The organism is Arthrobacter sp. M2012083 (assembly GCF_000281065.1).
Lineage (GTDB): Bacteria > Actinomycetota > Actinomycetes > Actinomycetales > Micrococcaceae > Arthrobacter.
In genome coordinates this window covers 57,672-105,995 of the sequence record NZ_AKKK01000029.1, presented here as the reverse complement: position 1 = coordinate 105,995, position 48,324 = coordinate 57,672, and the positions used below count along the sequence as shown (strand labels likewise).

Here is a 48,324-nt window from a genome sequence, read left to right as displayed (position 1 = left end):
TTCGGCTTCTCCGACACCCGCCAAGCCGCACGCCGCTACTTCAAAAACGACACCCACTCCATCGTCGCCAAAACCCTCCAACTCCTTGCCGCCAAGGGAGAGGTTGAAGCAGGCGCGCTGGAAAAGGCGATCGAAAAGTACCGGCTTCTGGACGTCAACGCCGGCACCACCGGCGGAGCAGGCGGCGACGCCTAACTGTTCGGCGGGTAACCTGCGGCAAAAGCACTAACAGCAACATCCGCGACGGCGGCTTTCACCGGAAGGTGGGGGCCGCCGTCGGGCGTTAAGCGGGTTGGGACATATGTGGCGGGGACGTGACCAGCAACAACATGAGTTGTAGCCTTCTCACAAATGGAGCTTGCCCGTGATGGGCCGTATGCTCGTTCCATGGCAGAGCCAAGCAAAACCACCACCAAGCGCAAGGCAGCGCCCCAGGCATTGTCACCCGAAAAGGCTGAAACCCTGCGGCAACTCCGCGCCAACGTGGGCCAGCTGTCCACCAGCACCATGAGGCAGCTCGAGAAATCACTGCCTTGGTATGGCCGCCTGAGCTCCGATGAACGCTCGGCGTTGGGCCTGGTGGCCCAGAACGGCATCGCCGCCTTCGTGACGTGGTACGAACGGCCCAGTTCGCCGTCGTGGATCCTCACGGACGTCTTTGGCAACGCGCCCACGGAACTGACTCGTTCCATTAGCCTGCAAAAGGCCCTGCAACTGATCCGCATCGTGGTGGAAGTCGTGGAGGACCAGGTTCCTGTGATCGCCCCGGAATCGGACCAGCCGTCGCTCCGGGAGGCCGTACTGCGCTATTCGAGGGAGGTGGCTTTCGCAGCCGCAGATGTTTATGCGCGGGCTGCGGAATCCCGCGGCTCCTGGGATACACGCCTGGAAGCGTTGATCGTTGACGCGATTCTACGAGGCGAGAACACCGATGCGTTAAGGTCCAGGATCGCAGCCCTTGGCTGGAAAGCGCAGGAGCGATTCACCGTAATGGTCGGAAATTCGCCGTCGGAGCCTAGCGCCAGCTATGTCAGCGAACTTCGCCGTACCGCCGGGCGCTTCGCCGAGGATGCACTCGTGGGAATCCAGGGCGATCGGCTCATTTTGATCCTTGGCGGGGTGCAGGACCGCGACACAGCCTATGTCAAGCTCAGTGAGCTCTTTGCACCGGGGGCTGTGGTTTACGGCCCGGAAGCAGGCTCCTTGCTTGAGGCGAGCAGTTCCGCCCAGGCGGCGTTCGCAGGGCTGACCGCAGCCCGTGCATGGCCTTCCGCGCCACGGCCTGTTGCTGCAGACGACCTCCTCCCCGAGCGTGTCGTTTCAGGTGATGACGCCGCACGAAGGTCACTGATCAAGAACATTTACAGGCCCCTGCTCGCGGCCTCAAACGGGCTTGTGGAGACCCTGGGCACGTACTTGGAGCTCGGCCACTCACTGGAAGCCACGGCGCGCGAACTCTTCGTCCATGCCAACACCGTGCGCTACCGTTTGAAGCGTGTCTGCGATGTGACAGGCTGGGATCCGCTCCTCCCCAGGGAGGCGTTTGTGCTGCAAACGGCGTTGGTGGTGGGCCGCCTTTCAGCCCAACCAAAAGCCGCTGCCGAACGTCACGCGTCACGTTCCCAGAACTGAACCGTTGTAGACTTCCTACAAACTGACCCAGTGAGCTTGGTGTACCAAAACACCAGTGGATCACGTGGCAATTTGGAAAGCTGGATACGTGCTTGCAATCGTCTGCCCTGGACAGGGCTCCCAGACCCCCGGATTTTTGGCCCCTTGGCTGGAACTCCCCTCCGTCGAAGGCCAATTGGCCGCACTGAGCGAAATCGCAGGCATTGACCTCAAGGCCCACGGAACCACCTCGGATGAAGAGACCATCAAGGACACTGCCGTAGCGCAGCCATTGATCGTCGCCGCCGGCCTGGTTGCTGCCAAGTCCTTGTTCGATGTCGAACTCAGCACCCTTCCCGTCATCCTGGCCGGTCACTCGGTCGGCGAAATCACGGCCTCAGCCCTCGCGGGCGTCCTTACCGAGTCCGAGGCCATGACCTTCGTTCGGGAGCGCGCCAACAGCATGGCCGCGGCAGCTGCCGTGACGCCCACGGGGATGAGCGCAGTTGTGGGCGGAGACCCCGCTGAGGTCCTCTCGGCCATTGAGGCCGCGGGCGCCACTCCAGCCAATGTCAACGGAGCCGGACAAACCGTAGCCGCGGGCACGTTCGAACAGCTCAAGGCTTTGGCGGAAAACCCGCCCGCGAAGGCACGCGTCATACCCCTCAAGGTGGCCGGCGCTTTCCACACTTCCCATATGGCACCGGCGGTCAGCGCCCTTGAGGCCCTCAAGCCGTCCCTGTCACCCCAAAACCCGGCTGTTCCGCTGTTGTCGAACTACGACGGCAAGGAAGTAACGGCAGGGCCTGCCGCCGTCGAAAGCCTGATCGCCCAGGTCTCACGCCCTGTCCGCTGGGATCGGTGCATGGAAACGCTCGTTGAGCGCGGCGTCACCGGTGTGATCGAACTTGCCCCTGCAGGCACGCTCGCCGGACTCGCCAAGCGCGGCATGCCGGGCGTGAAGACGGTCGCCGTCAAAACCCCGGAGGATCTCTCCGCGGCTCTCGCACTCTTTGCTGAATTGGAGGGGCAGGCATGAGCACTCCAGTACTCAACAAGGCTGCTGTCAACGAGAACGCACGCATCCTGGGCATCGGCGCCTACCGACCGGACGTCATCGTCACCAACGACGACGTCTGCCAGTGGATCGACTCCTCGGACGAGTGGATCCGCCAGCGCACCGGCATCATCACCCGTCATCGTGCAGCCGCGGATGTCAGCGTGATCGATATGGCCGAAGGCGCTGCTCGTGAGGCAATCAAGCAGGCGGGAATTGAAGCGTCCCAACTGGGAGCCGTCATCGTGTCCACCGTGACACACCCCTACGCGACGCCGTCGGCTGCCGCTGCGCTCACCGACCGTTTGGGCGCGACGCCGGCACCCGCCTTCGACATCTCGGCCGCCTGCGCCGGATACTGCTACGGCGTGGCCCAGGCCGATGCCCTTGTCCGGTCCGGCGCTGCCGAGTACGTACTCGTCGTTGGTGCCGAGAAACTCTCGGACGTCATCGACAACCACGAACGGACCATCTCCTTCCTGCTCGGTGACGGCGCAGGTGCTGTGGTGGTCGGCCCGTCGGACACCCCCGGCATCGGTCCTTCGGTCTGGGGCTCGGACGGCAGCAAGTGGGACGCCATCGGTATGACCCACTCGCTTGAGGACGTCAAGAAACTGGGCGAATCCGCCCGCCACTCCGACGAAATCGACGACCCCGCCATTCTGTCAGCCACCCAGGACGTCTGGCCGACCCTGCGTCAGGACGGCCAGACGGTGTTCCGGTGGGCAGTCTGGGAAATGGCCAAGGTTGCCCAGCAGGCCCTGGATGCCGCAGGCATCGAAGCCAGCGATCTCGCTGCCTTCGTTCCCCACCAGGCGAACATGCGCATCATCGACGAGATGGTGAAGAAGCTCAAGCTTCCCGAATCCGTTGTCATCGGCCGCGACATCGCCCAGGCGGGAAACACGTCGGCGGCATCCATCCCCTTGGCAACGCACCGCTTGCTTCAGGAGAACCCTGAGCTTAGCGGCGGCCTGGCACTGCAGATCGGTTTCGGTGCCGGACTCGTCTTTGGCGCCCAAGTAGTGGTTCTGCCGTAGACCGGGACTCGTCCCGGCTACCACCAGCCAACTGAATACGACTTACAAACCCAAGCCGCAACCCGCGGTTTGCCCCCTTTCCGGCGGTAGCCGGTACAACAAGAAAAGGAGCCAAAAATGGCTAGCAACGAAGAGATCCTGGCCGGCCTGGCTGAAATCGTCAACGAAGAAACAGGCCTTGCAACCGAAGCAGTCGAGCTGGACAAGTCCTTCACCGAGGACCTGGACATCGACTCCATCTCGATGATGACCATCGTCGTCAACGCTGAAGAGAAGTTCGGCGTTCGCATCCCGGACGAAGAGGTCAAGAACCTCAAGACCGTCGGCGACGCCGTCAGCTTCATCGCCAACGCACAGGCCTAGTCCTGACACCAGCTGTGCCGGGCCAGGAATCCTATCCTTGCGCCCGGCACAGCCGCAGTAACACCCATAGATTTTCTTGCCTCCCCCTGTGAACCGCGCTTGCGGGACGGCTATCCGACAGAGAGTGATCGCATGGCACGCAAAGTAGTCATAACCGGTCTGGGGGCCACCACTCCCATCGGCGGCGACGTACCCACAATGTGGCAGAACGCGCTGAAAGGGGTCTCCGGCGCCCGTACGCTCGGTGACGAGTGGGTGGCCAAGTACGACCTCCCCGTCCACTTTGCTGCCCGGTGCTCGACGCCGGCACTTGAGGTCCTGAGCCGCGTTGAGGCAAAGCGCATGGACCCCTCCACGCAGTTTGGTGTCATCGCAGCCCGTGAGGCTTGGTCCGACGCCGGGATTGAAGAAATCGACCACGACCGGCTCGCCGTGGCATTCGCCACAGGCATCGGCGGAGTCTGGACGCTCCTTGACGCCTGGGACACGCTCAGGGACAAGGGCCCCCGCAGGGTCCTGCCAATGACCGTCCCCATGCTCATGCCCAATGGCGTTGCAGCGGCCGTGAGCCTCGACCTCGGCGCCCGCGCCGGAGCGCACACTCCCGTTTCGGCTTGTGCGTCCGGAACCGAAGCCCTCCACCTCGGCTTGGAGCTGATCCGCTCCGGCAAGGCGGACGTTGTAGTGTGCGGTGGCGCTGAAGCTGCAATCCACCCGATGCCGTTGGCCGCCTTCTCCTCCATGCAGGCCCTGTCCCGCCGCAATGACGAGCCGGAGCGTGCCTCGCGCCCGTACGACATCGATCGCGACGGGTTCGTTATGGGTGAAGGTGCCGGTGCACTGGTACTGGAAGCCGAAGAGCACGCCATCGCCCGTGGTGCGCGGATTTACGCCGAGCTCGCCGGAACGTCTGTGACGGCGGACGCTTACCACATCACAGCGCCGGACCCGGAGGGCCTGGGCGCCACCCGTGCACTGAAGGCTGCCATGTTCGATGGGCGGATCCAGGCGGAGGACGTGGTCCACGTCAACGCGCACGCCACCTCGACTCCTGTAGGCGATAAGCCCGAGTACACGGCTCTGCGCGCCGCCCTGGGGACCCACGTAGACAATGTGGCGGTCTCCGCCACGAAGTCGCAAATGGGCCACCTCCTGGGTGCCTCAGGGGCCGTGGAGGCTGTACTGACCGTCCTGGCCGTCTACGAGCGCAAAGCACCAGTCACCATCAACCTCGAAAACCAGGATCCCGAGATCCCCCTCGATGTTGTGACGTCCGCCCGTGACTTGCCCAGTGGCGACATCGTGGCGCTGAGCAACTCCTTCGGCTTCGGCGGTCACAATGCCGTCATCGCCGTCCGGAACGTCTAAGTCCGCTTTATACCGCCCCGTTCAAGGGACATGAGAAGGGCCCCACCAGCAGGTGGGGCCCTTCTCATTGCTATGGGAGACGCTTTTGAATCTGAGCCGTTAAGTGGACTACAGCTAGCCGACCTGGTGCAACCAGCGCACGGGAGCACCTTCAGCTGCATGGCGGAAGGGCTCGAGTTCCTCATCCCACGCTTCACCGAGAGCTAGTGAGAGCTCATGGTAGACCGCCGAGGGATCCCCTGCGCCGGACTCATAGGCGTAGCGGATGCGGTCTTCGGTCACCATGATGTTGCCGTGCACATCGGTGACGGCATGGAAAATACCCAGCTCAGGGGTGTGCGACCAACGCGCTCCATCCACCCCTTGGCTGGGTTCCTCGGTCACCTCGTAGCGCAAGTGGGCCCAACCCCTCAGGGCCGATGCCAATTGCGCTCCGGTACCGGGCGTCCCGGTCCACGACAACTCAGCCCGGAACATTCCCGGCGCGGCTGGTTGAGGGGTCCACTCAAGATCGGTTCGCTTATCCACGACCGATCCGATGGCCCATTCAACGTGCGGGCAAAGCGCCGTCGGGGCCGAGTGCACGAACAAGACACCGCGGGTTGTTGCAACAGACATTCCATCCTCCATAGCTGTAGGTACGTCTTCCCCAACGACCTCTGCCTGGATGTTTTGCTGTTGCTGCCGGATGCCATGAAGCTCATGCGGGCCCTGACAGGCTATTCAGTTTTAGTACTACAGACGATATTGACACAGATCTAACCCTCAACCGTGAATTGAAGGTTTCCCCGTGGTGCTTTCATTTTGCCGTACGCTGCCCGTTTCCGCCAGTGCGGTACTCGAGAGGTCATGCTCACGCCCTCGGGTGCGCTTGTTGGTAGCTCTTCCGGAGCCTGTCCACGGATACGTGGGTATAGATTTGAGTGGTTGCCAGGCTGCTGTGACCAAGAATTTCCTGCACAGCCCGCAGGTCTGCTCCGCCATCCAGCAGATGGGTGGCCGCGCTGTGCCTGAGCGCGTGCGGCCCTGTGGCGGAGGTGTCTCCCAGCGCCTGCAGCAGTTCGCTGACCACTGCTCGGATTTGGCGGGGATCAACGCGGTTGCCACGCACGCCCAGGAACAAGGCGGGTCCGCTCGTGGCTGTTACCACAGCCGGACGGCCCCGTCTAAGCCAATCGTCCACGGCCACGGCCGCGGGTACGCCGAAGGGAACAGTGCGTTCCTTGTTGCCCTTACCCAGCACGCGGAGGGTACGACGATCAGGATCAAGGTCATCCATATCGAGCCCCGCTAGTTCCCCGACGCGGACCCCCGTCGCATACAAGAGTTCCACCATGGCCCTGTTGCGCAAAGCCATGGCGCCCCCGTCGGCGGCTGCAGTGTTCAGGTCATCCACCATCCGGGAGACCTGCTGTTGCTGAAGGACTCCGGGCAAGGACTTGTCCCGCTTGGGTGCCTGCAGACGGACCGCGGGGTCCGTCCTGATAAGTTCCTCCCGGAGCGCCCAGCCTGTGAACGACCTGGCGGTTGCGGCTCGGCGTGCCAAGGTGGCCCGGGCCATGCCGGCCTCACTCTGCGCGCCGAGCCAGCGACGCAGGGAGCCCAACTCCAATTGTCCTAGTTCCTGGATTCCTTCCTGCACGGCAAAGCCAAGGAGACTCTCCACATCGGCAAGGTAGGCACGGACTGTGTGCGCAGACCTGGCACGTTCGCCCTCCAAATACCGCCGAAAGCCATCGACTGCATCTTGAAGGGCTGCTGGTAGTGATTGTCCGTCCACCCTTCCCACTGTGCCAGCCACCAGTGCAAACAAGGTGTACCAACATGCTTCTGTTATTGGGCTAAGAAGTTTTGGTTCGCTTCCAGGCACCGCGTTCGGAACTAGCCAATCCCAGCACCCCCAGCCGACCCAGGCCGGCCCGCACGGAATCAGCGCTCAGTCCTGCCACCATAGTCAGCTTCTCCACCGAGCTGGTGGACCGGAGAGGCAGTGCGTCCAGAAGAATGAGATCCTCCAAAGACAGGCCATCGTGCACCGCCCCCGAGTCCTTTTCCTCGCTCGTTACTTCTCCTATGGCGCCGGCAAGTTCGGCAATTTCGCCAACGTCGGTGACACAGACTGCTCCTCCATCCCGGAGTAGGCGGTGACAGCCTGCCGAGTTGGCACTATGGATGGAACCCGGGACAGCAGCAACAACCCTTCCAATGGATTCAGCATGGTGAGCTGTGTTCAGGGCGCCCGATCTCCAGCGCGCCTCCACCACCACCGTCACTGATGCCAAGGCGGCAATGATCCGGTTCCGTTGAAGGAACCTGTAACGGGTGGGGGCGGATCCAGGTGGCACCTCGGAGATGACAGCGCCTTGCATGGACACTGCGCGAAGAAGGTCCTCGTTACCCGACGGGTAGAAACGGTCCACGCCTCCTGCCATGACGGCGATGGTGGGCACGCCGGCGACTCCGCCGCTCAAGGCTCCGCGATGTGCGTGGGCGTCGATGCCATAGGCTCCACCGGAGACCACGGTATATCCCCGCTGCGCCAAACCGTAAGCGAGATCTCCCGTTGCAGATGCTCCGTAGTTTGTGCTGTCCCTGGAACCCACGAGTGCGATGGTTTGGCGAGCAGAGGGCAACTGCTGCTCCTTTCCCCGCCACCATAAACAAAGCGGCTCCTGGAGACCCAGGTCTTCCAACTGCTCGGGCCATAAGTCATCACCGGGGATGATCAATCTCCCACCCATTCGGCGCATGGTCTCCAAGTCGCGGTCCGGCGCAAGGTCGGCGACGCGCGGCGCCCATCGACGAAGGCTTGCCGGCAGCCCCGCCCACGACGACGCTCCTCCTCCTTCAACAAGCAAGGACGAGATCTCCTGTTCCAGGTTTGGGCCTGTTTTCAACTCGCCGCTTGCAACACCCAAGGCGTCCAGGGCGCCTACTGCCCTCACCAGTGCGAGTCCTACGGAATCCTGAGGTTCCATGAGCCGGGCCAATGCTGCCCTGGCTATGCGTTCCTTCTGTTGCTTTCCCAAGTCGGCCACTGCGGTGACTCCCTTCGTATCGGTGCTTGTCATGTCGCGGCTGCAGCTTGGCGCAGGCCCAGTGCCTGGCCTATGTGATCCACGTCCGGCGCATCGCTGTGTGCGAGATCTGCCAGCGTCCATGCCAGCCGGAGGACGCGGTCGTAGCCGCGGGCAGTGAGGGTGCCCCGTTCCAGCGCAGTGTCCAGAATCCGGGTGGTCCCGGGAGGCAGCCGCAATTCCCCCCGCAAGGTTCGCCCCGGCACTTGGGAATTCGTTTCAAGCCCCATGGCCAGTAGACGCTCGAGTTGGCGTTTCCTGGCCGCCAGCACACGTCCCGCAACAATGTGGGTATCTTCTTCTTCTCCCGCATGGCCGAAGTCGGCCAAGGACACCCGCTCAACCTGCAATTGAATATCCACGCGGTCCAACAGCGGTCCTGAGATTCGTCCGAGATACCTACGCCGCATCATGGCCGTGCAAGTGCAGTCCATGCCTTTGCCGGATGCTTTTCCGCATGGGCAGGGGTTTGCGGCGAGGATGAGCTGAAACCTTGCCGGATATGCTGCGGTTCCCGCTGAGCGGTGTATGACCAGCTCTCCGCTCTCCAACGGTTGACGAAGGGCATCCAGTACCCGGCGCTCATACTCCGGAGCTTCGTCCAGGAACAACACGCCGCGATGTGCACGCGACGCCGCCCCGGGCCGCGGAAGCCCTGAGCCTCCACCGATGATGGCGGCGGCAGTGGCACTGTGGTGGGGATTTTCGAAGGGCGGCCTGCGCACGAGCCGCACCGTAGACGACTGGACAGCGGCCAACGATCGGATGGCCGTAACTTCCATTGCTGCTGTATCGGCTAAATCCGGGAGCAAGCCCGGCAAACGCTCAGCCAGCATGGTCTTGCCGGCCCCCGGGGGCCCGGTCAGCAGCATGTGGTGACCCCCGGCGGCAGCTACCTCCAAGGCACGTCGCGCCTCGCCCTGCCCCGATACATCACATAGGTCCGGCACCGTGGTCGGCACGTCCTCGTCCTCGTCAGGAACCTCGGCGTCCAAGGGGTTGTAATCGAGGGCCAGGTCCTTAGGATCGGCGCCAAAGTCGAAGGCAAGCCGAGCGAGCGTTTTGTATCCGCGAACCTTCGCGCCGGGCACCAGGGCGGCCTCCACGGCGTTGGCGTCGGCCACCACAATATCCGGATAGCCAGCCTGGACAGCGGCCATCACGGCCGGAAGTATGCCCCGTACCGGCCTCAATCTGCCATCCAGGCCGAGCTCCGCGATGAAGACGGTCCCACCAATTTCACGGATGTCGTTGGCGGCGCGGAGTACAGCCATGGTGATGGCGAGATCGAATCCAGAGCCCCTCTTGGGGAGGGATGCCGGAATCAGGTTGGCCGTGATCTTTCGCCTGCTCAGGGGAATCCCCGAATTCTGCGCCGCAGATCGAATGCGTTCCTTCGCCTCATTCAAGGAAGCGTCAGGGAGCCCCAGGATCACGAAGTTCGGGAGAGTTTGGCCGATGTCCGCCTCAACCTCCACGATGTAGCCGTTAAGCCCTACCAGGGCAACGCAGTAGCTTCGCCCGACGCCCATCAGCCAACACCCCGCAGATGCTCCAGCTGCGGCTCGCCGACGCCGCTATCAATCACGGAGACGACATCAACGCGCCTCCTGGGGGCAGGGAGCTCGTGCTCCCGGCACCATGCCGTGGAGAGCCGATGGAGACGGGCCAGCTTGGCCGCGTCCACCGCCTCAAAAGGATGCCCGTAAGCCAGGCTCCTGCGGGTTTTCACTTCGGCAATAACCAGGGTGTCACCCTCGATTGCCACGATGTCTATCTCGCCGTCCGGACACCGCCAATTGCGATCGACGATCCGCATTCCCTGGTTTTCCAGAAAATCGGCCGCCAGCGCTTCACCGTTTCGGCCAAGCAGGTCTTTGGGTCTCATGACCACCACCTCCGCTCACCAGCTTTCAGGCTGGCGGAGGGCGGCGGCAGGGGCCTATGAAGCTATGTGGGTAAACGTGGCCAAATGGGTTCTGTGGAGGACTACTCCCGCCAGAGGCAGGCGCTAGTTGCCGAGATCTCCCAAATCCCCGAGTCCGCCATCCTTCGGCAGGGCCAGCTCCTCGTTTCGCGGCAACTCTTCTACGTTGACGTCCTTGAAGGTGATCACCCGGACGTTCTTCACGAAGCGGGCCGAGCGGTAAACGTCCCAAACCCAGGCATCCTGCAGTGTCAAGTCAAAATAGACTTCACCGTCCGCGCTGCGCGCCTGCAGGTCCACGTGGTTAGCCAAGTAGAACCGCCGCTCGGTTTCCACTACATAACTGAACAGACCGACAACATCCCGGTACTCGCGGTAGAGCTGAAGCTCCATGTCGGTTTCATAGTTCTCAAGGTCCTCGGCGCTCATAGTTCCATCTTGCACTATCAGCCGGGCGGCCCGCGCCATGGGAGCCGGCAGCACCGCTCAGGACAACGTCAGGGGAGCTCCGGCCCAGTGAGGTTCCAGCTTGTCCGGTGGTGCGCGCTTGGGCCGTGCAGCCGGATCACGTCCCGGTGGGCAGAGGTGGCGTAGCCCTTGTTCTCGTTCCAGCCGTAGGCAGGAATTTCCGAGTGCAGATCCACCATGATGCGGTCCCGGGCGACTTTGGCCAGAACACTGGCCGCTGCAACGCTGAGGCAACTCATGTCGGCCTTCACCCTGGTATGGACAGGCGCTTCGCACCAAGGTCCTGAGTCGGGTGTTTCGAAGAGAGAGGCCTGAACCTCGGGCGACAACCAGTTATGGCTGCCATCAAGCAGCACAGCATCCGGCGTAACGCCACCAGCCAGGATCTCGAACCAGGCACGGGTTCCTGCCAAACGGAGCGCCGCGATGATGCCGACCTGGTCAATCTCCCGGGACGATGCGTGACCAACGGCGGAGGCCACGGCCCACTCCCGAACCAGTGGTTCCAGCCTGTCGCGATCCTCAGGTTTGAGCAGTTTGCTGTCCCGGACGTCTGCCAACAAGCCGTGGCTTTCGAGGTTGACCACGGCAATGCCCACACTCACGGGACCAGCCAAGGCTCCCCGCCCAACCTCATCCACGCCGGCCAATAAGCGCACTCCGGAGGACAAGAAGGATCGTTCGACGTCAAGGGTAGGGAAACCCACTGCGTTCTTGGCTTTGGTGGTGGATTTCGCCGTCGTCTTGGAGGCGGCCTTGACCTTCGCCTTGCCCTTCGAGCCGGTAGCCGTGGTTGCCATTACTTTGCCGGGATGCCTTACTTTGACGAGGTGCCTTCAGGGACGTCACGGAAAACGTCCTGATAGTTATCGAGGATGGTCCAGCGGTTGATCGGCCAAGCGATGACGGTGGCCTTGCCTTCAACGTCCTCAATGTTAATGAAACCACCATTGACTTCCTGGTGCGCCCGGGAGTCCTCTGAGTGGTTTCGGTTATCGCCCATCACCCAGACCTTTCCTTCCGGAACAACGATGTCGAACGTCGTGGGCGAAGGCACTTCTGCCGGGTTGATGTACGTCTCGTTGACTGGAACCCCGTTGATCGAAAGACGGCCCTCTGCATCACAACAGGAGACCCTGTCCCCCGGAAGTCCGATGATGCGCTTAACCAGGTGTTGCTCATTGTCATCAGGAGCCAAACCTACGAACTCCAGACCGTCTCCCACCCAGTCCATGGGTCCGGCCGGCTTCTTGGCCACTGGCGGCAACCAAGCCTGAGCATCCTTGAAGACCACGACGTCACCGCGCTCAAGATCGAATGGCCCAGGAACCAAAAGATTGATGAAGATGCGATCGTTGACGTCCAAAGTGCTTTCCATGGACTCGGAAGGAATGTAAAACGCCCTGAACAGGAAAGTCTTGAGAAGGAAGGACAGCACCAGCGCAATCGCCACCACAGTGACAATCTCCTTGGCCCACACGAGCACCGGGTTTTTGCGCGGCTTCTCTGCAGCGTGGGAGCCGCCTTCAGAATCGCGGGAACGGGGCTCGTCCACGGCATCGCGCGAGCCCGATGTGACGCCGCCACCCTGGCGCGGCTCAGCCACACCGGCGGCACTTGCCGTTCCATCCGAGAGCCGGGCGTCGTCGTCGTACCGCTCGGGATTCTCAGGAGCTTTGTCCGGCATTTACTGTCCGTTCTTCGATGATGTTTCGGCCTGCGCTGAGCGAGGCATCTCTGCAAATCTATCAAGTGGCCAAACAATCCGGACCGGTCGCCCGATAACACGATCGACCGGGACCATGCCGCCACCCGGCGCTCCCAATAACCCACGGGAGTCGGCAGAACGCGAACGGTGGTCACCCATGAGCCATAGACGGCCCTCAGGAACTACGACGTCGAATTTCTGCTTGCTGGGTTCATCCCCGGGATAAAGATATGGTTCCTCAAGAATCTGACCATTCACCGTGAGAAGGCCTGCGGTGTCACAGCACTTGACGTGGTCGCCCCCGACCCCCACAACCCGCTTGACGTATGTCGTGTCACTGCCGGTCAGCCCGAACCATTGGCTTGCGGCCGACACCGCGTCAACGAACGGGCCCTGACCGCTGCTCAAGGGTGCGAACGAACCGCGGCCATCGAAGACCACAACGTCCCCGCGCTGAATCGGCTCGGAGTTGAACGCCGTCCGCGAGACCAGGATCCTGTCCCCTTCAACCAGGAGGGGCTCCATGGATTCGGACGGAATGTAGTAGACATCCAGCCACAAGGATCGGACCAAGCCGCTGATCGCGACGGCCAGCACCAGTGCCAGTAAAACAAAACGCCAGCCCTGTTTACGGGGCTGGCGTTCTGATGTGTCCATGACTCGTATCCCTGTTGCGTTGCGGATTGCTCCGGAACTACCGGGCACGAATCCTGGACCCGTTGCGTAAGTCGCAGGACTTACTTGGCGAAGTCGCGCTTTTCCTTGATCTTCGCAGCCTTACCGCGCAGTGCACGCATGTAGTAAAGCTTCGCGCGGCGGACGTCACCCTTGGTGACGACCTCGATCTTGTCGATGATCGGGGAGTGCACCGGGAAGGTACGCTCTACGCCGACACCGAAGGAAACCTTGCGCACGGTGAAGGTTTCGCGAACGCCGTCGCCCTGGCGGCCCAGGACGAAGCCCTGGAATACCTGGACACGGGAGTTCTTGCCTTCGATGATGTTGACGTGAACCTTGAGGGTGTCACCCGCGCGGAACTCGGGAACATCGTTACGCAGCGAGGCTGCATCTACGCTATCGAGGATATGCATTAATCCACTCCTGGTGAACGCCACAGGTCATTCACTTTGGGTTACGGCAGACAAGCCCGGGCATGAAAGCAACCGGAAATCTCCGCCGAAGTTTCTTAGTGTCCAGCTCCGCCACTGATTGGCGTCGCCGGGTTGTCCGACTGTTGGCTGAACTCCCCCTGTGGCAGGTGTCAGCCCAGCAGACACAAGGGTTAATTCTGCCATAGTCGTCACCATCCGGCCAACTGCCACGGCTTCCGCAACGTTCGACGGCGGGAAGTGGACCTAGTTTTCGGCGTTGCCGCCCGGCCTGGCACGGAGGCGGCCGTCAACGACGTCGTACCCGAGGTCCGCGAGGGCCTTGCGGTCCGCGCGACTCAACACACCGGCGTCGAACCCCTCCATAAGATCAGGCCGGCGCTCAGCCGTCCGGCGGAACTGCTCGTGGCGCCGCCACTGTGCAATCTTGCCGTGGTTACCGCTGAGGAGGATCGGAGGGACATCGTGTTCCCGCCACGCCGACGGCTTGGTGTACACGGGATACTCCAGGAGGCCATCGGAGTGGGATTCCTCTACCAAGGACTCGGGGTTGCCAACTACACCGGGAAGGAGGCGGCCAATGGCCTCGACCATGGCCAACACGGCCACTTCTCCGCCGTTGAGGACGTAGTCACCGAGGCTTACGGGCCGGACCGTGAAATGCTCCTGCGCCCAATCGATGACGCGTTCGTCGATGCCTTCGTAGCGCCCGCAGGCGAAGACCAGCTGGTCTTCTTCGGCTAGCTCATAAGCCAAGGCCTGGTTGAACTTCTCCCCCGCCGGCGAAGGGACAATCAGCACCGGCTTGGAGCCTTCGCGGGCGGCGGCAACCGATTCGAGCGCCTGCGCCCATGGCTCCGGCTTCATGACCATTCCAGCGCCGCCACCATATGGCGTGTCGTCCACGGTCCGGTGCTTGTCCGTGGTGAAGGTGCGCAGATCGAGGACGTTGAGCTCCAACAACCCGTCCTGGCGGGCCTTGCCTATGAGTGAGAGCTCCAGCGGTGCGAGGTACTCAGGAAAAATGCTGACGACGTCGATCCTCATTCAGCATCATCCCCGGCCTCGTCCGCGGGCTCCTTGGGGGTCTCGTCGTTGATCTCGAAGAGCCCCGTTGGCGGAGTGATAAGGATGTATCCACCCTCGACGTTGACCTCCGGAACAATTTCCTCGACGAAGGGAACCAGGATTTCCTTGCCGTCGTCGTCCTTGACCGTCAACAGATCCTGGACCGGCAGTGTGGTGAGGGCGGCAACCTTGCCTACCACTCGCTGGCCGACCCGGGCCTCCAAACCAACGAGCTCGTGCTCGTACCAGCCCTCGTCATCATCTTCATCGTCGAGTTCCTCGGTTTCGATGAAGAGCTTCGCTCCACGGATGACCTCGGCGGCATTACGGTCGGCGATTTCTTCGAAGCCAAGCAGGAGGATGTCCTTGTTCCACCTGGCGCTGCGGATGGTCAAAGGTCCGGCGGAGGCGGGCTCTACGACGAACTCCGTTCCCGCGACGAAGCGCTCGGCGGGGGCATCGGTGAGTACCTGCACCGTAACCTCGCCGCGGATGCCATGGGGTTTGCCGATCCGGGCCACCTGGAGCTGCATGGGTTCCTCTGAATTCTTGTAGTGCCCGCACCACCGGGCGGCGACGGACAGGAAAATGTGGATAAAGCAATCCGGCCCCTCCACCATATTCGGTGAAGGGGCCGGATCTAAGACAAATAGTGCTGAGCGCGTTACCGGCGACGGTCGGTGTCGACAACGTCGACCCTGACCTGCTCGCCACCAGCCAAGGCTGCAACCACAGTGCGCAATGCGCGTGCGGTGCGTCCCTGACGGCCGATCACCCGTCCGAGGTCTTCCTGGTGAACGCGCACCTCGAGGGATTCCCCGCGGCGGTTGTTCTTGGCACTGACCTTGACATCCTCAGGACTGTCAACGATCCCACGGACCAAGTGCTCGAGCGCTTCTGCCAGCAACTTACTCAGCCTCGGTGGTCTCTGCTTCAGCCTCGGCCGGAGCTTCGGCTTCGTCCTTCTTGGCCTTCTTGGTGATGGCTTCCGGAATGATGACGGAACCCTTCTCCGGTGCTACGAAGGCTTCCTTCGGAGCTTTGGTCTTCAGGGTGCCTTCCTGGCCCGGCAGGCCCTTGAACTTCTGCCAGTCACCGGTGATCTTGAGGATCGCGGCAACCTGCTCGGTGGGCTGGGCACCAACGGAAAGCCAGTACTGGGCGCGCTCGGAAGCGACCTCGATGTATGACGGCTCTTCGGTGGGGTGGTACTTGCCGATTTCTTCAATGGCACGGCCATCGCGCTTGGCGCGGGCATCCATGACGACAATGCGGTAGTACGGTGCGCGCATCTTACCGAAGCGCTTAAGGCGAATCTTTACGGCCACTTTTGTGGTCACTCCTGTTTCTGAAACGAGGTGAACCCGACGTTTTGCACCCGTGGGGCGGGCCATACTTGACGGTTCGAAGGACAAGATACGAGCACGGAGAGAGGGGCCGCACCGATCGAGTACCTGTCTATTGTGCCAGATGCCCGGAGCAAATACGACTTAGCCCACCGCGAGCGGTGTGTTCTTGGCCACTACCGGGCCAAAAACGCGCCGCGCCGGTCCCGGTCAGTGCCTCATTCAGACCAGACGAAGAGTCCGGAACGCTCGGCCTTCTCAACGTCCGTGGCGAGCGCTGCCAACTGCTGGACATACTGGCGCGACCGGGCTGCATCGAACGGCATATCGTCCTGCGCGGCCCAGGCAGCAGCAACGTCATCGAGGACGTTCGCGTCACCTTCGCTTTCATAGGTGAGCAATTCGGCAAGTGCCCGCACCATGGCTTCAGGGACACCCAGGAGGGCATCACTGGTGACATCAACCAAAGCAAGCTCGTAGTCAGCTCCGGCGGCGTGGACAGCTTGTCCCGCGAGGTCGCCCAACTGTTCCACCTCGAAGTCGGTAATGCCCTCAATCCTCACGGCGGGGCCGGTCACCTCCGCCCCCTTTTCAAGGGCAGCTGCCCGCTTGAGTGCTTCATCGTGGGTGGCTACAAAAATTTCGGCAAAGCCCATGGAAAGTACTCTCATTCCTTCGTGCTGACGGGGCGGCGGCACGGATCCGAATGACTCCGTGCCGTCAATGCCCAGCCTAGTGCAGGAGAAGCGGCAACCTGCTAGCGGACGGCAACCCGCAGCCTGTTCCGCCAAGGGTCTTCAAACTGAAGCTCAGCTCCGGTGTGATGATTCTGCACTCCTGCAACCTTCAAGCGATCGGCCAGCGCTGCGACGTCGTCAGTGCCGGGGACGTGGATCAGAACCTCCCCCAGGCCGAGCGTGTCCTTTCGGGGGCCGGCTCCGCGGCTGTTCCAGACGTTCATGGCCATGTGATGGTGGTAGCCCCCGGCGGAAACGAACAGTGCCTGGCCATGCCAGCCTGCGGTGCGCTCAAAGCCGAGGGTCTCCACATAGAACTTTTGCGCAGTTTCTACGTCACCCACCTGGAGGTGCACGTGCCCGATCCCGGCAGAAGCTTCACGTTGACCTGTCACGGCAGCTTCACTCAGGTGCTGCTGGAGGAATCGCTGCGGAGGTAGTGCCACATTGTCCATCACAACGTTCTTGCCGTCCCACTGCCAGAGCTCACGCGGCTTGTCGTAGTACAACTCAATTCCATTACCCTCGGGATCGGTGAAGTAGAACGCTTCGCTAACCAAGTGGTCGGCGCTGCCCGCGAAAGCACGGGGCTCGTACTCCGCAGCGGTAGCAATAGTGGCGGCCAGCGATGGCTGGTCCTGGAACAGGATTGCGGTGTGGAACAGACCAGCTTCTCCCCGCCCGGGAACCTGCAGCCCAGCGGCGGGGGCAAGGTGGACAACGGGCTTTCCGACGCGCCCCAGGTAGAGCCCGCCGTCCTGCTCGGCCACGACTTCAAGGCCAAGTGCCCGCTGATAGTAGTCGCTCATGACCTTCATGTCGCCCACCTTGAGCATGACAGTGCCCATGGTGAGTTCGGCAGGCAGAAGATCCTGGCTGAATGATGAGGTCATGTGAAGCTCCCGGTTCTGAGGTGGCCGCGCATCGGCACCTTCTTACCTTTCTAAATTACTTGAAGCTTCAATTTATTCCTAACGGACGACATTGCCCCTGAGCACGACGTGCCTAAGAGCCGCGACGGTACCCGGATGACGACGCGGATCGTCACTGCACAGCACGACGTCGGCACTTGCGCCTTCGCTGATGCCCTCGACTCCCAGCCACTCGCGTGCGCCCCAGGCGGCGGCGTGCAAGACCGCGACCGGCGGAAGGCCGGCGTCGTGCAGTTCCATGATTTCGTCCGCAATCCTGCCGTGTTTGATCACGCTGCCGGCGTCAGTACCCGCATAGACGGAAACCCCCGCTTCGAAGGCCTCCAGCACCCTCTCCCGACGACGCTCCCAAAGACGCATCATATGGTCCGCGTACACAGGAAACTTTCGCCCGGCCTGGGCAGCGATATCCGGGAAGGTGGCAATGTTGACCAAGGTGGGGACGATGGGCACTGACTGTTCCACCAAACGGGGAAGGTGCCGGGGAAGGAGCCCGGTGGCGTGCTCTATGCAGTCGATATTGGCGTCCAGCATGTCATCGATGGTGTCCTCGCCGAAACAATGCGCTGTGACCCTGGCACCCTCATCGTGGGCCGCTGAGATGGCTTCCTTGACGGTCTTCGCGGGGAACGAGGCAGCGAGGTCTCCAACGCCGCGATCGATCCAGTCGCCCACAAGCTTTACCCAGCCATCGCCGTCGCGGGCTTCCTTCCGGACTGTTTCCACTAGTTCCCGAGGCTCAATTTCATGACCCAAACCGCGGAGATAACGCCGACTGCGGGCGATATGCCGACCCGACCTGATCAGTCGCGGCAGGTCCGTTCGTTGCTGCACCCAGCGAGTGTCGGCGGGCGAACCGCAATCGCGGATCAGCAGCGTTCCGGCATCGAGGTCTGCTTGGGCCTGGGCGAGCGTGGCCTGTTCGTCTACCGCTCCCCCAACACCGAGTCCGATGTGACAGTGGGCATCAACGAAACCGGGCAGGATCCAGCCGTCCAACACCCTGTCCGGCGTCGCAATGGGACGCTCAAACGTCAGTATGCCGTCTACGGACCACAGCCCATGACGCTCTTCGTCTGCCGACACGAGCACAGGTCCGCTGAATTCGATGATGTTGGCCATGGCAAAAGCGTAGCCGGGGGTGGTGCGTTGGAGCCTGCTCCATTCATGTGACTGGGAGCCCGTCGGGAGCTGTGGTAGCTTCGTCTACGACCACACGGGGGCCCCTGCAGGGGCTGAGATCGGACTGACGCAGTCTGCGACCGTTGAACCTGTCCGGGTAATGCCGGCGAAGGAAGTGAGCATTCCCTTGAGCACCACAGAAACACAGCACAGCCCTGCCCAAAACCACATCAATGCGGGCAAAAATGCGGCGGAAACCGTAACGCAATCCCTGAAGTCCCATTCGTTGGCTTGGCTGGAGAGTCCAGGAAACGGCATACGGGTCCCCGTCACGGAAATCGCCTTGGAGCCCTCCCCCAATGGCCAAGCCAACAAGCCTCTGCAGGTTTACCGAACAGCGGGTCCCGGAAGTGATCCCGTGGTGGGCCTGGAGCCTTTCCGTGCACCATGGATCGAATCCCGCGGAGACACGGAGGCATATTCGGGGCGGGAACGGAACCTGCTCGACGACGGCAAGTCCGCGGTTCGGCGTGGAGCTGCGTCAGCAGAGTGGAAGGGTGCGCAACCGGTGCCGCGCCGCGCCGTCGCGGGTAGGACCGTCACGCAGATGCATTATGCGAAACAAGGCGTCGTGACCCAGGAGATGCAGTTCGTCGCCATGCGGGAGAACTGTGACGTTGAGCTGGTCCGCAGCGAAGTTGCCGCGGGAAGGGCAATCATCCCTAACAACATCAACCATCCTGAATCCGAGCCGATGATCATCGGCAAGGCATTCCTGGTCAAGATCAACGCCAACATTGGCAACTCGGCCGTCACAAGCTCCATCGCAGAGGAAGTGGACAAACTGCAGTGGGCAGCCCAGTGGGGCGCGGACACGGTGATGGACCTCTCCACGGGAGATGACATCCACACCACTCGCGAGTGGATCATCCGCAACTCGCCCGTTCCGATCGGAACAGTGCCCATTTACCAGGCACTTGAGAAGGTGAACGGGGAGGCCAACCAGCTGACGTGGGAGATCTTCCGCGATACCGTGATCGAGCAGTGCGAGCAGGGCGTGGACTATATGACCATCCACGCCGGCGTTCTGCTGAGGTACGTGCCCTTGACCGCCAACCGCGTCACGGGCATCGTGTCCCGCGGCGGTTCGATTATGGCCGGATGGTGCCTGGCACACCACCAGGAGAACTTCCTTTACACGCACTTTGACGAGTTGTGCAAAATCTTCGCCAAATACGATGTTGCGTTCTCCCTGGGTGACGGTCTCCGCCCGGGTTCCATCGCGGATGCCAACGACGCCGCACAGTTCGCCGAGCTTGATACGCTCGCGGAGCTGACGCAGCGGGCATGGGATTTCGACGTCCAGGTCATGGTAGAGGGACCCGGGCACATTCCCTTCCACCTGGTACGGGAAAATGTGGAGCGTCAGCAGGAGCTGTGCAAGGGGGCGCCGTTCTACACTCTGGGTCCGCTGGTTACCGATATTGCCCCCGGCTATGACCACATCACTTCGGCCATCGGAGCTACGGAAATTGCGCGCTACGGCACCGCGATGCTCTGCTACGTGACCCCGAAGGAGCACTTGGGGCTTCCCAACAAGGACGACGTCAAAACGGGCGTCATCACGTATAAGATCGCGGCTCACGCAGCTGACCTCGCCAAGGGACATCCGGGAGCCCATGAGCGTGATGATGCGCTTTCCAAGGCACGCTTCGAGTTCCGCTGGAGGGACCAGTTCGCTTTGTCCCTTGACCCGGTCACCGCGGAATCCTTCCACGACGAAACCCTGCCCGCCGAACCCGCTAAGACCGCCCATTTCTGCTCCATGTGCGGCCCCAAGTTCTGTTCGATGCGCATCAGCCAGGACATCCGTGACGAGTACGGTTCGGCAGAATCGCAGGCCGCGATCGCCGGAATGTACAGCGGGATGCGGGAAAAGAGCGAGGAGTTCCTTGCCTCAGGTGGAAAGGTCTACCTGCCGGAACTTCAGGTCCCGACGAACTTAGGCGGAAGCGGAAGCAGCTCAGGAAGCCTGAGCTGACATGGCTCGTCCGACGTCCACGATGAATGATCGGATTGCCTGATCGCCATCAACGGAATCCTGGGGCCGGTGTCCACCCGCTGCCACGCGGCGTAGGGCGCCGGTCTCCTGGAGATAGCCGGCGATTTCCTCGTACAAGGGCTCCCAACCGCCCGTAAGTACCAGCGTGGGAACGCCCGGCACAATGTGAAGCGGGGCCTCCCATGGCGGTGCTTGGAGCCTGAGCCTTCGTGCTGACCGCCGCGCCTCCGGAGTGTCCAGTCCGCCGGTCTCGGCAGAAAAAGCACGCCGGTAAAACTCACGCTGGTAATCGGCGTCGTTCAGCTGGTATCGCACGTCGAACAGCGGTTCCATCAGGGCCCGGTAGGAAGCGGTCGCCGGAAGTTCAGCGGTCAGGGACAAACAGGAAGGCTCTACCAAACAGAGTGAGTGCACCAGATCCGGGCGCTCGACGGCTGCCAGCATGGCGGAGATTGCGCCTTGTTCATGGGCAACGATGTGACCGCCGCCGGAATCGCCCAACGCATTGATCAGTATGGCGACGTCGGCCGCCACGTTGGATTCCACCGGTTCGGCCATAGCGTCAAAGCCATGCCGCCGAAGGAAGAGTGCGTCATAAGCAAGGGCCATGCCATGCTGCTTCGGCCATGCCGCAGCACCAAAACTTCCCAGGCCGTGGACGAAGACTACGCGCTGCTTATGCATTGGTTCAGCCTATTCCACGGCTCCGACATCCCAACTGCGGCGCGGTTGGGGTGTCAGCCACGGACTACTTGCCCAGGAACTTGTCGAAGCCCTTGGGGAGGTTGAGCGACGAGGGATCGAAGTCTGCCGCGCCTTGGCCGAAAGCTGCGCCTGTGGGGGCCGCGGAGGCTGCGTTCGCCCGCTTGGCTTCGGCATCCCTCAGCTCCTGGGCTGCCTTGGCAGGGTTGCCCGAGCGCGCCTTCTTCTTGGGGGCGCTCTTGCCTCCCTTGCGTCCACCGCCGGGGCCCCCAAGGCCAGGCATCCCGGGCATACCCGGCATGCCACCGCCCTGAGCGAGCTTCTTCATCATCTTCTGGGCCTGGGCGAACCGCTCCAGCAGGCCATTGACCTCGGATACGTGCACACCGGAACCCCTGGCGATACGGGCGCGGCGGGAACCATTGATGATCTTCGGAGCCACACGCTCGTGCGGAGTCATGGAGCGGACGATCGCCTCGACGCGGTCGATCTCTTTTTCGTCGAAGTTTTCCAGTTGCTGACGGATATTTTGCGCACCCGGCATCATCATGAGCATCTTCTTCATGGAGCCCATGTTGCGGATCTGCTGCATCTGGGCGAGGAAGTCGTCCAGGGTGAAGTCTTCCTGGTCAGCGAACTTCTTCGCCATCCGGGCGGCTTCATCCTTGTCCCACGCCTTCTCAGCCTGTTCGATCAGGGTGAGGACGTCACCCATGTCCAGGATGCGGGAGGCCATGCGGTCAGGGTGGAACAGCTCGAAATCGTCCAGGCCTTCACCCGTGGACGCGAACATCACCGGCTTGCCGGTCACGGACGCCACTGAAAGCGCGGCACCACCGCGGGCGTCGCCGTCGAGCTTGGAGAGCACGATACCCGTGAAGTTGACGCCTTTATCAAACGCCATCGCCGTGTTGACGGCATCCTGGCCGATCATTGAGTCGATGACGAAAAGGACTTCGTTGGGGATGATCGCCTGGCGGATGCGGCGGGCCTGATCCATCATCTCGGCGTCGACGCCAAGGCGGCCGGCGGTGTCAACAATCACGACGTCGTGCAGCTTCTGGCGCGCTTCCTCGACGCCGGCCTTGGCTACGGCGACCGGGTCACCGGCAGGGTGCTCGAGCTCGGACGTAGCACCGGGGTGCGGAGCGAACACGGGGACGCCCGCGCGCTGACCAACAACCTGGAGCTGGGTCACTGCATTGGGTCGCTGAAGGTCACAAGCGACCAGCATGGGGCTATGGCCCTGGGCCTTGAGCCACTTGGACAGCTTGCCGGCGAGGGTGGTCTTACCGGCACCCTGGAGGCCGGCAAGCATGATGATGGTGGGGCCGGTCTTGGCCAAGCGGATGCGGCGGGTTTCGCCACCAAGGATCTCCTTGAGTTCCTCGTTGACGATCTTCACGATCTGTTGGCTCGGGTTCAGTGCTCCCGAGACTTCGGCGCCCAAAGCTCGCTCGCGGATACGGCCAGTGAACTCGCGGACCACGGATACGGCAACGTCCGCATCCAACAAGGCACGGCGAATCTCGCGAACGGTGGCATCGACATCAGCCTCGGTGAGGCGGCCCTTGCCACGAAGGTTCTTGAAGGTTGCTGTCAACCGGTCAGAGAGTGAATTGAACACGCGCCGTGCACTTCTTTCGATGGTCTACGAATGGCGGCCAATGCGGCACGCCATAGTCTTGACGATTCTTGCCCCGGCAAATATGTCTCAAGTACGGGACTCGACTATCTAGGGTACCAAGTCGCACCTGCAAGATGGCATGCTGGCACAGTGACCAGCAAAACAACTGTAAAAACGTTGCTCATCCTCGGCGCGTCCGGGGACCTGACAGGCAGGCTGCTCTTGCCCGGACTTGCCGGGCTCCTGGCTTCCGGCCGGGCACCCGGGCTTCGACTGGTGGGAGCGGGTTCTGACCCTTGGTCCCCTGAACAGTGGCAGGAACGGGTCCATGGCGCCTTTGCTGCGGCGTTGGATGCAGCCGATGAAGAAGGGCGCGCTGCTCTCGCTGCTGTAGCCGCAACAACCGAATACCACCAGCTGGACGTCACGGCAGACGGGCCTTTGGCGGAGCTGCTGGCCAGGTTGGAAGGCCCGGTAGCCATCTACTTCGCCCTGCCGCCCCACATCAGCCAAAAGGCCTGCGAGGTTCTCCATGAGGATCAGCTGCCAGCGGGAACACGCTTGGTGATGGAGAAGCCATTCGGCTCGGGAACAGAATCTGCGCATGAGCTGAACAAGACGCTGGCCGCACTGGTGCCCGAGGACCACATCCACCGCGTGGACCATTTCCTGGGCAAAGCCACGGTGCTGAACATCCTTGGTCTCCGTTTCGCCAACACGTTCCTGGAACCGGTGTGGAACCGCGATCACATCGAAAAAGTAGAGGTCATCTTTGACGAGGACCTGGCACTTGAGGGCCGCGCCCGGTACTACGACACCGCCGGGGCGCTCCGCGACATGATCCAGAGCCACCTCCTGCACATCATGGCTTTCCTGGCCATCGACGCTCCGGCCACCATCGAGGAAAGGGACCTGCGTGACGCCGTGGCGACGGTCCTGCGAGCCAGCACCATCAAAGCGCCGTACACCGATTCCACACGCCGCGCCCGATACACCGCGGGAATCCTCGGAGAACGAACGGTACCGGATTACGCTGCCGAGGACGGCGTCGAGCCGGCCCGCAATACTGAAACCCTTGCAGAGGTCCGCGTGGACATCGACAACTGGCGTTGGAAGGGAGTCCCGTTCATCCTCCGCTCGGGCAAGGCCATGGGCCGCCGCCGCAAGGAAGCCGTCATCACCTTCCGTCCGGTCCCCCACCTGCCCAAGGGGTTTTCGGGCGTTGACTCCCCCAACCAACTGCGGATCGGCTTCGGTCCGGACGTGCTCCAACTCGACGTAGACGTGAACGGACCCGGCGACATCTTCACTCTGGACCGCGCTAGTTTGGTGGCCCAGCTCAACGCCGCCGGGATGCTGCCTTATGGAGAAGTGCTGGAAGGCATCCTGAACGGCGACCCTTTGTTGTCCGTTCGGGGCGATACAGCTGAGGACTGCTGGCGGATCATCGAACCTGTTCTTCGCGCCTGGGAGGGCGGCGAGGTCCCGCTGGAGGAGTACGACGCCGGCAGCGCCGGGCCCGCGAACTGGCCCACCGTCGTCGAGCACTAAAAGCGTGTGAATTAGAGCCGCCGCCTACACCGCAAGCGGGCCGGGTACCTTGATTGGTACCCGGCCCGCTTTATGTTGAGTGGAGGACTTAGATTGCGGCTGCGCCGCGCTCCCCGGTCCTGACCCGGACTGCTTCGTAGACATCCACGGTCCACACCTTGCCGTCTCCGGCGCGGCCGGTGTTTGAGCTGGCGATGAGGACATCCAGGATGTCGTCTGCCTGCTCATCCGTGGCAAGGACCTCGATGCGGATCTTCGGGAGCAGGTCCACGTTGTATTCTGCTCCGCGGTACACCTCGGTGTAGCCGCGCTGACGGCCGTAGCCGCTGGCCGCGCTGACCGTCAGGCCCTGGACCCCGTATGCTTCGAGGCCTTCCCGGACTGCTTCAAGCTTTTCGGGTCGGACGATCGCTGTGATGAGCTTCATGCCTGGACACTCTCCTTACCCTCTGCGGGGGTCTTGGCTGCTGCTGAGTCGGACTTTCCTGTCATTGCCTCGTGCAGCGGCTGGAAGCTGCCACCGTGGCCGTTGACGCCGAACTCGTAAGCCGTCTCAGCGTGGAGGCTGAGGTCTACACCTACGTTCTCCTGCTCCGTGGAGACCCGGAAGCCCATGGTCTTGTGGATGGCGAAGGCGATGATGGCCGTCATGATGGCCGAGAAAGCGATGGCGATACCGGCTGCCGCGAGCTGTGCCCACATCTGGGCCATGCCGCCACCGTAGAAGAGGCCGCCACCGACGCCGTCGGTGGGGAGGGCGATGAAGCCCAGTGCCACGGTACCGATGATGCCGGAGACCAGGTGCACGCCTACAACGTCCAGCGAATCATCGAATCCCCAACGGAACTTGAGGCCTACTGCCAAGGCGGACGCTACACCGGCAACTACGCCAAGGCCGAGGGCACCGACGGGGCTGACGTTTGCACAAGCCGGGGTGATGGCTACCAATCCGGCAACCACGCCCGAGGCTGCACCGAGCGAGGTCGGGTGACCGTCACGAATGCGCTCGGTGATGAGCCAGCCGATCATGGCGGCTGCGGGAGCTGCCAAGGTGTTGATCCAGATCAGGCCGCCCTGTTCCGCGGTAGTTGCTGCACCGCCGTTGAAGCCGAACCAGCCGAACCAAAGGATTGCAGCACCGAGCATCACGAACGGGATGTTGTGGGGGCGGTGGTTCGGGTCCTTGCCGAAACCGCGGCGGTTACCAATGATGAGGACCAGAACCAGGGCTGCTACGCCTGCGTTGATGTGGACTACGGTACCTCCGGCGAAGTCGATGGCCGGGCCGAGGGCCTTGCCGATCGCGCCTTCCGGACCGAAGAGTCCACCGCCCCAGACCATGTAGGCGAGCGGGCAGTAAACCAGGGTGACCCATACCGGAACGAAGATGCTCCAGGCTCCGAACTTGGCGCGGTCGGCGATCGCGCCACTGATGAGGGCGACGGTGATGATGGCGAAGGTGGAGGCGTAACCTACCTTGATCAAGCCATCCGGGGTGTCAATGCCTTCGAGGCCGAAGGTAGCAAACGGGTTGCCCACAATCTGCATGAAACCTTCGCCGGAGCTCATCGAAGCGCCCCACAGCACCCAGACGACTCCCACGATGCCGATGGAGATGAAGCTCATCATCATCATGTTCAGGGCTGCCTTGGCGCGTGTCATGCCGCCGTAGAAAAATGCCAGACCAGGTGTCATGAACAGCACAAGCGCCGCCGCCACCATGACCCATACGTGACCTGCGGTAAGTTCCATGGTGCACGTTCCTCTCTTGCTAGATCTGCGGTTCAACCGCTGTCCTGACGCCGTTTGCGTCCTGCTTAAGAGTTTTGTGCCGCCGTGTTTCACCTGCGCAGGTTTTACATTGCGGGCTCGTTACAACAACCTCCCCAACGTAAATGGTGCATATCCCTGATGTTACGGATATGTTTCAGGCGTCGGACTTCACAGGAAATACCCGGTTTCCGGCCACATACACCTCAGCAGCCCCAGAAATCCCACCAGAAGGACCAGCACCGTATGACCGAGTCGCCCAGATCCGTCAAAGCCCCAAGGATCAGGCCGGAGAAAACTCCCCTTCCGCGCGATATCAAGGTGATGTTGGTCGCGGCGTTCCTGATCGCGCTGGGATTTGGCTTGGTGGCCCCGGTTCTGCCGCAGTTCGCTACGACGTTCGATGTCGGGGCCACGGCCGCCGCCGTGATTGTCAGCATCTTCGCGTTCATGCGGCTGGTCTTCGCTCCGGCCGGAGGCGCCTTGATTGGACGGTTCGGTGAGCGGAACGTCTACGTCACCGGTTTGTTGATCGTGGCTGTCTCCACCGCGGCATGCGCTTTTGCCCAGGACTATTGGCAACTACTGATCTTCCGCGGCCTCGGAGGGGCCGGCTCTGTGATGTTCACCGTTGCCGCCATGGGACTGCTCATCCGTCTCGCACCGCCCGAGCGTCGGGGCCGCGTGTCAGGCGCTTACGCCTCCGCATTCCTGATCGGAAGTGTCCTGGGTCCCGTCGTGGGAGGTTTGCTGGCAGGCTTCGGCCTCCGGGTACCGTTCCTTGCGTACGCAGGAGCGCTTCTGGTGGCCGCCTTGGTGGTGCGCACCATGCTCAGCGGGGAAGGCCACGCGGCCGAGGACGCCACCCCTGCCCCGGCCATGACGCTCAAGGAAGCCTTGGCAGACTCCGCCTACCGGGCCGCGGTATTTTCCAGCTTCGGCAACGGCTGGGTGACTTTCGGCGTCCGAATGGCCACTATCCCGCTCTTCGCCGTTGCCGTCCTGCAGTCAGCGCCCGAGACCGCTGCTTGGGCTCTGGCTATCTTTGCTGTGGGCAACGCCTTGGCACTGACCTTCAGCGGGCGGCTCGCCGATGCCTGGGGACGTAAGCCACTGCTCATTCCAGGCCTGCTGATCACCGGCGCAGCCACCGGCGTCATCGGACTCACCACCGACCTGGCCGCCTTCCTCATCGCGAGCGCGGTGGCGGGATTCGGCTCTGGCTTGCTGGGCCCGGCGCAACAAGCGGCCGTCGCGGATGTCATCGGCCGCGGACGCTCGGGAGGGAAAGTACTCGCCATCTTCCAGATGGCGGCCGACACGGGCGCGATTGTCGGTCCGATCGTTGCCGGCTTGCTCGCTGACCGCCTCGGCTACGGGTGGGCGTTTGGCATCACCGGAGGCGTGCTCCTCCTCACCGCAGTGGCATGGCTGCCTGCACGCGAACCCTCGAAGCACTCCCCCTCCGGGGACGACGCTAGTTGAGCAGTGCGTCCACAAAGCTTTCAGCGTCAAACGGTGCGAGGTCGTCCGGGCCTTCACCCAAGCCAATGAGCTTCACCGGAACGCCCAGTGACTTTTGGATGGCCACGACGATGCCACCCTTGGCGGTTCCATCCAGCTTGGTCAGCACGATGCCCGTGATGTTCACTACCTCGGCGAAGACGCGGGCCTGGTTGAGGCCGTTCTGTCCGGTGGTGGCGTCGAGGACCAAGAGAACCTCATCAACTTCGGCCAGCTTCTCAATAACGCGCTTGACCTTGCCGAGCTCATCCATGAGGCCGGTCTTGTTCTGCAGGCGTCCCGCGGTGTCTACCATGACCACATCGACTTCCTGATCGATGCCGGCCTTTACAGCTTCGTAGGCCACGGAGGCGGGATCGGCGCCGTCAATGTCGGACTTGACGGTGGGCACGCCCACGCGCTGTCCCCACGTGGCCAACTGCTCCGCAGCAGCTGCCCGGAAAGTATCAGCGGCACCCAACAGGACGTCCTTGTCTTCGGCCACCAGCACACGTGCCAGCTTGCCCACTGTGGTGGTCTTGCCAACGCCGTTCACACCAACAACAAGCACGACGGCGGGACGGTCAGCCTTGCGCTCGACGTTCAAGGAGCGGTCCATGGATGGATCAACCAGTTTGATGAGCTCCTCACGCAGCATCGCCTTGACGTCCTCGGGGCTGCGCGTGCCCAGCACCTTGACGCGCTCACGCAGGGCATCGACCAGCTGCAGGGTGGGTTCGGTGCCAAGATCGGCCAGGAGGAGGGTCTCTTCCACCTCGTCCCAGACGTTTTCATCAATCTTGTCGCCCGACAGCAGAGCCAGGAGGCCCTTGCCCAGGATGTTGTTGGACTTGATCAATCGGGCGCGGAGGCGGGTGAGCCTGCCTTCCACCGGCGCCGGAGTATCAATGGCGATGGTTTCGAGCCCGGCTGCATCATCCGGGACATCCGTGTCCTCCACCGTCCCGTCGAATCTCGGAGCAGGAGCCTGTACCGCATCCGGGCGGTCCTCCACAAGGGTTCCGCCGCCTGCTGCCGATGACTGAAGGGGGTCGTTCGCGTCGCGTGTTCCGGGGTACTTGGCGCCGGTCTTCCGGGCCTTCATCAGTACCGGCACGAGTCCGCCGACCACTACGAGCGCAGCGAGAATGGACAGAATTATGGGTAGGAAATCGTTCACTCCCCTACCTTCTCATAAAGCTATGCCCCGGCACCGAGCCTCTGGCTGATGACGGTAGAGACGCCGTCGCCCCTCATAGTGACTCCGTAAAGCGCGTCCGCCACTTCCATGGTGCGCTTCTGGTGGGTGATCACGATCAACTGGCTGGACTCGCGCAGTTCCTCGAAGATGGTGATGAGCCTGCCCAGGTTGGTATCGTCCAGCGCGGCCTCCACTTCGTCCATGACATAGAACGGTGAGGGCCGTGCCTTGAAGATGGCCACCAGCAGCGCCACTGCCGTGAGTGAACGCTCTCCGCCGGAGAGGAGCGAAAGCCTCTTGATTTTCTTGCCCGCGGGCCGGGCCTCTACTTCGATTCCGGTGGTGAGCATGTCATCGGGATCCGTAAGCACCAGCCTGCCCTCACCACCGGGAAAAAGCCGGGCAAAGACGTGGTCGAACTGGGCTGAGGTATCAGCAAAAGCCTCTGTGAATACCTGCTGGACACGGTTGTCCACCTCTTTGATGATGTCCAGGAGGTCTTTCCGGCTGGATTTGAGGTCCTCGAGTTGCGAGCTAAGGAACTGATGCCGTTCTTCCAGGGCGGCGAACTCTTCCAGCGCGAGGGGGTTCACTTTGCCCAGCGCTGCGAGTTCCCGCTCGGCCTTCTTCAGCCTCTTCTCCTGTTCCGTCCGGACGAACGGAACTCCCTCAATGATGGCTTCGCCGTTCTCATCGACGGGCGCCCGCAGTTCGGCCCACTTATCGGTGGTGGTTCCAGGAGGCATGGGAACCGGTCGATCGGGACCGTAATCTGCGATGAGCTGCTCAGCGGAAAGGCCCAGTTCTTCGATGGACCGCGTCTCCAAGGCCTCAATGCGGAGCCGCTGCTGTGTCCGTGCCATCTCGTCCCGGTGAACGGAGTCGGTAAGCTGGGCAAGCTCCCGGGCCAAGGCATCGTTACCGGCGCGGACCTCGGCGAGTTCCTTCTCCAGCTGCTCCCGCTTTTGCTCGGCAAGGTCACGATCATAGCCCGCCACATCCACCGAAATATCGATGAACCGGAGGGTCTGCTCCACTGCTGACGCGACTGCCGCGGCACGCTGAGCCTGGGCGCGTCGGCGTTGAGCACGACGAGCGGCTTCTTCACGGGCGCGACGTTCGGTCGCTGCTGCCCGTTCAAGCGATGCGGCCCTGTTACTGATGGACCCCAACTGCTCCTCGGATGTGCGGAGGGCGAGGCGGGCCTCCGTTTCCAGTGACCGTGCCGTTCTGGCCTTCGCGGCGAGTTCGTCCCGTTGGTCAGTGGACGGTTCCTCGTCCGGAGCCTCCTGGGCTGCGGCGAGGCGCTCCGCCGCAACTTCAAGGTCCAGTTGAGCTTCGGCGATGTTGGCTTCAGCCTTGGCCATGGAAGCTGCGAGCCGTTCGCTTTCGCCAACAGCACTGCGAAGAACCGAATTGAGGTGGCCCAAGCGCTCAGCTACCGCCGCGAGTCGGGCGTCCGATTCGTGCAGCCTCTCCAATGCGGCGTCGGCGCGGTCCTGAGCCTCAGCGCGGCGGGATTGCGCCCCGGCCAAGGCGAAGCGTCCACGTTCCAGACGGGCCGTGACCTCCTGAAGCCGGGCCACGGCGTCGTCAACTGCTGCCTGGACCTCAAGCAGCGACGGCGCGTTGGCCGATCCTCCTGTGATGGTCAGGGAGGTCAGGATGTCACCTTCCCGCGTGACGGCCCTGAGGTCAGGATGTTCCCGGATAAAGGCTGCCGCCGCTTCCAGGTCATGGACGACGGCGGTCCGGGCCAGGAGCCCGAACGCCCTTTGGGCAGCGGGATCAGCAATCTTGACAACATCCGCTGCCCAGCGGCTACCTCGGGGAAGCACGGGGTTTGGGCCGTCATCTTCACCGGCGGCGTTACCGCCTGCTGGAAGCAGTGCTGCCCGTCCGCCGTCGTTATCCTTCAACGATCGAATGGCTGCTACGGCACTATCCGTATCGGCAACCACCAAGGCGTCGGAGGCACTACCCAAGGCAGCAGCTATGGCGGCCTCGTAGCCCGGCTCGATGGTGACCAGCGCGGCCAAGGGTCCAAGCACACCCTCGGCCGTGAGCAGACTTCCGGACCCGTCCTTGCGGTTGAGCCCAAGCTGGAGGGCATCGCGTCGTGCCGTCAGCGCGTCCCGTTCACGGACGGCTTCCCGCTCAGAAGCCTTGAGTTCCTCGATCTCCGCTAGGACTGCGTCCAAGACGTCATTTGCGTCCTCATAGTCAGCGTCAAGGCTCTCTTCGCCATCTTCAACGCCCGCCACTTGCGACTCGAGGGCAGTGAACTCGCTCTGGGCTTTGCGGCGCCGTTCATCACCGGCAGCAAGAGATTCCCTGAGGCGACCACGTTCGGCCTCGGCAGCTTCAGCCCGGGACCTGGCCGCGGCCACCTGCCCTGCCAGCCTGGCCAGCCCCTCCCGACGGTCGGCGGCTGCCCTCAGCATGGCCGTCAAGCGCTTGTCCTCCGCGGCTGCGAGCGCTTCGGCCGAGTCCTTCGCAACTGTGGCTTCCAGGAGCGCCGCTTGCTTTGCAAGGATGTCGTGCTCAAGTGCGGCCTGTTCCTCACGGACCCTGGCGGCTTGGCGTTCGAGTTGCTCGGGGTCGCGTCCTGTGTCGGCGATGACCTCCGAGGATCCCAGGAGCCTCCTGCGCTCGGTGGCCAGTGATCCGAGTGAGCGGAGTCGTTCCCTGTTCGCTGAGAGCTGGTACCAATGGTCGCGTGCGGCGTTGAGTCGCGGTGTTGCTTCGGCGGCCTGTTGCTCCAGGGCAGCTTGGCGTTGCCTCCCCGCGCCCAGCTCCGCCTCAACCACTTGGCGGCGCTCCTTGAGCGCTGCTTCGTCGGCCACGTCTTTTTCGAGGGTTGTGGTCAGTTTCACGAGGTCGTCCGCTAAAAGTCGGGCGCGGGCATCCCTAACATCGAACTGGACTGTTTGGGCACGGCGGGCTATTTCTGCCTGCTTGCCCAAGGGGGTTAATTGCCGCCGTATCTCTGCCGTGAGGTCACCGAGCCGTGCGAGGTTGGCCTGCATGGCTTCGAGTTTGCGGACAGTCTTTTCCTTGCGGCGGCGGTGCTTAAGGATTCCCGCGGCTTCTTCGATGAAGCCGCGGCGGTCCTCGGGGGTGGCGTGGAGTACGCGGTCCAGTTGGCCCTGTCCAACAATGACGTGCATTTCGCGGCCGAGGCCGGAATCCGAGAGGAGTTCCTGGATGTCCAGGAGCCTGCAGGGTGCGCCGTTGATGGCGTACTCGGACCCACCTGTCCTGAAGAGGGTCCGGGAGATGGTGACTTCGCTGTACTCGATGGGGAGCGCGTTGTCCGCATTGTCGATTGTCAGGGCTACATGGGCTCGGCCCAGCGGTGGCCGGCCTGAGGTGCCTGCGAAGATGACGTCTTCCATTTTGCCGCCGCGGAGGGTTTTCGCGCCCTGCTCTCCCATGACCCAGGCGAGGGCATCCACCACATTGGATTTGCCCGAACCGTTGGGGCCGACGACGGCAGTGACGCCCGGCTCAAAGTCGAAGGTCGTGGCCGACGCAAACGACTTGAATCCTCGGACAGTCAAACTTTTCAAGTGCAAGGCGCTTCGGTTCTCCTGGGTGGCCCGGGTGTCTGTATCCACTAAATCTACTGCGGATTGTGCGAAATCCACGGATCCGGAGGCGGAAGCCCTTGCGGGCGGCAGGCCACGCCCCTACACTCCTGCCAAGGGTTACTTAGCGGATTCGTTCCTGTGATCCGGCTTCGGCTTGAACTTCTGTTCGGTCATGGCCGGATCCGGTCCCGATCTTCGGAACATCCATCCGTGATAATCCTGAGTTCCATAACTGAAGATCTTGGTTTGACCCTGGCTGGGGAGCGGCAAGCAGGGGCTGCGCTTAATGCGTGGCCCCGTCTTAGCAATCGGCGTACCACTCCAGGAGTTCTCATGCCCGGTCCTTCAGCTACCCAACCGCAGCGGGTCTTCAAAGGGTTTCTTGTGCCCTTGGTGCTTGCCATGGTGGCGGCCCTGCTGCCTCTCACGGCACCAGCAGCCGTTGCGGCAGGGCCCTGCGACCCCGTGGTGAACCCTGTGGTTTGCGAGAACTCCAAACCGGGCAGCCCACCGTCAGAGTGGGACATTCTTGGAGCCGGGGATGACAGCATTCAAGGCTTCTCCACCGAGATCAGCGTCAATGCCGGCCAGCCCATCCGCTTCAAGGTGGCCACGAATGCGCCGAGCTACACCATAGCGGTCTACCGCACAGGCTGGTACGGCGGCAACGGAGCACGCAAGATCGCGGATGTGGTGCCATCGGTCCTGCGCCAGAACCAACCTGCCTGCCGGAGCGACCTCGCCACGGAGCTTTACGACTGCGGCACTTGGGGGGTGTCTGCAACATGGCAAGTACCGGCAACGGCAGTATCAGGGGTTTATGTGGCCCTGCTGACGAGGCCTGATACCGGAGGCCAAAGCCACATCACGTTCATTGTGCGCCAGGACGCCAGCCGCTCGGACGTGGTTTTCCAAACCAGTGACACCACATGGCAGGCCTACAACACCTACGGAGGCTCCAGCTTCTATGAGGGCGGTGACAACGGCAGGGCCTACAAGATCAGTTACAACCGTCCCATGAACAGCCGCGGCGGGCCGGACGGCAGGGACTTCTACTTCGCCAACGAATACCCGATGGTCCGCTTCCTGGAGCAAAACGGCTACGACGTCAGCTACATCAGCGGACTCGACACTGACCGTAGCGGGAGCTTGCTGCTCAACCACAAGGTGTTCCTGTCCGTGGGACACGATGAATACTGGTCCGGCCCACAGCGAGCCAACGTCGCAGCGGCCCGCGATGCGGGCGTCAACCTGCAGTTCCTTTCCGGAAACGAGATGTATTGGAGGACCCGTTTCGAACCCTCAATCGTGGATGGCGCTGCCGGCCGCACGCTGACCTCCTACAAGGAGACGTGGTCCAACGGCAAGATCGACCCCAGCCCGCAGTGGACAGGCACGTGGCGCGACCCGCGTTTCGCATCACAGGCCAACGGTGGCGGACTCCCGGAGAACGGGCTGACTGGAACGCTGTACATGTCCAACTACTCCGACCTTCCCGTGACCGTCAGCGCCGAAGAAGGGAAGACCCGGCTATGGCGTAATACCACCTTGGCTTCCCTGCCGGCAGGCTCGTCGGCGGCGCTGGCTCCCCACACCGTGGGGTATGAGTCAAACGAAGACATCGACAACGGGTTCCGTCCGGCGGGCCTCATCCGCCTGTCCACAACGGTAGGCAGCGTAGCCGAGTATCTTCAGGACTACGGGAACACCGTGAAGCCGGGAACCACCACCCATAACGTCACGCTGTATCGCGCTGCGAGCGGGGCCTTGGTGTTCTCAGCCGGCAGCGTGCAATGGACCTGGGGCCTGGATCAGGAACACGACGGCAACGGTGCTCCGGCTGATCCGAGGATGCGCCAAGCCCAAGTCAACCTTCTAGCGGACATGGGGGCGCAGCCGGCGTCGCGGGCTGCGGGCCTCGTGGCCGCTGCCGCGAGCAGCGATCGGACAGCGCCGACGGTTGCTGTCACCACCCCGGCGGATGGGGCCACCATCCCCCACGGCACCAAGGTAACCGTCAGCGGGACCGCAGCCGACACCGGCGGCGTGGTTGCCGGCGTCGAGGTTTCCACGGACGGCGGCACCACGTGGCACCCTGCCGTGGGAAAGCAGAACTGGACCTACAGCTACATACAGCAGGGCTTGGCGACTGCGTCCATCCAAGTTCGGGCGATCGACGACAGCGCCAACATTGGAACTCCGACCACCCGCAACCTCGTACTGAGCGGACCGTACAGCGTGTTTGGCCAGACGGTTCCCGCTATCCAGGACTCCGGTGATGGTGGCGCCTACGAAATGGGACTTCGCTTCACTCCCACCGTGGATGGCTTCATCACCGGCGTCCGCTTCTACAAGAGCACGGCAAACACAGGTACGCATACGGGCTCACTCTGGAGCTCCTCCGGCGAGCGCCTGGCCACAGCCACCTTCACCAACGAGACTGCCAGCGGCTGGCAGAGCACGCTGTTCAGCCAACCAGTAGCGGTCTCCGCCGGGCAAAAGTACACCGTCTCGTATTGGGCTCCACGGGGGCACTATGCCACCAAGGACTTCCAGTGGGTGAGCTTCGGGTCCACTGCTGCCCCGCTGACGGTTGCTGGGGGCTTTGGCGCCGAACCGGCCGGGGTCTACAGCACCTCCCAGAGCTTCCCGACAGCCAGCTTCAACGGGGGCAACTACTTCGCCGACGCCATCTTCAGCACTGTTGACAACTCTCCGCTGACGGTGTCCGGGCATTCCCCGATTCCGTCGTCGTCAAGCGTCGCAGTCGCCACGAAGGTCAGCGCGGTGTTCTCCAAGCCCGTCACCGCCGCCAGCGTCCAGTTGACGTTGCGCTCTGCTGCCGGTCCCGTGGCCGGCACCACGACTTACGACGCTACTACCCGCCGCGCCACGTTCACGCCAACGTCGCAGCTGGCCTTCAGCACGCAGTACACGGCAACTCTTGCCGGTACCGATACGGTAGGCGGCCAGGTAACCTCAGGCGGCACCTGGACGTTCACTACGGCGTCCACGTTGCCGGTGCCCGGTTCCTGCCCCTGCAGTCTTTACGATGACAGCGTCACGCCAGGGATTGCCGAGATTCGCGATGGCGTGCCGCTGACTTTGGGCGTGCGGTTCTCGAGTGTTTCAGCAGGCGAGGTCACGGGCATCCGGTTCTACAAGTCAGCCGGCAACACGGGCACGCACACGGGCGCTCTCTACACGGCCACGGGCCAGCAGTTGGCAACAGTAACCTTCGCCAACGAGAGCAGCTCAGGATGGCAGACTGCAATGTTCAGCCAGCCCGTCCAAATCGCAGCGAACACTGAGTACATTGCGTCCTACAAGTCACCAACGGGCGCCTACTCGGCCACGTCCAACGGCTTTGGGTCCGGTATGAGCGTTGGACCCCTGAGGACTGTTTCGGACGCGGGCGCATACACGTACAGTGGCGATTTCCCTGGTTCGCGGTCGTCCGCCAGCTACTTGGTGGACGTGGTGGTCATGGTGTCGGCGCCACCGTTCACGGTCGGCGGCCATAACCCGATCCCGGACGCCTCAAGCGTCCCACTGAACTCGACTGTGAGCGCGGTCCTTTCCGAGGCCGCAGTTGCCTCAAGCGTCACCCTGTCCCTCAAGACCGCCGCCGGCGTTGCAGTTTCAGGAACCACCGCCTACGACACGGCAACGCGCAAGGTCACGTTCACTCCGGCGGCCCCTTTGGCGGCCGGTACAACGTACACGGCAACGGTGACTGCGACGGCGACGTCCGGACAACCGATGTCGTCCGGTGGTACCTGGCAGTTCACCACCGTCCCGCCGGCCGGCACGCCTGGTTCGTGTCCCTGCACCTTGTACGAGGACACGGTCACTCCAACCACCGCTGAAGTCAACGATGGAGTGCCTTTGACCTTGGGTGTCCGGTTCTCCAGTGACACCGCGGGCCAAGTAACCGGCGTGCGCTTCTACAAGTCAGCGGGGAACACCGGAACCCACACCGGATACCTGTACACGGCGGCCGGCCAGGTTTTGGCTACCGTCACCTTCACCAATGAATCCAGCACCGGCTGGCAGACGGCCACGTTCAGCCAACCGGTGAACATCCAGGCTGACACAGAGTACGTGGCCGCCTACAAGACGCCTACAGGTAAGTACTCCTACACCGCCGGGGGATTCGGCGAGGGCTTCACCAGCGGGCCGCTGAAGACGGAGCCGGATTCCGGGGCTTACTCCTACAGCGGGGATTTCCCAAACACCGCATCCACGGCAAGCTACCTCGTGGATTTGGTATTTACCGTAGCGGCACCGCCGTTAAGCGTGGTGGCGCAAGTGCCGGCTCCCGGTGCAACGGCCATTCCGACTGACGTGAAACCGTCCATCACGTTCTCCACGGCCATAAAACCCGGTGCCTCGTTCACCTTGACCGCGAACGGTTCGGCCGTGGCCGGGACGGCTGCCTTGTCCGCCGACGCCAAGACCATCACCTTCACGCCGACGGCTGCCCTGCCAGCCAGCACGGTGATTTCAGCCAGCGTCTCAGGTGTGGCAACTCCACAAGGGCAGACGCTGTCTCCGAGCAATTGGCAATTCACCACGGCTGCCCCAACCATGCAGCAATCAACGATCTTTGGATCGTTGGTGCCACAGGTAGCGGCCGCCTCGGAAACCAAATCGGTGGAGCTCGGGACGGCCTTCACGGTTTCGCAAGCAGGAAGCGTAACCGGCATCCGCTTCTACAAGGGAACAGGCAACACTGGTACTCACGTCGGATCCCTGTGGAATTCTGCGGGTAGCCGCCTCGCCCAGGTGACATTCACGAATGAAACCGCTACCGGGTGGCAAACGGCTACGCTGTCCGCCCCGGTCGCCTTGTCTACAGGCCAAACCTATGTGGTGTCTTACCGGGCGCCCAACGGCAGGTACTCCTTTACACAGGGGTTCTTCAACCAAACGTGGACCAGTGGCGTGTTCACCGCCTCCGGCCCGAATAACGGGCTCTATCGGTACGGATCCGGCGGTGTGATGCCGGCCAACTCTTGGAACGCCACGAACTACTTCGTTGACGTGGTGTACTCCACAGCGGCGCCGGCCCAGCAGCAGGCTGCACCTTCAGCCACAGCCACTCCAACGGCCACCGCTACCCCGTCACCAACGGCGACGGCGACCCCAACCTCGACGGCGACTGCCACGCCCAGTCCGACCCCGAGTCCCACGCCCAGTCCCACACAAACCGGCGGGCTTCTCTGCGGGTTGCTACGGACCTGCTGAGGTCCAGCCCTAAGAGACTACATTCAGCGGACGACGCTGGGCGACCACGCATGGGCGATAAACAGGCTTGGCTGGGACGTCGGGTCCGTTCCGAGTTTCCATATGTTGCTGTCACCATTGCCGCCCTCGGCCGCCAAGCCATAGAGCAGGTTCTGGTTATCCAGCCATTCGATCTGGTCATCAACACTGCGCTTCTCGGAGAGAACGGTTTGTTGTCCCGTAGCGAGCTCAAGCACTGCGACCTTCCAGTGCGCGGCCAGCGCCCCGCCGTCGTTCTTCTTATACGCAATCCGTGTGCCATCAGGCGAGATGGACGGACACTCAACATTGTCATGAATGGCAGTCAGGGTCTTCGCGGACAGGCTGCCCCGAACCAGCCAGATGCGTCCTGAGGAAGCGGCCGTGGCGTAGAAGACATCGCTCTGGCCGGGGGCGAATGTCACACCCCAAATATTCCTGTCCGTGGCGAGAAGCCTCTCGCCGTTCACCATCAAAGCAAAGTCCTCGAGGTTACCTGATGTGCCCTCAGGAAGGCTGATCTCGGTGGCCGTGGAAAAGCCTGCCGTGGCGTAGGAGTGGCCCGAGACGAATACGGTGGTGGCAATCATGGATCCGTCGGGGCTGATGCGGGTTCTGCTGGGTATCCCCGGGACAGGCCACGCCCTTTGCTGCTCCCAGTTTCGGTCCAGGACAGCAGCTTCAAACGCCGTGACCAGTCCACGGTTGGTCTTCAGGCACACCACCTTCTCAGACGTTCCGTACACGCGGTCGCACTCCTGCCCGCTTACGGCCCGGTTGCCATCGGGAGATGCCAACGGAACAGTGGCTGCGTTGCCATACCCCTGGCCAGATGCTGTATTGCGAAACAGGATGAAGGGGCCCGCTGGAAGCGGCTGGCTGGCCGTGACACCGACGGACGAAGCCGCAGTGCGGCTTTCCTCGAAACGCTGGTAGGCACCCACCGCGTAAATACCAGCCGCTACCAAGACCAGTGCCGTGACGGTGAGGAGGGCACCCCACCGCAGCTTTCCTTCAGCGGGCGCGCTGCTCATGCCGCGTTGCTTGCGTCATCCGGGTCCCCTGCCGGTGCAACCCGTGCGCCGCGCAGGATGAAAGCGACAGCAACAACGGCGCAAGCGAGCAATCCACCCGCCACCACCATGGCAGTTGGAGCACCAACCGCATACCAGAGGACACCAAAACCTGCCGAGGCCAACATCCGGGTGAGCGCCACTACGGTTTGCGCGGAGGCGATGCCCGTAGCAAGTTTTCCCGGAGGTGTCAGCTGGCTGGCCAAGGCGGCCAGCACGCCGTCGGTGGCAGCATAGAACGCCCCCAGAAGGATCAGGCAACCCACGGTTGCCCACAGCCCTCCGAAGGGCGCCGCCGCAAGGAGGTATGTTGCCAGCAGTGCAATATGTCCGCCCACGAACACCGGGATCTTTCCCACCCGGTCAGCCAGCCGACCCAACGGGATGGCGAACGCCAGGAACACAACGTTTGTGCCTACGAACAACAGCGGAAACCACTGGACAGCAAAGGAATCCCTTGCTTGCAGCACCAGATAGATGAAGCCGTCACCGATGGTCACCAAGCCCAGCAACCCGGCAGCGATCAGCAGCTTGCCGAGGCCCGGTTCCTTCAGGTGAGACCAGGAGAAAGCGAAAAGACGCCGGCCTTCACTTTCCTCCGTGCCCTTAACGCCCCGTGCCTTGATGTCAGGCACCACCAAGGCAAGGACGGCAACACCGATCACAGCGAACGCCAGCGACACCACAAATACCGTGCTGAAACCGTTGGGAATCATCAACAACACGAAGAATGCGATCAGGGGCCCGGCTGCGGCGCCGATATTGTCCAGCATCCGATGCACGCCAAAGGAACGGGCCAGGTGTTCAGGTTGTGCTGACACCGAAATGAGGGCGTCCCGCGGTGCCGTGCGGATGCCTTTGCCGATCCTGTCTCCGGTGACTATCGCCGCTATTGCCCAGAACCCGCCCGCGAAGAGGAACCCGATCCTGGCAAGCATTGATAAGCCGTAGCCGGCCAAAGCTATCCGTTTGGGATGTCCGCTGCGGTCGGCAGCCCAGCCGGCCGCTATCCTCACGATTGCACTGGCACCTTGGTTGATCCCGTCGATGAAGCCGAAGGCAATGGTGGACAGACCCAGGAATCCGGTGACGTACAACGGGAGGATCGCGGTGACCGATTCCGAGGACACATCGGTCACCATACTCACAATGCCCAGCCACAGAATGACCGGAGACAAACGGAACGGCACTTCGCTCGATAGTGCCGTTCGTGTTCCCTCCGGCTTGTCCCGTTTACCTCGGTCCGAGAGTGAGATGTACATCGCTGCCCCTAGTCCGCCGCCGTGTGCAGGCTGCCCAAAAGCTGGAATCGCGAGTTGCCGGTCCCCGTCGTCGACACTGACACCGTGAGCGTGTCAGTGCCTCGCACGAATCGTTCGGCCAATGCGCCCTCTGCTGCCGGCGCCGGCTCAGACCAGAACCCGTGGGCAACCAACGACTGTCGGAAGGACGCCAAGACCTCTGTTTGTGGCTTGGCAATGATGCCGTCAGCAGCCACCTGGAGGACATCACCCGACGTCGACACTGACGTGGAACCGATGGTTGTTCCTTCGGGCAACGTCAGAATGTCGGCAGGCCAGCCGTCAACCACGCCACCGGCTGCACTGCCGGGCTCAGGCAAGGTGGTGACCAGTGGCGCGGGAGCAGATGGTTGAGGCAGCCCCGTGGGGGTGGCCGTAACTGGAGGCAGGACTTCGAGCGGCTTGGCAGTAGACGGGCCACCATCGCCCTCCCCGCTGTTGCCTGCGCTGCCGTCACCGCTGCCGCTGCCTGCGGCCCCCGACGCCGGGCTGCCGGACGGAGGAGCGCCGGTAGGATCTCCGGCGCCGCCAGAGGCTGCTCCCCCGGAAGGTCTCGTGCTGGAGCCGGCGCTCGGAGCGGAAGACGATGTGCTTTGGGCAGCAGACGGTCCTGTCTTCCCAGCCATCTGGTCCAAAATTACGGCGACGGCGGCGATCAGCACAGCAAGGCAAATGCCCGCAATGACCAACCGCCGCGCCATCATGGCGTACCCGGGGTGGCTGGGTTGCCGGAAGGTTGGGGGGCCTTGTCACCGAGGAAGGCGGATAGAACTGACGCCACCCGCATCGTGGTGGCGTTAATCCTTGCGATGGCGACTTGAAGCGCCAAGCTCTTCATGGGGACAGTCTGCCATTGCCATCCCGATTCCGGAACAGTTTTGGACCTACCAACGTCCATTCCGGGGCCGCGGTTGGCACACAGGGCAGGTATAGGAAGAGCGGTTCATAAACTGTTCCCGCTTGATGATGCTGTGGAGGCCCATCGCTTCGCAGCGGCCGCATATTTCACCGGCACGCCCGTAGGCATTCAGCGACCGGGCGAAGTAGCCGGAATCGCCGTTGACGTTGACATAAAGAGAGTCGAAGCTGGTCCCTCCCGCGGCAAGGGCAGCGTTCATGACGTCTTTCACGGCATCAACCAGCCGTTCAGCATCCGCGCGGCGAAGTGTGTCTGTGGCCCTGGCGTAATGTAAGCGCGCGCGCCACAACGCTTCGTCCGCATAGATGTTGCCGATGCCGGAAATAACCGACTGGTCCAGCAGCGCCCGCTTCAGGCCCGTCTTGCGACTCCTGATCTTCCGATAAAACGCGTCGAACGAGAAGTAGGGGTCAAGCGGATCCCTGGCGATGTGCGATGCTTCCTCTGCGATCTCCGGCAGGGGCGATTCGCCCAAGCCGCCAGGGCCGCCGTCGACAGTTGGCACCAGGGACGTCACGAACAGGCCGCCGAAAATTCTCTGGTCCACGAACCGCAACTGCTCCGGCATACCATCCACGGAACTGAGACTAATCCTGACTTTGAGGTGCTTTTCATCCGGTACTTCAGGGTCTTGCATCAGCAGTTGGCCGCTCATTCCCAGATGCGCCATCAACGCGACCTTAGGGAGGCCGTCCCTGACGTACGGCGAAGTCCCGGGGTCAGTTGCGGTCCCGGGTATGCCGGACATGGCCAGGGGCATCCAAAGGAACTTCCCACGCCGCACGACGTCCATCACAGTGGCTTGCTCAAGATTCCCGATGAAGTCTTCGGTTCCAAGTAATTGTCGTCGGATGGAGCGCGGGTCGACGACGTCCACGCCGGTGATGGTTCGGCCACGGACCCACCGGGCCAAGCCGCGTCGGACTACCTCTACCTCGGGAAGTTCAGGCATCCGGGTTCAGGAGGAAGCAGGACCGGCAGTAGTGGGATCCAGGGCGGTCAGAGCACGCCAGGCATCAGCGGCGGCTTCCTGCTCCGCTTCTTTCTTGGAGTGGCCCGAGCCCCGGCCGTAGGGAGTTCCGCCGATGTTCAGTACTGCCTCGAATGTCCGGGCATGGTCCGGCCCTGAACCTTCCACGGCGTAGTGGATGGCGCCCAGCTGCCGACTGGCCGTGAGTTCCTGGATGCTCGTCTTCCAGTCAGTCCCCGCCCCAAGCGCACCTGCGTCCTTGAGGAGCGGTCCTACCAGGCGCATGACCAGTTGGCGTGCGGTCTCGATGTCGTTCGAGAGATACGTGGCCCCGATCAGGGCTTCCATGGTGTCTGCCAGGATGGAGGCCTTGTTCTTGCCGTCGGTAAGCTTCTCGCCTTGCCCGAGGTAAATAAACTCGCCCACACCGATTTGCCGGCCAATCCCGGCCAGTGCGCGCGTACTGACAACGGCCGAGCGTCGCTTGGCGAGCTCTCCTTCGGGCAGCGAGGGGTTCTCACGGTAGAGAGAATCGGTCACGGAAAATCCCAGGATGGAGTCGCCGAGGAACTCGAGGCGCTCGTTGGTGGGAATCCCGCCGTTCTCATACGCGTATGAGCGATGTGTCAGAGCAAGACGAAGCGTCTCGGTGTCAATCGAGACACCGAGACGCTTCAGAAGCTCTTCAGTTGAAGACATCCTTAGTCAGCCTGTACGGCAGATTAGGCGTCTGCGACCTTGCGGCCCTTGTATTCAAGGAACAGCGCGGTGCCAGCAGAGTCAGTGACGACCTTTGCCTGGTGCGGCAGGCTGTAGGTAACCTGACCGTTTTCGATGGTCTTGACCAAGTTGGGGGCAGTTGCCTTCCACTGGGCACGGCGGGCGCGTGTATTTGCGCGAGACATTTTCCGCTTGGGAACAGCCACGGCTATCTCATTTCTCTCTTAGACGAACACTTACTAATCGGTTTGCCGGTCAGTCTTAGCCAGATCAGCTAGGGCAGCCCAGCGAGGGTCAATGACCTCGTGGTGGTGCCCCGGCTCGTCTTCCAGGCGCGCTCCACATTCGGAACACAGGCCCTGGCAGTCTTCCCGGCACACCGGCTGGAACGGCAGCATAGTGACAACTGCGTCCCGCAACACCGGCTCAAGATCGATTAGATCGTACTCGACTCGACGTTGCTCTTCATCGTCTTCTTCGCCTGAAAGCTCAACACCTTCATAGAAGAAAAGTTCTTGCACATTGACCTCAAGGTCATACGCAAGGGGATCCAGGCATCGACCGCATTCGCCGGTTACTTCGACGACTACGGTTCCGGATACCAGAATTCCTTCGTGTACGGCCTCAAGACGAAGATCCAGCTCGATATCCGAGCCTTCCTTTACGCCAATGAGCGCCACACCAAGGTCACTTGGCGCAGGTACATGCTCGTTGAGTGTCCGCATGGTCCCTGGACTACGTCCAAGGTCCTTGACTACCAGCGCCAAGGGCGAACTTGCATCTCGCTTAATGAGAACTCCTGTAGAACATATGACCGACGTACCATCTTAGCCTGATCGCGCTTGAGGACTCAAACCGACGCCGGGCGCGCGTGAATGCGCGGTGGTTTCAGCTTGGGGAACTCTGCGCGAAGGCGCAAGGTACCCGACAAGCCTACCCCTTGCGCGGCGGTTCTGTTGGCGGCTCGCCAGCAAGGAGCCTTTTCAGCACGGATTTGGGGACGAAATCGGAGATATCTCCACCGAGGACGTTGACCTCTTTTATCAAAGTGGAGGAAAGGTGCACGTAATGCGCTTCCGCAGGCAGGAAGACGGTTTCGACGCCGGCCAGCTGGCGGTTCATGGTGGCCATGGGCAACTCGTAATCAAAGTCCGACGATGAACGAAGGCCCTTGACTATGGCTGAGACACCGCGGTGGCGGCAGTAATCCGCCAGCAGGCCTTCACCCATCGGCTCAACGATGATGCCGCGCAAAGAAGCCAACGTTTCCCGCGCCATTTCCATTCTGTCCTCAAGACTGAACCTGTACTTCTTGGCGTAGTTGGTGGACACGGCCACGATGACTTCGTCGAACAGGCCGGCGGCCCGGGCGATGACTTCGAGATGTCCATTGTGGATAGGGTCAAAGGATCCAGGGCATACCGCGCGTCTCATGAGACGAACCTACCCCATGGCTTCGCCGGGATACCATGTCTGACATGGCATCCGCAGGCAGCAATTCTTCCCTTGATATAAGTGCGGGCACCACCGCAGGTACCAACGCAACACCATGGCAGCGGGCGGCCATGGGAGCCAACCTGCTCTCCCCCGAGGGAACGCTGGGAGTGACCATTTTCGAGGAAATGACCACCTTGGCACTGTCCACTGGTGCCATCAACCTCGGCCAGGGTTTTCCCGATGAAGACGGCCCCGCGGAAATCAAAGCGGCAGCCCAGTCCGCCATTGCCGCGGGAGCCAACCAATATGCGCCCGGCAAAGGCGTTCCCGCATTGCGGGAGGCCATTGCCGCGCACCAGCAGCGCTTTTACGGGCTGAACCCGGATCCCGAAACTGAAGTCCTTGTCACGACGGGCGCAACGGAAGCGATCGCAGCGACGCTGCTTGCGTTCATCCAGCCCGGCGACGAAGTCCTGACCTTCGAACCCTTCTACGACTCCTACGGGGCCATCATCGGCATGGCCGGAGCCCAACACGTCACCGCTCCCCTGCTGGCCCCTGATTTCCTTCCCGACCTCGCGACGTTGGAAAGCTCCTTCAGCACCCGCACCAGAGTTGTGCTCCTGAACAACCCGCACAACCCCGCGGGCGCCGTCTTTCCGGAATCCGTCTTGACCATGATTGTTGAACTGGCTGCGAAGTATGGCGCCCTCATCGTCAGCGACGAAGTCTACGAGCACCTCACCTTCGGCGTACCGCACCTACCGATCACATCGGTCCCTGGCGCTGCTGAACGCACCATCACTATTTCCTCCGCCGGAAAGACGTTTTCCTTCACAGGTTGGAAAATCGGCTGGCTGACGGGGCCGGCAGACTTGGTGGCGGCAGTGCGTACAGTTAAGCAGTTCCTGACCTATAGTTCAGGCACCCCGTTCCAGAGCGCCATCGCAGTGGGCCTTGGCCTCCCCGATGAGTTCTTTACAGGCATCGCCGATCAACTCCGCCGCAAACGGGACATTCTCGCCGAAGGCCTCCGGGCCGCTGGCTTCGGGGTCTACAACCCGAGCGGCACCTACTTCATCAACGTGGACACGGCACCGCTGGGCATCCGCGACTCCGTTGACCTCGCAAGGCGCCTGCCAGGGCTTGTAGGCGTGGCAGCCATCCCGGTCCCGGTGTTCTGCCATCCGGAGGGAGCCGAGCGTACGCGAAGCCTGCTGCGCTTCGCCTTCTGTAAGAAGTCCGGCGTCCTGCAGGAAGCCGCCGAACGCCTCGCCACCTTGAAGGACCGGCTCTGAACGCCGGAGGCTCCGGCCAGCACCAGGCAACACGCTTCCTCCGGACCACGGGTCAGCACGCCACTATCGCGAAAGACACCCTCGTTGACGGCGGTTTCATCCTCAGCATTGGCGGCGCCGAACAATCACACGTGAACCTGGCCGACCCCTCGGAGATCTTTTACGAGTATCTTCGCAGGATCGGGCACGTGGTGGACTTGGCTGCAGAACCCGGAATACCCATCAGCGCCCTGCACCTGGGCGCCGGCGCCCTCACCTTGGCGCGGTACATCCAAGCCACCCGTCCGGGCTCGAAACAATACGCTGTTGAGCTTGAGCGTGAGCTCTTGGACTTCGTACTTCAGAAGCTGCCCATGCCTGACGGCGCCATGTTGACCACCCACATCGGCGACGCCCGCGACGCGCTGGCGGAGCTTCCGGCCGAGGTGATGTTCGACGTCGTGATTCTCGATATCTTCTCCGGGCCGGAGGCCCCTGCCCATATTGCCTGTCGGGAATTCTATGAGGAAGCAGCAAGTAGGCTTCGGCCGGATGGGGTTTTGATCATCAATGTGGGGGATGAACCTGCGCTGACGCTCGTCCGTAGCCAGGTGGCAGCGCTGCGCCAAGCCATGCCGGACGTCGCAGCCTTCGCTGAAACGGGAATGTTCGCTGGCCGCTACCCGGGCAACATCGTCCTGGTAGGCACCTGCAAACCGTGGTCCCCGGACTGGACGGCGCAACTGCTGGCGCGTGGCCCCCACCCCGCAACCGTCCTCACGGGCGTCGAGCTGGACAGTATTACGGGTTAACGAGACGGTCGGCTAGGCCGGCTCAGCGAACCACAGCTTGGTTTCGCCATACTTCTTGTCGGCGAAACACTCCAAGGAATCGGGCCACGCAGGCTCAGGGCTCCGCGAACTTCGCTCCACCACCACAACGGCCGCATCGTCCAAATGCGGCCCCAACTTCGCGAGCACAGCACTCAAGGCAGGCTCGTCCAAGGGGTAGGGCGGATCAAGGAAGACGAGATCCCACATGTCCGCATCGACCGCACGCTCCAGGAATGATTCCACCTTGGAACGATGGACCGAGACCTTTTTCCCGCCCAGGAGTTGGTTCACCAGATCCGCATTGCGCTGGCAGACTTCGCTTGCCTTGGCATCGAACTCCACCAGATCCACAGTCCGGGCCCCTCGGCTGGCACTTTCGATGCCTAAGGATCCAGAGCCTGCATAAAGGTCCAGGACCCGGGCATCGTCAATGACTGCCAAGGACTCCAGGCGGGAGAAGAGCGCCTCCTTGACCCTGTCCGTGGTGGGACGCGTCGCCGTTCCCGGGACGCTGGCCAGCGGGTTCCCGCCACCGACCCCGGCGATGATCCGGCTCACAGGAATTCTCCATGAGCGCGCTTCCATGGACCTCTAACCGCGTTCAAGGAACGCCTCCTTCTCCGGGTTCAAATAATCATCCATTGCTGCGGCAAGTGCCGGCTGTTGTTGCAGGGCAGGGTCTTCCGACACCAGCCCTTGGGCGTCAGTCCGTGCGCGGGCAATGATGTCTTCGTGTTCAAGGACACGGAGCAACTTCAGGGTGGAGCGTCCGCCGGATTGCGAAGCTCCAAGAATGTCGCCTTCACGGCGGAGTTTCAAGTCCTCCTGGGACAGCTCAAAGCCGTCCGTTGTTGAAGCAACGGCATCAAGCCGGCGACGACTCGGGTGTCCGGGTTCCAGCGTTGTCACTAGCAGGCAAGTGCCGGGCAAACCTCCGCGGCCTACCCGCCCACGCAACTGGTGGAGCTGTGAGATTCCAAAGCGGTCGGCATCGAGAATCACCATGAGGGTGGCGTTGTGGACATCGACGCCCACCTCAATGACCGTGGTGGACACCAGCAGTTTGGTGTTGTTGGAGGCGAAGGAAGCCATCGTTTCTGACTTCACCTGCGGATCCTGCCGCCCATGGAGCGGCGCTACCGCAACGCCAGCCAGTGCAGGCTCCTGCAGGAGGCTTTCGACGACGGCGGTCACCGAGGCGAGTTCCCGTGCCGGGCCTTCGTCCGCCAGGTCGGCATCGCTGGGTTCCGCTTCGCCCGGACTGAAGTCGCCGTCGTCGTCGGAGCCGATCTTGGGGCACACCACATAAACCTGGTGGCCCGAATCGATTTCTTCGCGGGAACGCTTCCAAATGCGGTCCACCCAGCCGGGATTCTCCGCGAGCCCCACGACGTGAGTGGAAATCGGCGCACGCCCGGCCGGAAGCTCATCAAGGATGGAGGTCTCAAGGTCACCGAAAACCGTCATGGCCACCGTGCGGGGAATTGGTGTGGCTGTCATGACCAGCAAATGTGGAGGCCGCTGCGCCTTGGCCCGGAGGGCATCGCGCTGCTCCACACCAAAGCGGTGCTGCTCATCCACCAC

The 48,324-nt window shown here is 62.4% G+C and carries 45 protein-coding genes and 1 riboswitch (1 of these 46 cut by a window edge); of the genes, 12 read left to right on the top strand and 33 right to left on the bottom strand.

All coding sequences use genetic code 11. From position 1 onward, the window contains the following. From A477_RS0114375 to A477_RS0114350, 6 genes are all read left to right on the top strand, one after another. A partial coding sequence (locus A477_RS0114375; protein WP_026005639.1) for a hypothetical protein occupies positions 1–195 on the top strand: 195 nt, incomplete at its 5' end. 192 nt (positions 196–387) lie between these two features. Beyond that, positions 388–1,632 (top strand): PucR family transcriptional regulator, encoded by a 1,245-nt coding sequence (locus A477_RS0114370; RefSeq protein ID WP_017199662.1) that lies wholly within the window; start codon positions 388–390, stop codon positions 1,630–1,632. 88 nt (positions 1,633–1,720) lie between these two features. Beyond that, the gene (locus A477_RS0114365) at positions 1,721–2,650 is read left to right on the top strand and encodes an ACP S-malonyltransferase (protein ID WP_026005638.1); all 930 of its coding nucleotides are present in this window, start codon (positions 1,721–1,723) and stop codon (positions 2,648–2,650) included. Further along, positions 2,647–3,708: a beta-ketoacyl-ACP synthase III gene (locus A477_RS0114360; RefSeq protein ID WP_017199660.1), complete on the top strand. Its 1,062-nt coding sequence runs from the start codon at positions 2,647–2,649 to the stop codon at positions 3,706–3,708. Before A477_RS0114365 ends, A477_RS0114360 begins: the two co-directional genes overlap by 4 nt. 117 nt (positions 3,709–3,825) lie before the next feature. Further along, positions 3,826–4,071 carry an acyl carrier protein gene (locus A477_RS0114355; RefSeq protein WP_011692310.1) on the top strand — a complete coding sequence of 82 codons (246 nt, stop codon included), beginning with the start codon at positions 3,826–3,828 and terminating at the stop codon, positions 4,069–4,071. A gap of 132 nt (positions 4,072–4,203) precedes the next feature. Continuing rightward, the gene (locus A477_RS0114350; RefSeq protein ID WP_026005637.1) at positions 4,204–5,439 is read left to right on the top strand and encodes a beta-ketoacyl-[acyl-carrier-protein] synthase family protein; all 1,236 of its coding nucleotides are present in this window, start codon (positions 4,204–4,206) and stop codon (positions 5,437–5,439) included. Between the two features lie 114 nt (positions 5,440–5,553). Here A477_RS0114350 and A477_RS0114345 read toward each other — a convergent pair whose 3' ends face one another. From A477_RS0114345 to A477_RS0114265, 17 genes are all read right to left on the bottom strand, one after another. Then, positions 5,554–6,057 (bottom strand): DUF3145 domain-containing protein, encoded by a 504-nt coding sequence (locus A477_RS0114345; RefSeq protein ID WP_026005636.1) that lies wholly within the window; start codon positions 6,055–6,057, stop codon positions 5,554–5,556. A gap of 235 nt (positions 6,058–6,292) precedes the next feature. Next, positions 6,293–7,219, bottom strand: coding sequence for a tyrosine recombinase XerC (locus tag A477_RS0114340; protein ID WP_026005635.1), 927 nt, complete (start codon positions 7,217–7,219; stop codon positions 6,293–6,295). Between the two features lie 61 nt (positions 7,220–7,280). Continuing rightward, positions 7,281–8,510 carry a DNA-processing protein DprA gene (gene dprA / locus A477_RS0114335; protein WP_017199656.1) on the bottom strand — a complete coding sequence of 410 codons (1,230 nt, stop codon included), beginning with the start codon at positions 8,508–8,510 and terminating at the stop codon, positions 7,281–7,283. Then, on the bottom strand, positions 8,507–10,048 hold the full coding sequence (locus A477_RS0114330; protein ID WP_017199655.1) for a YifB family Mg chelatase-like AAA ATPase: 1,542 nt from the start codon (positions 10,046–10,048) through the stop codon (positions 8,507–8,509). Before A477_RS0114330 ends, dprA begins: the two co-directional genes overlap by 4 nt. Then, positions 10,048–10,413 (bottom strand): YraN family protein, encoded by a 366-nt coding sequence (locus A477_RS0114325; RefSeq protein WP_017199654.1) that lies wholly within the window; start codon positions 10,411–10,413, stop codon positions 10,048–10,050. Before A477_RS0114325 ends, A477_RS0114330 begins: the two co-directional genes overlap by 1 nt. Before the next feature lie 114 nt (positions 10,414–10,527). Further along, positions 10,528–10,872, bottom strand: a complete 345-nt coding sequence (locus A477_RS0114320; RefSeq protein ID WP_026005632.1) for a DUF2469 domain-containing protein — start codon at positions 10,870–10,872, stop codon at positions 10,528–10,530. A 68-nt stretch (positions 10,873–10,940) separates the two neighbouring features. Then, positions 10,941–11,711: a ribonuclease HII gene (rnhB, locus tag A477_RS0114315; protein ID WP_017199652.1), complete on the bottom strand. Its 771-nt coding sequence runs from the start codon at positions 11,709–11,711 to the stop codon at positions 10,941–10,943. Positions 11,712–11,728: 17 nt separating this feature from the next. Continuing rightward, entirely contained in the window at positions 11,729–12,598 is an 870-nt protein-coding gene (gene lepB / locus A477_RS0114310; protein ID WP_017199651.1) for a signal peptidase I, read from the bottom strand. After that, entirely contained in the window at positions 12,599–13,276 is a 678-nt protein-coding gene (lepB, locus tag A477_RS0114305) for a signal peptidase I (protein WP_017199650.1), read from the bottom strand. Between the two features lie 80 nt (positions 13,277–13,356). Beyond that, positions 13,357–13,710, bottom strand: a complete 354-nt coding sequence (gene rplS, locus A477_RS0114300; protein ID WP_014922079.1) for a 50S ribosomal protein L19 — start codon at positions 13,708–13,710, stop codon at positions 13,357–13,359. A gap of 264 nt (positions 13,711–13,974) precedes the next feature. Continuing rightward, positions 13,975–14,775 (bottom strand): tRNA (guanosine(37)-N1)-methyltransferase TrmD, encoded by an 801-nt coding sequence (trmD, locus tag A477_RS0114295; RefSeq protein WP_017199649.1) that lies wholly within the window; start codon positions 14,773–14,775, stop codon positions 13,975–13,977. After that, positions 14,772–15,329, bottom strand: a complete 558-nt coding sequence (rimM, locus tag A477_RS0114290) for a ribosome maturation factor RimM (RefSeq protein WP_026005631.1) — start codon at positions 15,327–15,329, stop codon at positions 14,772–14,774. The genes trmD and rimM overlap by 4 nt, the downstream gene beginning before the upstream one ends. Before the next feature lie 131 nt (positions 15,330–15,460). Next, on the bottom strand, positions 15,461–15,703 hold the full coding sequence (locus A477_RS0114285) for an RNA-binding protein (protein WP_011775119.1): 243 nt from the start codon (positions 15,701–15,703) through the stop codon (positions 15,461–15,463). A 1-nt stretch (position 15,704) separates the two neighbouring features. Beyond that, entirely contained in the window at positions 15,705–16,124 is a 420-nt protein-coding gene (rpsP, locus tag A477_RS0114280; RefSeq protein WP_017199647.1) for a 30S ribosomal protein S16, read from the bottom strand. Positions 16,125–16,360: 236 nt separating this feature from the next. Next, entirely contained in the window at positions 16,361–16,813 is a 453-nt protein-coding gene (locus tag A477_RS0114275) for a hypothetical protein (protein WP_017199646.1), read from the bottom strand. A gap of 86 nt (positions 16,814–16,899) precedes the next feature. Further along, on the bottom strand, positions 16,900–17,772 hold the full coding sequence (locus A477_RS0114270) for a VOC family protein (protein ID WP_017199645.1): 873 nt from the start codon (positions 17,770–17,772) through the stop codon (positions 16,900–16,902). A 78-nt stretch (positions 17,773–17,850) separates the two neighbouring features. After that, positions 17,851–18,933: an amidohydrolase family protein gene (locus A477_RS0114265; protein WP_017199644.1), complete on the bottom strand. Its 1,083-nt coding sequence runs from the start codon at positions 18,931–18,933 to the stop codon at positions 17,851–17,853. 84 nt (positions 18,934–19,017) lie between these two features. Beyond that, positions 19,018–19,125: riboswitch (TPP riboswitch) on the top strand. Here A477_RS0114265 and thiC point away from each other — a divergent pair. Beyond that, positions 19,121–20,974 carry a phosphomethylpyrimidine synthase ThiC gene (gene thiC / locus A477_RS0114260; RefSeq protein WP_044568886.1) on the top strand — a complete coding sequence of 618 codons (1,854 nt, stop codon included), beginning with the start codon at positions 19,121–19,123 and terminating at the stop codon, positions 20,972–20,974. It overlaps the preceding riboswitch by 5 nt. On the opposite strand, the gene A477_RS0114255 is transcribed toward thiC, so the two are convergent. Together A477_RS0114255 and ffh are read right to left on the bottom strand one after the other, a co-directional pair. Further along, positions 20,957–21,679, bottom strand: coding sequence for an alpha/beta hydrolase (locus tag A477_RS0114255; protein ID WP_017199642.1), 723 nt, complete (start codon positions 21,677–21,679; stop codon positions 20,957–20,959). The genes thiC and A477_RS0114255 overlap by 18 nt on opposite strands. 64 nt (positions 21,680–21,743) lie before the next feature. Then, the gene (gene ffh, locus A477_RS0114250) at positions 21,744–23,324 is read right to left on the bottom strand and encodes a signal recognition particle protein (protein WP_017199641.1); all 1,581 of its coding nucleotides are present in this window, start codon (positions 23,322–23,324) and stop codon (positions 21,744–21,746) included. A gap of 30 nt (positions 23,325–23,354) precedes the next feature. On the opposite strand from ffh, the gene A477_RS0114245 reads away from it, so the two are divergent. Then, positions 23,355–24,875 carry a glucose-6-phosphate dehydrogenase gene (locus tag A477_RS0114245; RefSeq protein WP_017199640.1) on the top strand — a complete coding sequence of 507 codons (1,521 nt, stop codon included), beginning with the start codon at positions 23,355–23,357 and terminating at the stop codon, positions 24,873–24,875. A gap of 88 nt (positions 24,876–24,963) precedes the next feature. Here A477_RS0114245 and A477_RS0114240 read toward each other — a convergent pair whose 3' ends face one another. Then, on the bottom strand, positions 24,964–25,302 hold the full coding sequence (locus tag A477_RS0114240) for a P-II family nitrogen regulator (protein ID WP_017199639.1): 339 nt from the start codon (positions 25,300–25,302) through the stop codon (positions 24,964–24,966). Continuing rightward, the gene (locus tag A477_RS0114235; protein WP_017199638.1) at positions 25,299–26,627 is read right to left on the bottom strand and encodes an ammonium transporter; all 1,329 of its coding nucleotides are present in this window, start codon (positions 26,625–26,627) and stop codon (positions 25,299–25,301) included. The genes A477_RS0114240 and A477_RS0114235 overlap by 4 nt, the downstream gene beginning before the upstream one ends. Positions 26,628–26,891: 264 nt before the next feature. Between A477_RS0114235 and A477_RS0114230 the strand changes: the two genes are divergently transcribed. Beyond that, positions 26,892–28,130 carry an MFS transporter gene (locus A477_RS0114230; protein WP_017199637.1) on the top strand — a complete coding sequence of 413 codons (1,239 nt, stop codon included), beginning with the start codon at positions 26,892–26,894 and terminating at the stop codon, positions 28,128–28,130. Here the strand turns inward: A477_RS0114230 and ftsY are convergent. Continuing rightward, on the bottom strand, positions 28,123–29,328 hold the full coding sequence (gene ftsY / locus A477_RS0114225; protein ID WP_017199636.1) for a signal recognition particle-docking protein FtsY: 1,206 nt from the start codon (positions 29,326–29,328) through the stop codon (positions 28,123–28,125). The genes A477_RS0114230 and ftsY overlap by 8 nt on opposite strands. A gap of 20 nt (positions 29,329–29,348) precedes the next feature. Next, positions 29,349–32,927, bottom strand: a complete 3,579-nt coding sequence (gene smc / locus A477_RS0114220) for a chromosome segregation protein SMC (RefSeq protein WP_026005629.1) — start codon at positions 32,925–32,927, stop codon at positions 29,349–29,351. A gap of 348 nt (positions 32,928–33,275) precedes the next feature. Here smc and A477_RS0114210 point away from each other — a divergent pair, with 348 nt between their 5' ends. Beyond that, on the top strand, positions 33,276–38,192 hold the full coding sequence (locus A477_RS0114210) for a DUF4082 domain-containing protein (protein ID WP_017199634.1): 4,917 nt from the start codon (positions 33,276–33,278) through the stop codon (positions 38,190–38,192). Positions 38,193–38,215: 23 nt separating this feature from the next. On the opposite strand, the gene A477_RS0114205 is transcribed toward A477_RS0114210, so the two are convergent. The 8 genes from A477_RS0114205 to coaD form a co-directional block, all read right to left on the bottom strand. Further along, positions 38,216–39,244 carry a TolB family protein gene (locus tag A477_RS0114205; protein ID WP_017199633.1) on the bottom strand — a complete coding sequence of 343 codons (1,029 nt, stop codon included), beginning with the start codon at positions 39,242–39,244 and terminating at the stop codon, positions 38,216–38,218. Continuing rightward, positions 39,241–40,473, bottom strand: a complete 1,233-nt coding sequence (locus tag A477_RS0114200; RefSeq protein WP_017199632.1) for an MFS transporter — start codon at positions 40,471–40,473, stop codon at positions 39,241–39,243. Before A477_RS0114200 ends, A477_RS0114205 begins: the two co-directional genes overlap by 4 nt. 80 nt (positions 40,474–40,553) lie before the next feature. Beyond that, a complete protein-coding gene (locus tag A477_RS0114195; RefSeq protein ID WP_026005627.1) occupies positions 40,554–41,288 on the bottom strand; it encodes a hypothetical protein in 735 nt (244 codons plus the stop codon). A gap of 180 nt (positions 41,289–41,468) precedes the next feature. Beyond that, entirely contained in the window at positions 41,469–42,455 is a 987-nt protein-coding gene (gene mutM / locus A477_RS0114190) for a bifunctional DNA-formamidopyrimidine glycosylase/DNA-(apurinic or apyrimidinic site) lyase (RefSeq protein WP_017199630.1), read from the bottom strand. Between the two features lie 6 nt (positions 42,456–42,461). Beyond that, a complete protein-coding gene (gene rnc / locus A477_RS0114185; protein WP_017199629.1) occupies positions 42,462–43,172 on the bottom strand; it encodes a ribonuclease III in 711 nt (236 codons plus the stop codon). A 23-nt stretch (positions 43,173–43,195) separates the two neighbouring features. Continuing rightward, positions 43,196–43,399 carry a 50S ribosomal protein L32 gene (gene rpmF, locus A477_RS0114180; protein WP_011775139.1) on the bottom strand — a complete coding sequence of 68 codons (204 nt, stop codon included), beginning with the start codon at positions 43,397–43,399 and terminating at the stop codon, positions 43,196–43,198. Positions 43,400–43,432: 33 nt separating this feature from the next. Beyond that, positions 43,433–43,960: a YceD family protein gene (locus tag A477_RS0114175; RefSeq protein ID WP_017199628.1), complete on the bottom strand. Its 528-nt coding sequence runs from the start codon at positions 43,958–43,960 to the stop codon at positions 43,433–43,435. Between the two features lie 166 nt (positions 43,961–44,126). Continuing rightward, positions 44,127–44,627, bottom strand: a complete 501-nt coding sequence (gene coaD, locus A477_RS0114170; protein WP_017199627.1) for a pantetheine-phosphate adenylyltransferase — start codon at positions 44,625–44,627, stop codon at positions 44,127–44,129. Between the two features lie 35 nt (positions 44,628–44,662). Here coaD and A477_RS0114165 point away from each other — a divergent pair, with 35 nt between their 5' ends. Further along, the gene (locus A477_RS0114165) at positions 44,663–45,928 is read left to right on the top strand and encodes an aminotransferase class I/II-fold pyridoxal phosphate-dependent enzyme (RefSeq protein WP_017199626.1); all 1,266 of its coding nucleotides are present in this window, start codon (positions 44,663–44,665) and stop codon (positions 45,926–45,928) included. Further along, positions 45,925–46,719, top strand: coding sequence for a spermidine synthase (locus A477_RS0114160; RefSeq protein ID WP_026005626.1), 795 nt, complete (start codon positions 45,925–45,927; stop codon positions 46,717–46,719). Before A477_RS0114165 ends, A477_RS0114160 begins: the two co-directional genes overlap by 4 nt. Positions 46,720–46,731: 12 nt before the next feature. On the opposite strand, the gene rsmD is transcribed toward A477_RS0114160, so the two are convergent. Both rsmD and A477_RS0114150 read right to left on the bottom strand, forming a co-directional pair. Beyond that, positions 46,732–47,298 (bottom strand): 16S rRNA (guanine(966)-N(2))-methyltransferase RsmD, encoded by a 567-nt coding sequence (rsmD, locus tag A477_RS0114155; protein ID WP_026005625.1) that lies wholly within the window; start codon positions 47,296–47,298, stop codon positions 46,732–46,734. Between the two features lie 33 nt (positions 47,299–47,331). Continuing rightward, positions 47,332–48,324 carry the 3' end of an ATP-dependent DNA helicase RecG gene (locus A477_RS0114150; RefSeq protein ID WP_017199623.1) on the bottom strand. Its footprint extends 1,263 nt past the window's final position, so the window shows 993 of its 2,256 coding nt (coding positions 1,264–2,256); the start codon falls outside the window, past its right edge — the gene reads right to left on this strand; the stop codon is at positions 47,332–47,334.

Coding starts and splice junctions, on each gene's coding strand:
- rplS (WP_014922079.1), bottom strand. CDS start 13,710: ATGCATATCCTCGATAGCGTAGATGCAGCCTCGCTGCGTAACGATGTT.
- coaD (WP_017199627.1), bottom strand. CDS start 44,627: ATGAGACGCGCGGTATGCCCTGGATCCTTTGACCCTATCCACAATGGA.
- mutM (WP_017199630.1), bottom strand. CDS start 42,455: ATGCCTGAACTTCCCGAGGTAGAGGTAGTCCGACGCGGCTTGGCCCGG.
- A477_RS0114245 (WP_017199640.1), top strand. CDS start 23,355: ATGGCGGCCAATGCGGCACGCCATAGTCTTGACGATTCTTGCCCCGGC.
- A477_RS0114205 (WP_017199633.1), bottom strand. CDS start 39,244: ATGAGCAGCGCGCCCGCTGAAGGAAAGCTGCGGTGGGGTGCCCTCCTC.
- A477_RS0114195 (WP_026005627.1), bottom strand. CDS start 41,288: ATGATGGCGCGGCGGTTGGTCATTGCGGGCATTTGCCTTGCTGTGCTG.
- A477_RS0114235 (WP_017199638.1), bottom strand. CDS start 26,627: ATGGAACTTACCGCAGGTCACGTATGGGTCATGGTGGCGGCGGCGCTT.
- A477_RS0114240 (WP_017199639.1), bottom strand. CDS start 25,302: ATGAAGCTCATCACAGCGATCGTCCGACCCGAAAAGCTTGAAGCAGTC.
- dprA (WP_017199656.1), bottom strand. CDS start 8,510: ATGACAAGCACCGATACGAAGGGAGTCACCGCAGTGGCCGACTTGGGA.
- rimM (WP_026005631.1), bottom strand. CDS start 15,329: ATGCAGCTCCAGGTGGCCCGGATCGGCAAACCCCATGGCATCCGCGGC.
- A477_RS0114275 (WP_017199646.1), bottom strand. CDS start 16,813: ATGAGAGTACTTTCCATGGGCTTTGCCGAAATTTTTGTAGCCACCCAC.
- A477_RS0114320 (WP_026005632.1), bottom strand. CDS start 10,872: ATGAGCGCCGAGGACCTTGAGAACTATGAAACCGACATGGAGCTTCAG.
- lepB (WP_017199651.1), bottom strand. CDS start 12,598: ATGCCGGACAAAGCTCCTGAGAATCCCGAGCGGTACGACGACGACGCC.
- A477_RS0114270 (WP_017199645.1), bottom strand. CDS start 17,772: ATGACCTCATCATTCAGCCAGGATCTTCTGCCTGCCGAACTCACCATG.
- rnc (WP_017199629.1), bottom strand. CDS start 43,172: ATGTCTTCAACTGAAGAGCTTCTGAAGCGTCTCGGTGTCTCGATTGAC.
- trmD (WP_017199649.1), bottom strand. CDS start 14,775: ATGAGGATCGACGTCGTCAGCATTTTTCCTGAGTACCTCGCACCGCTG.
- A477_RS0114330 (WP_017199655.1), bottom strand. CDS start 10,048: ATGGGCGTCGGGCGAAGCTACTGCGTTGCCCTGGTAGGGCTTAACGGC.
- A477_RS0114345 (WP_026005636.1), bottom strand. CDS start 6,057: ATGTCTGTTGCAACAACCCGCGGTGTCTTGTTCGTGCACTCGGCCCCG.
- lepB (WP_017199650.1), bottom strand. CDS start 13,276: ATGGACACATCAGAACGCCAGCCCCGTAAACAGGGCTGGCGTTTTGTT.
- rnhB (WP_017199652.1), bottom strand. CDS start 11,711: ATGGCAACCACGGCTACCGGCTCGAAGGGCAAGGCGAAGGTCAAGGCC.
- A477_RS0114255 (WP_017199642.1), bottom strand. CDS start 21,679: ATGCATAAGCAGCGCGTAGTCTTCGTCCACGGCCTGGGAAGTTTTGGT.
- A477_RS0114360 (WP_017199660.1), top strand. CDS start 2,647: ATGAGCACTCCAGTACTCAACAAGGCTGCTGTCAACGAGAACGCACGC.
- A477_RS0114165 (WP_017199626.1), top strand. CDS start 44,663: ATGTCTGACATGGCATCCGCAGGCAGCAATTCTTCCCTTGATATAAGT.
- A477_RS0114355 (WP_011692310.1), top strand. CDS start 3,826: ATGGCTAGCAACGAAGAGATCCTGGCCGGCCTGGCTGAAATCGTCAAC.
- A477_RS0114230 (WP_017199637.1), top strand. CDS start 26,892: ATGACCGAGTCGCCCAGATCCGTCAAAGCCCCAAGGATCAGGCCGGAG.
- A477_RS0114210 (WP_017199634.1), top strand. CDS start 33,276: ATGCCCGGTCCTTCAGCTACCCAACCGCAGCGGGTCTTCAAAGGGTTT.
- A477_RS0114265 (WP_017199644.1), bottom strand. CDS start 18,933: ATGGCCAACATCATCGAATTCAGCGGACCTGTGCTCGTGTCGGCAGAC.
- A477_RS0114370 (WP_017199662.1), top strand. CDS start 388: ATGGCAGAGCCAAGCAAAACCACCACCAAGCGCAAGGCAGCGCCCCAG.
- A477_RS0114350 (WP_026005637.1), top strand. CDS start 4,204: ATGGCACGCAAAGTAGTCATAACCGGTCTGGGGGCCACCACTCCCATC.